Below are 57,671 nucleotides of genomic sequence, written 5' to 3' on the forward strand. Positions count from 1 at the left end.
AGTGCCGCCGGAGGTGATGGTCGGTGCGATCTCGTCGAGGTTGTTGATGGTGATGGTGAAGGCCTGCGCCTTGCTGGAGCCATCGGCACTGGTGGCGGTGACCTCGATATTCACGCTGGCACCGAGGGCTTCACGGTCGATGGCGGCGGCGACGGTGATCACGCCGGTGGCGGGATCGATGGCAAACAGGCCGCCGGGATTGCCGGACAGGCTGTAGGTGACGGCGTTGGTGGTGGCGTCTGCGTCGCTGGCAAAGGCGGTGATGCCGGCCAGGGAGCCGATGGCGATGTTCTCGTCGATGGCATTGGCGGCAGAGTTGGTGTCGGTCGGGGTAGTGACATCGAACTCGTCGACATCGTTGATGGCGATGGTGAAGGTCTGCTCGTCGAAGGCACTGCCATCGGAGACGCGCACCACCACTTCATAGGTGTTGTCGCCGTTGCTGTCGCTCGGATTTTCCCGGTTGGGCGCGTTGACAAACGACAGGGCGCCGGTGTTGGGATTTATGGTGAAGAGTCCTGCATCGGCGCCACCGACTATGGTGTAGGTCAGCAGCGCACCGACGTCCGGGTCACTGGCCGTCACTGTGGTGACCACAGTGGTGTTTTCGTCGATGGCCAGAGCCGCCGAGCTGCCACCCCCATCGGAGGTGATGGTGGGGCCGTTGTTCTGCACACCGAGGAAGTCGGTGTTGCTCAGGTCCTTGAGACCGTCGAGTTTGATCACCAGATCGGCCTGGCCATCGCCGTTGGTATCGGCCTTGATGTAGGTGGCATTCTGCCCGGCGTTCTGCTCGTACCAGACACCGTTGATCAGGGAAGTGGTGCCTCCCCACTTGAGGTCGGTGGAACCCAGCAACGGACGCAGGTCGATCTTGTCGTTGTCCGGGTTGGCGTCACGAACACCGGAAAAGTCACGGATAGTATCCATCCCGCCACTATTGGATTCCATCGCGCTCTGGTAGACGAAGAGGTCATTGCCGCTGCCGCCGCTCAGCAGATCGGCGCCATTGCCGCCCTGGAGGGTATCGTCACCGCCTTCACCGTAGACGGTGTCGTTGCCGTTGCCGGCATAGATAGAGTCGTTGCCGCCACTTGCATGGCCATCGCCGTTGTCGCCATAGATGGTCTCCGAACCATTGCCGCCGTAGATGGTGTCGCTGCCGGCGATGGCTCGGCTCTGCTGCCGGTAGTCATCCCAGCCGTCGCCGTAGATGACGTCGTTACCGTTCTCGCTGTTGACGAGCGATGTCCCGATGACGTCGTTGCCGGAACCACCATAGACGAGGTCCTGGCCGTTGCCGCCGGAGAGGGTATCGTCCCCGAGCCCGCCGTAAAGGGTATCCTCGCCGTTGCCGCCCAGCAGGGTGTCGCTCCCGCTGCCGCCGTCGAGCATGTCACTGCCATTGCCTCCATCTATGAGGTCGGCTCCTGTGCCGCCAATGAGCGAGTCGTTTTTATTGGTGCCGCTGATGTCAGCCATGGGTCTGCTCCTTCAGAAAGCGGGAAGATGTTTCGGTATGGAGACAAGATCGCCGTCCTGGCCATCTGCTCTTGCACCGCGTAACACTTCACCTGGTGCAACTGTCGGGGATCTCTTTCACCAGCAGTTGCAGGTCTTTGATTTTGATGGCCATACCGGTGAGAGGGCCGTCCCGGTCTCGCCGCACTATCTGCCCGCAACACCGGATCTTCATGGCACCGTGCGTCACCCCGGGATCGAGATCGAAGCAGACGTCACTCCCTTCGTTCTCAGGCGTGGCAGCCTCCTCGAGTTGCAGGTAGCAGCCCCCGATGCTGATGTCCCGGGTGAACCCTGTCTGACCCGAGAGCCGGACAGGTATCACCGTCCTGATGCGATCATGCTGACGAGCATGGATATGTGTGGGTGTTGTCATGCCGATTAGCCTAGACCAGAAGGGGAAGATGAATAATGGAAGAATCAGACCGATTTATGTGGGACAAAGTGACGGTCGACCCAGGACAAAACCAGGATATTTCGACTAATTTGAGAGGGGACCATTGTCAGGCAGGATGCCTGTCACGTTGTCGTAGGCGTTGGGGAGCGGGGTATGGATACCAGAATCAATGTCATCGTGATCTGCGACTTGCCGATAGTCGCATGGGGTTTGCGCGGGGCCATTAATGCACAGCCCAACGAGATGGACGTCATCGCCTGCGTGGCCGATCCCGTCGAGGCCGTGCAGTGGATGGTGCCAGGCAAGACATGTGTCGTCCTGTTTGATCTGGATGGTCGCAATGGCATCGACCAAATACCTTCCCTGCTGTGCGATACCCACGTGCGCGTGCTGGTGATCGCCACAGCGGAGGGCACTGAACTGCAGGAGAGAGCGGTATTGGCCGGGGCCTGTGGCGCCATCAGCAAGCGGGAACCGGTGGAGGTGCTGTACAAGGCCATCCGCAAGGTGCACGGGGGCGAGTACTGGGTCGATCGCGCCGCCACCGAGCGGATCCTGATGGCCATCGCGAGGGAGAAGGGGGCTCACCATGCCGAGCAGGCGAAGATAGCGCGGCTGACCCGCAAGGAGAGACTGACCATCGCGGCCATTACCCTGGGCGTTGATGCCAATACCCTCGAGATCGCGCGGCGCCTCAACATCAGTGAGCACACCCTGCGCAATCACCTGACATCCATTTATGCCAAGTTGGGCATTCGCAATCGAATGGGCCTCTATGCCTATGCACAGAAGCATGCGCTGACAGAGCAAGGCTCCCAGACCTGAAACGCCTGTCGGCCTCCCAAGGCAGCGATGCTCTTGCCGCAGGCCACCGGGGCCCGCGTGATGAAGGGGCCGGGCGCCCTTGTCGGGTGGAGAGTCAGCTATGGCCTTGGCAAGAGGAGGAGGACATGGATGGCTGTGGGCAGGGGAAGGCCCATCAGAGTTCGTGGGCGTGGAATCCCTTGCGATAGCGGGCTTCGCAGCGCGGGCAGCGTTGCAGGCTGGGATCCTGATCCAGCTGCTCGATGGCGAGCGGCTCCTCGCAATCGGAGCAGAGGCCATAGAGACCCAGTTCCATCTGGCAGAGCGCCGCGTCGAGGCGTTTCAGCCGTGCCAAGCTCGACTCCACCTTGGGCAAGTCGAGGCGACCGGTCAGGTCCACCAGCTGATCCCGCTCGCAGGATGCCACCTTCTGTGCCCAGTCGTCACGTCGACAGGCCTTGAGCTGACCTATCAGCGCTTCTCTTGTTTGTGCCCAATCGGTCAGCAGGCGCTCACGCCATTCGGCCAACCGGGCTTGCGTCACTTCACACACAACAGCCCCCAAAGACGAGTGATAAAACTCGGTCAGTATAGGGAGGCGTGTGGATTATCAAGATGACATGAGTCAAGTAAAGGTCGGTTAGCTCACAGTTTTCGCGGCTTGCAGCAAGGCGTCCCGGATAGGTCCCGTCTCCTTGTGCAGACGAATATCCTGAAAAAGTACGGCTGCCTGGGGATATTCACGCTTGAGGTAGCTGAACCACTGCTTGATGCGGCTGGGGTAGTAGTCGGCCTTGTCGCTCGCCAGATCCTGCTCGGTATAGGCCACCATCAGTTGCAGCACCTCGGCCCAGCTCATATGGGCACAGCCGGTTTTCATCACGTTGGCCAGGTTGGGCAGGGAGATGGCGCCGCGGCCCACCATGAGGGCGTCGCAGCCGGAGACGCCGGCGCAGGCGAGGGCATCCTTGTGATCCCAGATCTCGCCATTGGCGGTCACTGGAATGGGCAGGGCGCGGCGGATGAGATCCACGTATTCCCAGTGCGCCGGCGCCTTGTAGCCTTCCCGCTTGGTGCGGGCATGGACAGCGAGCTCGTTGGCGCCCCCCTGATAGACTGCCTGGGCGTTGTCCATGTAGAGCGCCTTGTCGTCGTACCCCAGGCGGATCTTGGCGCTCACCGGCAGGTGGGCAGGGACGGCTTCGCGCACCGCCTTGACGATGCGATAGACGGTCTCGGGCTCCTTGAGCAGCACGGCCCCCCCCTTGCTCTTGTTGACCGTGGGGGCGGGGCAGCCGAAGTTGAGATCGACCCCGGGGGAGCCCAGCTCGATGGCACGCACCGCATTCTCTGCCAGCCATTCGGGGTGCTGGCCCAGCAGTTGCACCCGCACCGGGGTGCCGGCGCGGGTCTTGCCATCCTGCTTGAGTTCGGGGCAGAGGCGATGGAACACCTTGGCGGGCAGCAGCTGATCGACGACCCGGATGAACTCGCTGACACAGAGGTCGTAATCGTTGACGGAGGTGAGTACCTCCCGCATCAGGTGATCCAGCACCCCCTGCATGGGGGCCAAAATAACGCGCATAGCTGCTTCCGAAGACAAGGGGAGAAAAAAGAGCGCAGATTGTAGTGGCAATGGCTGGCGTTGTCAGCCGTCTGCCCACTCGATGAGCCTAATCGACTGCCGCTGCATGGGCCGGGCTGTCAGCTTCCGGGCCAACTCTGTTAGGCTAAAGGCAGAGATGCATTCAGAGGAGTACCCATGAAACGCTGGTGTCTGATGGCCCTGGGCTGGCTCGCCTTCGCCACCGGGATAGTCGGGATAGTCCTGCCCCTGCTGCCGACCACCCCCTTCATGTTGCTGGCGGCGGCCCTCTTTGCTCGCTCGTCACCCCGTTTTCACCGCTGGCTGCTGGCGCACCCCTGGTTCGGGCCCCCCATCCATGACTGGCAGTTGTATCGCGGCATTCGGCGCCATGCCAGACGCCGTGCCATCGTCTTCATCCTGCTCTCCTTCTCGGTGTCGCTGCTGGTGGTGCCGCTGCCCTGGGTGAGGCTGCTGCTGGTTGTCATAATGGTGATCCTGCTCACCTGGTTAATGCGTCTGCCGGTGCTGGAGCCGGTTGCAATGGAGAAGTGAAATCCCTAAGCTATTGCGGCAATAATGCTATGGAGTCGGCCGGTCATTTTTTGCATGACGGGCCTTTTTATTGCCCGCTGGCGGGCAGCGCAAGAGACGCCACGCCTGGGCTCAAAAATAAGCGGTCAAATAATGAATCCGGATACCCTGAAGTTTATCGAAGCGAGCATCAAGACCATTCCCGACTATCCGAAGCCGGGCATCCTGTTTCGCGACATCACCAGCCTGATCGAGAATGCCGAGGCCTTCAAGGCCACCATAGATCTGCTGGCCGAGCATTATCGTGATCAAGGGATCACCAAGATCGTCGGCACCGAGGCCCGCGGTTTCATCTTCGGCGCCCCTGTGGCCTTCGCCATGGGACTGGGCTTCGTGCCGGTTCGCAAGCCGGGCAAGCTGCCCCGCGCCATCATCGAAGAGTCCTATGCCCTCGAGTACGGCACCGACACCCTGCAACTGCACACCGACGCCATAGTGCCCGGTGACAAGGTGCTGGTGGTGGACGATCTGCTGGCCACCGGCGGCACCGTCGATGCCACCGTCAAGCTCATTCGCCGCGCCGGCGGTGAAGTCGCCGATGCGGCCTTCATCATCTCCCTGCCGTCCCTCGGTGGTGATGCCCGCCTGACCGCCGCTGGCGTCAAGGTGGTCTCGCTGGTCGAGCTCGCGGGCGAGTAAGGCCCTCTGGCAGGCGGGCCTCGTCAACCCGCCAATGCCCCGAACCGGTGCCTGAACGGGCACCGGTTTGAAAATCAAGCGATCCCTCCCAAGGCGGCCGATAGCCCATACAGCCCGCCCTCCATTTGTGTTAGCATCCTGCCTCAATGCCTCGTTTTCCAGCATCGAGATCTATGAGCTATCAGGTTCTGGCGCGTAAATGGCGCCCCCATACGTTTGAACAAGTGGTTGGCCAGCAACATGTGCTGACCGCCTTGACCAATGCCCTGGATCAGGGACGGCTGCATCACGCCTATCTGCTGAGCGGCACCCGCGGGGTCGGCAAGACCACCATAGCCCGCATCCTGGCCAAGAGCCTCAACTGCGAGCAGGGGATCAGCAGCCACCCGTGCGGCGTATGCGACACCTGCCGCGAGATCGATCAGGGCAACTTCGTCGATCTGCTGGAGATCGATGCGGCGTCCCGCACCAAGGTGGAAGACACCCGGGAACTGCTCGACAACGTGCAGTACCGCCCGGCCCGCGGCCGCTTCAAGGTGTACCTCATCGATGAGGTGCACATGCTGTCGCGTCACAGCTTCAATGCGCTGCTCAAAACCCTGGAAGAGCCGCCTCCCTATGTGAAGTTCCTGCTGGCCACCACGGATCCGCAGAAGCTCCCCATCACCATCTTGTCCCGCTGCCTGCAGTTCCACTTGAAGAGCCTGGATCAGACCCAGATCGCCAGGCAGCTCGAATGGGTGCTGGATCAGGAAGGTCAGCCGTTCGAGCCCCGCGCTCTGCTGGCCCTGGCCAAGGCCGCCGACGGCAGCATGCGCGATGCCCTGAGCCTGACGGATCAGGCGCTGGCCCACGGCAACGGCAGCGTGCGGCTGGAGAGCGTGCTGACCATGCTGGGCACCCTCGACCATCACCACCTGCACCAGTTGCTGGAGGCTGTCCTGCGCCAGGATGCCCCGGCCACCATGGCCAAGATCACCGAAATCGCCACCCTGGGACCGGACTTCGATCAGCTCCACGCCGAGCTGGAAGCCTTGCTCCATCGCGTCGCCATGGCCCAGTTGCTGCCGGCCAGCGTGCAGGAGCAGGGGGCGGATGCCGATGCCTTGCTGCAGCTGGCGGGAGCCATGAGCCCGGAAGAGGTGCAGCTCTGCTACCAGATAGTGCTGGGGGGGCGCAAGGATTTGCCCTGGGCGCCCGATGGCCGCACCGCGCTGGAGATGACCTGCCTGCGGATGCTGGCGTTCTCGCCGCGCCGCGAGGCGGTGCATCCCGCCAATCTGAGTGCCTTGCCCGTGTCCATGGGCGCACAGCCCGGAGCGGGGAGGGAGGCCGTATCGGCCCTGCCGGGAAAGCCGTCAGGGGCTGAGCCAGCCCCGCATCAGGCCGCAACGGCGGCCAGCATGGCCGCGCCCGCAGCCCTGGCGCCGACAGCGCCGCTCGTGGTTGTGCAGGCAGATGAGCCGGCAGCCGACGACGATGAGGCCAGCGCCGCTCTCTTTGCCGAGCAGCAAGAGCTGCTGCAAGCCGCCCAGCGGATGGGGTACGAGGCACAGCCGATGCAGCCTGAGCCCGAGATCGGTGGCGCCCCCCGGACTCAGGAAGCGCAGCCCCCTGAACCCGAGCCGCCGGTTGCCTCCCATGAGGCGGCCCTGCCGACAGCCGCTCCTGCCATAGCCCCTGAACCCGAGGCGGCCCCCTCGGCGGCCTCCAGCATGCAGAGCCTGCTGGGCAAGCGCAATCTGCTGCGCAGCCGGCTGCGGGGGGACGCCGGGGCGGCAGCCGTCTCTGCCCCTCCCAGGGCGACGCCGAGCAAACCGGCTGCGCCCCTGGCCACGGCCGCCGTGCCACCTGTGGCGCCAGCACCCTCTGCGCCTGCCAGGCAGGCCGCCGCGGCGCCCGCCTATGCCGGACCCATGACGGGCTATGAGGATCTGCCGCCCCTCGAGGCCTATGACGACAGCAGCAGCGATTACGAGGAATATCTGAGTCAGGGCTTCGGCGACGGGCCGGCCAGTGCTCCCGCAGCGCAAGCGGCGCCAGCGCCCAGCGCAGCGCAGAAGGCCAATCCCGCCTCGGATGACCTGCCCCCCTGGGATCTGGACGGCGCACCCGCCAGGGCTGCCGCTGCTACCGTCGCCGCTGTTCCGGCAACGCCGGTTGCGACGCCTCTTTCTGTGCCCGAAAATGCTGTGCCCGAAAATGCGCAGCCCACGACCGCCCAGGTGATGGAGACCATCGACTGGGATGAACTGGAGAGTGACGCCCAGCCGGCGGAGGGGGAGGAGATCGCTCGCCTGATCCCCTCTTCCCTGCTGGTCAATTGCGGCGACGCTTGGGCCGAACTCATCGCCCGCACCGGGGTCGGTGGCCGGTTGCGTCAGCTCGCCATCAACTCTGTGATGACCCGGCAGGGGGAGCTGGTGTCCCTGGTGCTCAAGCCGGAGCAGCGCCATCTGGTCAGCGACAGAGCCCTGGCCGATCTGGCCGGGATCATAGGTCCGGAGTTCGGACAGGCGGTGCGTGTCGAGGTGACCCTGGGCACGGACCCGGCGCGGGAGACGCCGCTCGAGATCGAGCATCGCCTCTATCTGGGGGTGCGTGAACAGGTGAGCCGGGATCTGGCGGACGATCCCAACGTGCAGTTCCTGCAGCAGCGCTTCGGCGCCGTGCTCCATCCCGAGAGCATCGAGCCCCTGAGCCACTGATCGCTATGAGTCAAATCCCATGCCGGGACCGGGTCCCGGTTGAAAAATCTTTTGGCTGCCCCCATATCCGGGGTAGAACAAGCCCACAGCCCGGCGCTGGATGCCGGATTTCAAGACGAGAGACGACCTATGTTTGGTAAAGGTGGAATGGGTAACCTGATGAAACAGGCCCAACAGATGCAAGAGCGCATGCAGAAGATGCAAGAGCAGTTGGCTCAGATGGAAGTCGTCGGCGAAGCCGGCGCTGGCATGGTCAAGGTCACCATGGCCGGCAGCCACAGCGTGCGCCGTATCGAGATAGATCCCAGCCTGATGGAAGATGACAAGGAGATGCTGGAAGATCTGGTCGCCGCCGCCGTCAACGACGCCGTGCGCCGGGTGGAAGAGCAGAACAAGAGCAAGATGGGCGAGCTGACCGGTGGCATGCAGCTGCCCCCGGGCTTCAAGATGCCCTTCTAAGGGCTGAACGCCTTTAACATCGAGATGCCATGTCCATGGCGATGACGCAGCTGACAGGGTGCCTGCCCTGTCAGCTGCGTTTTGTTTTTTCCGTCTCCCGGTTTCCCGGGGCGTATTACTTGCTGCTCTGGACTGTGGTGTAGCTGTTGATCAGATTGCGATAGTCGGGGATGTGGTTGGCGAACAGGGTGCCCAGGCCCTCCACGTCATTGCGCCAGTCGCGGTGCAGTTCACAGGCGGCCCCAAACCAGGTCATCAGCTGCGCCCCGGCGGATGACATCCGATCCCAGGCCGAGTGGCGGGTTACCTCATTGAAGGTCCCCGAGGCATCTGTGATGACAAACACCTCGTACCCTTCCTCGAGGGCAGAGAGGGCCGGGAAGGCCACGCACACCTCGGTGACGATGCCGGCGATGATCAGCTGCTTCTTGCCGGTGGCCTTGACCGCCTTGACGAACTCCTCGTTATCCCAGGCGTTGATCTGCCCGGGGCGGGCAATATAGGGGGCATCCGGGAAGCTCTCCTTGAGCTCCGTCATCAGTGGGCCGTTGGGCCCGTTTTCGAAACTGGTGGTCAGTATGGTCGGCAGCTCGAAATACTTGGCCAGCGCGGCCAGCGCCAGGACGTTGTTGCGAAACTTGTCCGGTTCGATGTCCCGTACCAGGGAAGAGAGGCCGGCCTGGTGATCCACCAGCAGCACGGCAGCCTTGTTCTTGTCGAGTTTGACGTAGGGCTTGTTCATGACTTTTCTCCAGATTGATGGCTAAGCGTTAACGTTGGGAATCCAGCACTTCGTTGTGTTGCACCACGGCTTGTGCCTTGCCGTAGCTCTCGATCAGCAATCGATAGGCGGGGAAGATCTTCGTATAGATGGCGGCCCACTCCATCGCATCTGCCCGGTTCCAGCTGCCTTGCAGCTCGGAAGCCACCGCCGCAGTGTCCATGGGAACCACGCCCGCCTGAACCACGCGAGCCAGGGTGATCTCCTGGGCCATCTTGGAGTAGGTGCCCGAGGCATCGACGACCGCAAACACCTGATAGCCCGCATTGACGGCGCTGATGGCAGGGAAGGCCATGCAGACGCTGGTGATGGTGCCGGCGATGATCAGCTGCTGCTTGCCGGTGGCCTTCACCGCCGCGACGAAATCGGGGTTGTCCCAGGCGTTGATCTCGCCCTTGCGCGCCACATACTGTGCGTGCGGCGCATTTTCGTGGATCTCCGGTATCAGCGGGCCATTCGGCCCTTGCGGGACAGATGCCGTGGTGATCACCGGAATATTGGCCAGTGTCGCCATCCTGGCGAGGGCGGCCGCGCGCTGGCGCAGTTCCGGCATCGGCATGTCCCCCACTGTCTGGAACAAGCCGCTCTGATGGTCGATCAGCAGCATGGCCACGTCATCTGGGTTGAGGACGGGTCTGGCGCCGCCGAAATTGGCTGGATTGCTCATGATAGTCTCCATTTGTTGGGGCTGAGGTTCAGCGTCCGATCTGGCCAAAACGGCCACTGTTGTAGTCATTGATGGCCTGCACAATCTCTTCCTGGGTGTTCATCACGAAGGGACCGTGGCCGACGATGGGTTCATCGAGGGGGGCGCCATTGAGCAGCAGCAGCGTGGTCTCCTCCTCGATCTCGATCACCAGTTTGCTGCCACGGCGCTCCATGACGGCCAGCTCGGCGGTGCGGACCGCGTGGCGGTTGCCGAGGCGAATGGCGCCTTTGAGCACAAAGAGGGCCGTGGTGTGCCCTGGTGGCAGTTCCAGCGTCACCTGATGATGGGCCTTCAGGCGCATGTCCCAGACGTTCATCGGGGTGAAGGTGCGGGCGGGGCCGCGGGTATCGCCGAGCTGCCCGGCAATGATGCGAGCCTCTCCTGCGCCCTCTGGCAGTGCCACGCGAGGGATCTCGTTGGCGGTGATGCCCTGGTAGCCAGGAGCCGCCATCTTCTCTTTGGCGGGCAAGTTCACCCACAGCTGCACCATTTCGAAGGCGCCGCCCGTTTTGGCAAAGGCCGGGCTGTGGTACTCCTCGTGGATAAGGCCGGATGCGGCCGTCATCCATTGCACGTCCCCCGGGCCTATGGTGCCGCCGCCCCCCGAGGAGTCCCTGTGGGAGACGCCCCCTTCATAGACGATGGTCACCGTCTCGAACCCGCGATGAGGGTGCTGGCCGACGCCAAGCTGATGGGAGGTGGCCGGGAAATTGGTCGGGCCCGCGTAGTCCATCAGCAGGAAGGGGGACATTTCCTCCGCGATATCCTGGTAGGAGAAGATGCTCCTCACGGGGAAGCCATCGCCGACCCAGTGCCTCTCGTTGCTGCGCTTGATAAATGCCAGTTCTTTCATCTCAATGCCTCCGTTGAATCAATGGACACAGTGTAGAAAGTCGCCATTTACCGGACTAGATGGTTAAATAAGAAAACACTTTCTAATGAGTTGGAAAATGGACTTCAATCAGGTCGTCGTATTCGTCAAGGTGGTGCAAGCCGGCAGCTTCAGCGCGGCGGCGCGTCTGCTGGGGTTGCCGACCTCCACCGTCAGTCATCGGGTGGCCATGCTGGAGAAGCGTCTGGGCGTCACCCTATTGCAGCGAACCACCCGTCGGTTGCACCTCACCGATGCCGGGCAGATCTATTTCGACCACGCCTCGGCCGGCTTGGTGCATGTGCTTGATGCCGAGGCGGCGGTGACCGAAGCGCGGGAGGAGCCCTGCGGGCTGCTGCGGATCACGGCTCCCGTGGACATCGGCAACCAGATCCTGTCGTCCATCCTGGGGCAGATGCGCAGCCAGTGGCCAAAGGTCGACGTGGAGCTGGTGTTGATGAACAGCTACGTGGATCTGGTCGCGGAGGGCGTCGATGTGGCCATTCGTACCGGCCCTCTCAAGGACTCGACGCTGATCGCCAAGCTGGTGGGCATTGCGCGCTGGGCCCTGTTTGCGAGCCCCGATTACCTCGCCAGCGCCGGGATGCCAGATGCCCCTCAGGCGCTGCGGCATCATGCCTGCCTGCAGTTCACGCCACTGGGCAAGGAGGCCTGGGTACTCCACGACGGGGTCGCCAACAGTGTGACCGTCTCTCTGGCCCGGCAGACACTGATCAACGATGTCGGCCTGATCATGACCATGGTGCTGGCCGGCGGTGGGGTGGCACTGTTGCCCTCCTACCTGTGTCGCCAGGCCTGCGAGGAGGGGAGGCTGGTGCCTGTCCTGCCCGAATGGCATGGCAAGGCGGATCCCATCCATCTCGTCTATCCCAGGCAGCGCTTCATGCCCCCCAGGTTGCGCGCCTTCGTGGATCTTGCCACGCTGACCCTGCGACAATGGCTCGAATGACAGGTCGCCGATGTGGTGACGGCTGCCAGCCCGCACAAAGAAACAAAGCGCCTGATGGCGCTTTGTTTCTTGATATCACGTCAACCTAGCTGAGCCAGCCTGCCGCCATGGCCAGTCGGCCGCACAGGGCCGCCAGCAGGATGCCAAGCAGGGTGCGCAGCAGCCAGATCACCACCAGCTGCCCCAGGCTCACCGGGATCTTGGTGGCCAGGATGCAGGGGATGGAGGCGGAGAAGAAGAGCACTGAACTCACCGAGACCACGGCGGTCACATAGCGCACCAGCAGATCCGCATCCTTGAGCAGGATGGCGGGCAGGAACATCTCAGCGAGCCCCGCCGAGAGCGCTCTTGCTGTCTCCAGCGGCTCTCCCAGATCCAGCAGCCAGGTGAGGGGCCACAGCAGCCAGCCCAGCAGATCGAACAGCGGCGTGTGCTGGGCCAGCAGCAGCCCTAGCAGGCCGACGGACAAGATGGTGGGCACCACGGCGGCGGCCATGTAGAGGCCATCTTTGAGGTTGTCCTGCAACTGCCGCAGCACGGGATCCGCCTGGCTGGACTGGGTGAGCCCGGAGGCGAGCGCCGCTTGCCAGCGGCTCATGCCTGCCGGCAGCGGCTCGTCGGTTTCTCCTTGATGAGCCATGGTGCTGATGGGGGGGACCCGGGCCAGGATGGCGGTGATGACGAAGGTGATCACCAGGGTGGACCAGAAGTAGAAGTTCCAGTGCCCCATCAGGTTGAGGGTCTTGGCCACAATGATCATGAAGGCGGCGGAGACGGTGGAGAAGCCGGTGGCGATGATGACGGCTTCCCGTACCGTGTACTTGCCCGCGAGGAAGACCCGGTTGGTGATGAGCAGGCCCACCGAGTAGCTGCCGACGAAGGAGGCGACCGCATCGATGGCGGAGTGGCCCGGGGTGCGCCAGAGGGGGCGCATCACCGGCTGCATCAGCACACCGATGAGCTCCAGCAGGCCGAAGCCCAGCAGGAAGGTGAGGGCCATGGCGCCTATGGGCACGATGAGCCCCACCGACATGGCCAGCTTGTCAAAGAGGAAGGGCAGGCGATCCGGCGTCATCAGCCAGGCGGGGCCCCAGCCTGCCACATACATGATGGCCAGCCCCAGCCCGAGCAGCTTGAACAGGCTCAGCACCCTGTCGATGGGGCGGGCGCGCCAGCGACCATCCAGCAGCGGGCTGATGGCGCCATAGGCGATCAGCAGCAGGATGAGCCCCAGGGTGAGCGGGCGCTGCGCCATCAGGAAGCCCGCCAGGTGATCCACCAGTATGGTGCTGCGCCCCGCGAGCTCGAAGGGCACGAAAAAGATGGTGATGCCGAGCACACTGGTCAGCAGCAGTTTGATGCCAGCCCCTGAGCGGGCAGGGGCGGCAAGTGCGTGTTCAGGTTCCATTTCCTCTCCTTGTGATCCACATGGTTCAACTCCCTTGATGACTGCATTTGTATATACAATATCGACACCATCTCAAAATGGAAACAACAAATACACCAAAAGGCAACATTCGATGATAATGGAATCCGTATGAGGCTTTTCTATGGGAGAGGGCGATGGCGGCACTGTGGGCAGCTCTCTGGCCGTGACAGAGCGGCTGCGCAGGGACAGTCATGGCAAGAGAGGCGAGGTGGCAGGAAGGGCAGAGCGGGTAAATAAAGCTTTTCCATAACGACCAAAAAAGCGGAAAACCTGAGCCCGGATTTAAACATTTTCACGGCCCTCATCGAGGGAGGCTTTCTTATAACTATTTATGAAATGGTCATAAAGCCTTTGTTCATTTGACTACTTTTCGAGTATCTCATTGCGGAGTAAGATGCCACTTCAATAAAAATAAGAATTAGGAGTTCGGGTGTGAAGGCATTAGAGAAAGAAAGGATATCGCCCTATATCAGCCAGTTATACGAGTGCGGTATTAATGATTCTGACATTAAGTTGGTGGTGGACCAATTTCGCGCCGACCTGTCCGGCAGTTCATCCCTGTTTTTATTGCGGGATGATGACAAGAGCGACGGAATAAAGCTCTTCTCCAGCGGTCTGACCGAGGCCCAGCAGCAATTTTATGTGCAACACCATCGCCAGGATGTGTGGTTCAATCATTATCTGGACAAGGGCTGCCAGGGGATCGTCAGTGCCAATACCATCTCCAGCTCGGTGGGGCTGCTGGCCAGCTTCGGTGCCCAGTTTGCGGCGGGCGGCGTCTGCCGGGTGAAGGGGCGGGGTCTCAGCACCCTGTGCAGTTACCGCGGCGCCACCCAGGACGACTTCAGCAGCCGGGATCTCAGCTCGTTGACAGAGATCTATTCTGGTCTGGCCGCCTGGAGCCAGCATTATTGGAACCTGCTGGCCCTAGAAACCCAGAACTATCAGCTGCAGCAACTGGTGAAAAACCATAATAAACCCAGCGCCATCATAGATGACAAGGGGCATATTCATTATTCCAATGTGGCGTTCAACCGCATCGCCGATGAAAACGTCGAGCTGCGGGCGGTCAATGGTATTTTCTCTTTGCAAAATAAGGAGCAGCAACGCCAGCTCAAGGAGACCTTGAATGGCTTTGCCTATTTGCTGCCAGGCGCCAGCGCCTATATGTCCATTCCCCGCCAGTCCAACCTCAGGCCCCTGCTGATCCAGTGCACCCTGATGAGCGGGCTCAGCCGCTTCGAGCGTTATGTGGAAGTGGTATTGCGCGATCCCGAGCACTCCTTCAACCCGGACATAGAGGCGCTGGCCAGCCTCTATCCCTTGACCATAGGGGAGAAGGAGCTGCTGGTGCTGATGAGCAAGGGCTACAGCAGCAACGACATCGCCGAACTGCGCGGCGTCAAGGTGGAAACCGTGCGTTCCACTCTCAAGGGGGTGTTCAAGAAGACCGATTGCCACAGCCAGAACGAGCTGCTGCTGTTGCTGCAATCCATCTCCTGATAGGCACCAGCTATGCTTGGAGTGAGCCGGACATAGTGCCCGGCTCGCGCCTCCCGTCGGGAGGCCTGTCGGGGGAAGCGTCATGGAATCACTCAAGGCAAGGGATTATATGCAGACCAAGCCCATCACGTTCAGCGCGGACATGATGGTGCAAAATGCGGTCACCAAGTTTCTCAACAGTCATCAGCTCGGCGGCCCCGTGGTGGACAGCCTGGGGCACCTGATTGGCTGGGTGTCCGAGCAGGATTGCATTGCCGTCATGTTGAAAGAGGCCTATCACTGCGAACAGGTGGCCCAGGTCAAGGATGTGATGCGCAAGGAGGTGCTGGCCGTGGGGCCGGACACCAGCATCCTGGATCTGGCGGAGATGATGATGGGCCAAAAGCCGAAGATCTATCCCGTGGTGGAGGAGGGTCGCCTGCTCGGGGTGATCAGCCGCCACAACGTGATGCAGGCCATTCACGCCCAGCTTGGTACCTGCTTCGTGCATCAGGCCAGGGTCTGATCCGGTTTCGCCGGATCATCGGGAGCAGGCCGGGTGCCTGCTCTTTTTATTGCCCGCCGCGGCTTTGAACCTGGCAGGTGCCGCTTTAAGGCTTGCACCGCCCCCGCTCGCTCTTTAGGATCGCTCCCAGCTAATCGATATGGCCCCTCTGGGCACTTATTTAAGGAATTCCTACCTTGTCTCTCTCTATCGAGGCGCTGCGCCGCCGTCTCTCTGCCTGCATGAACCTCGACGCCCGCCGCCTCTCCAGCCGTCTGCACGGGGTCAAGAAGCTGCCGGAGGGCAAACAAGCCGCCGTGCTCGAGACCATAGCCGCGGATCTGGATGTGGCCGAAGGGCGTTACCAGTCCCGTCTGGCGGGCGTGCCCAGGGTCACCTATCCGGACAACCTGCCGGTCAGCCAGAAGCAGGCGGAGATCGCCAAGGCGATCAGCGAACATCAGGTGGTGATCATCGCGGGCGAAACCGGCTCGGGCAAGACCACCCAGATCCCCAAGATTTGCCTCTCGCTCGGGCGCGGGGTCAAGGGCTACATCGGCCACACCCAGCCGCGGCGCCTCGCGGCCCGCACGGTCGCCGCCCGTATTGCGGAAGAGATGGAGTCCGAGCTCGGCCACTACGTAGGCTACAAGGTGCGCTTTACCGATCAGGTGAGCGAGCAGACCCACATCAAGCTGATGACAGACGGTATCCTGCTGGCGGAGATCCAGCACGACCGCATGCTCACCCAGTACGACACCATCATCATCGACGAGGCCCACGAACGCAGCCTCAACATCGACTTCATCCTGGGCTACTTGAAACAACTGCTGCCAAAGCGCCCGGATCTCAAGGTGATCATCACCTCGGCCACCATCGATCCCCAGCGCTTCTCCCGCCATTTCAACCAGGCGCCCATCATAGAAGTCTCAGGGCGCACCTACCCGGTGGAGGTGCGCTATCGCCCGCTGTTTGCTGATAAAAAGAGCGGCGACAAGAGCGAGGGGTTGGAGGAGCGCGACGAGCTGCAGGGGATCTTCGATGCGGTGGAGGAGCTGGCCCGGGAGGGGCTGGGGGATATCCTTATCTTCATGAACGGCGAGCGGGAAATTCGCGATACCGCCGATGCCCTGCGCAAGCTCAATCTGCGGGACACCGAGGTGTTGCCGCTCTACGCCCGCCTCTCCAACGCCGAGCAGAACAAGGTGTTCCAGCAACACGCCGGGCGGCGTATCGTGCTCGCCACCAACGTGGCGGAGACCTCGCTGACGGTGCCGGGCATTCGCTACGTCATCGATCCGGGTACCGCCCGCATCAGCCGCTACTCCTGGCGCACCAAGGTGCAGCGCCTGCCTATCGAGCCGGTCTCCCAGGCCAGCGCCAACCAGCGTAAGGGTCGCTGCGGCCGGGTAGCGGACGGTATCTGTATCCGCCTCTACTCGGAGGAGGATTTCAACAATCGTCCGGCCTTCACCGACCCCGAGATCCTTCGCACCAACCTGGCCTCCGTCATCCTGCAGATGCTGGCGCTCGGCCTTGGCAACATGGAGGCCTTCCCCTTCGTCGAGCCGCCGGAGTCGCGTCATATCAAGGATGGCCTGACCCTCTTGAAAGAATTGGAGGCGGTCAAGGAGCTGCCTGGCACCCGGGATCAGGAGCCCAAACTGCAGTTGACCGAGACCGGTCGTCAGCTGTCGCGCATTCCGCTCGATCCGCGGCTCGCCAAGATGGTGATCACGGCGGCGCAAACCGGCTGTCTGAGCGAGGTGATGGTGATCACCGCGGGCCTCAGCATTCAGGATCCCCGCGAGCGGCCCATGGAGAAGAAGCAGGCCGCCGACGAGCAGCACAGGCGCTTCGAGGACAAGGATTCCGACTTCCTCGCCTTCGTCAATCTCTGGAACTACCTGAAAGAGCAGCAGGATGCCCTCGGCAGCAACCCGTTCCGCCGCATGTGCCAGAAGGAGTTTCTCTCCTACCTGCGGGTGCGCGAGTGGCAGGACATTCATTTCCAGCTGCGCCAGACGGTGAAAGAGCTTGGTTTTAAAGCCAACCATGAACCGGCGGATTTCAAGACGGTGCACTGCGCCCTGCTGACCGGCCTCTTGAGCCACATCGGCAACAAGGATCTGGAGAAGCCCGAGTTCCTCGGCGCCCGCAACGGCCGCTTCCACCTGTTCCCGGCCTCGGGTCTGTTCAAGAAGCCGCCCAAGTGGGTGATGGCCGCAGAGTTGGTGGAGACCTCCCGCCTCTACGCCCGCATCAACGCCAAGATTGAACCCGAGTGGGTGGAGCCGCTGGCGGCGCACCTCATCAAGCTGCACCACAGCGATCCCCACTGGTCGAAGAAAAACGGCGCCGTGATGGCCAAGGAGAAGGTGACCCTCTATGGCCTGACCCTGGTTGCCGAGCGCACCATCAACTTCAGCCGCATCGATCCGGCCCAGTGCCGCGAGCTCTTCATTCGCCGCGCCCTGGTGGAGGGGGATTTCGAGACCCGCCATCGCTTCTTTGGCGAGAACCGCAAGCTCCTGGCCGAGGTGGAGGCGCTGGAGCACAAATCCCGTCGGCGCGACATCCTGGTGGATGACGAGGATCTGTTCCGCTTCTACAACGCCCGCCTGCCGGAGGAGGTGATCTCCGCTCGCCACTTCGACAAGTGGTGGAAGGAGGCGCAAAAGCAGGATCCCGAGCGGCTCAACTTCGAGAAAGAGATGCTGATGAAGGGGGATGCCGCCCACATCAGCGATCTCGACTACCCCAACTTCTGGCAACAGGGGCGCCTCAAGCTCAAACTGACCTACCAGTTCGAGCCGGGGGAGGCGGCGGACGGTGTGACCCTGCATATCCCGCTGCCGCTCTTGAACCAGGTGGAAGTCAAAGGGTTCGAGTGGCTGATCCCGGGGCTGCGTCATGAACTCTTGGTCGCCCTCATCAAGTCGATGCCAAAGCCGATGCGCAAGAACTTCGTGCCAGCGCCGAACTACGCCGATGCGCTACTCGCCACCCTCAATCCCGAGCAGGGGCCGCTGCTGGACGAGATGGAGCGTCAACTTCGTCGCATGACAGGTGTCACCGTGCCCCGGGAAGCCTGGGACTGGGCATCGGTGCCCGATCACCTGAAACTCACCTTCCGGGTGGTGGACGACAAGCACAAGCCTATCGCCGAGGGCAAGGATCTGGAGTTGCTGAAAGAGTCGCTGCGCGGCAAGGTGCAGGAGACCCTCTCCCAGGTGGCGGATGATGATATCGAACAGTCGGGTCTGACCCTCTGGAGCTTTGGCGAGTTGCCGAAGGAGTACAGCCAGAAGCGCAGCGGCTTCGAGGTGAAGGCCTATCCGACCCTGGTGGATCAGAAGGACTCGGTCGCCATCCAGCTGGTGGAGAGCCCGGTGGCCCAGCAGCAGCTGATGTGGGCGGGCCAGCGCCGGCTGGTGCTGCTCAACGTGCCGTCCCCCATCAAGTATCTGCAGGAGAAGCTGCCGAACAAGGCCAAGCTCGGGCTCTACTTCAACCCCTTCGGCAAGGTGAGCGATCTCATCGACGACTGCATCGCCTGTGGCTGTGACAAGCTCATCGAGCAGCACGGTGGCCTGGCCTGGGACGAGGCCGGTTTCGAGGCGCTCAAGGAGTATGTCCGCGCCGAGCTAAACGATGCGGTGGTAGAGGTGGCCAAACAGGTGGAAGCCGTGCTGACCCTCTCCCACGAGATCAAGAAGCGGCTCAAGGGCAAGATGCAGCTCGACACCGCCTTTGCCATGTCCGACATCCAGCAGCAGCTCGGCAACCTCATCCACAAGGGCTTCGTGACCGAGACTGGCTGGCAGCGGCTGCCTGACTTGCTGCGCTACCTGCGCGCCATCGAGCGGCGCCTGGAGAAGCTGGCCATCGATCCCAACCGGGACAGGGTCCATATGCTCAAGGTGCAGAGTGTCGAGAGCGACTACAAGGCGCTGCTCGCCAAGATCCCGAAATCCCAGCCGATCCCCCCCGAGGTGGCCAATATCCGCTGGATGATAGAGGAGCTGCGAGTCTCCTTCTTCGCCCAGCAGCTGGGGACACCGTACCCCATCTCGGATAAACGGGTGCAGAGCGCCATAGCCCAGTGCTAAGCTGCTATCTATCTGTTTTATTGGATAGAGTGAAAACAGACCGGGTTTGAAGGGAAGGGAGGCCGTCATATGCTGGGGATCTGGTTGGGGGTTGCGCTGGTCAACATCAGCGGCTATCAGCCCATTGCGGAGCAAACCTGGGTGCAGCTCAACCCGGACTACTACCCGGTGCACAGGGCCGTGCCTCCCATCTTCGTGGCCTGGCGGGGCAACCAGTTCCCGCCGCTCGAACAAAAGAAGAAGAACGGCCACTGGCAGATCCTGTTTCCCGCCCGTCTGGTGCCCCCCTTCGATCTGTTCGAAGGGGAGGCCCAGCTATCCAAGGCCTATCTGGCCAGGCTCAAGCGCATCGATGAGATGGCCTATGGCATGGCCCCCCATTCGGCCGTGCAGCCCGTCGCCAGTGGCTCTCTCGCCCCTGAGGATCAGGGAGGGGCGGCCTTTATCGCCGAGTTCTCCTTGCCGGGTTCGAATGCGGGGAGGGGGCGGATGCCCCAGAGCGAGCCGCTGCTGGCCAACCTGATGGGGCGGGCTGCGCCCATCCCCCTGGGGGCTTCCGCTCAGTTCGGTGCCGTGCAGCTCGCCACCCTCGGCCAGGGCGCCGAGGGAACCACGTTGACCCTGTCCGCGACCGCGGCGGGAGGGGCATCGCGAGTCTGTCACCAGGTGGCGGCGGGGGAGACGCTCTGGCGCATCGCCAGCCAGCTTCAGGCACAGGTGGGTAGCGGGTCTGATACCTACAGCTATCTGCTGGCGCTGGTGGAGGAGAATCGCCCCGGTATGGGCAAGGGAATAAGGGTACAGACAGGCCAGCGCCTCTACTGCCCCAAGGCCGAGACCCTGGCCCAGTTTGACGCCATGAGCCCGGCCCAGCGCCAGCAGCAGTTTGCTCGTCTGGAGCAGGGGCGCTGAGGCGCATTCGGATAAGATCCGATGCCGCTGTGGGGAGGCGCGAATGACGCGTCGTGCGTCCCTTGTATCCACCCCAGGCCCATGCTAGTATTCGCGCTCGTTTTGCGAGGTGCTGACCGGTCGCAGTCAACACCATATATTCATCTTAAAAGAGATAACCACTATGTCTTTCGTATTCCAAGCTGAAGTCCGTTCTGACCTGGGGAAAGGTGCGAGCCGCCGCCTGCGTCATGCTGACCAAGTTCCTGCCATCGTTTACGGTGCAGGCAAAGAAGCTGTGTCCGTTACCCTGGACCACAAAAAGCTGATCCTGGCCCAAGAGAAGCCGGAGTTCTACTCCTCCGAGCTGACCCTGGTCATCAACGGTGAAGAAGTCAAAGTGAACGTGAAGGCTATCCAGCGTCACCCGGTTCGCTACAAGCTGGTTCACCTGGATTTCGTTCGCGTCTAATCGACAACGAACTTTCCTGTAAAGAGGCCACCCAATCGGGTGGCCTCTTTGTTTTTACAGCATTTTTACCCACAAAATAAAATACTCAAACAGCACTATTGGTCTTTACTTGAAGGCATGATTGACAGCAGGACACCCGTTGTGGTGCTCTGATGTCCACAAGGTACTCGGGCAAGTCCACTTTTTTGGGGTGATGTTGACCGTTATGAAGGGAATCGTACGGGCATATTTCCTGCTGTTTTCACCTATCCTGCTGTTGGTCCTGGCGGGGGGCTATCTGCTGGGCAATGCACTGATCGAGCGCGAGCTCTACCGTGTTCGCAGCGATGAGAGCACCTTCCTGGCGCTCGCCAGCGGCCGCCTCGACGACGAGCTGGCGGTGCCGCTGCGCCATGTGCGTAGCATGTCTGAAGAGCCTATCCTGCTCGAGGCGGCGGGTCGCGACGAGCGTGACAACATTGCCGCCCAGTTTACCGTTCTGATGAACCGCAATCCCGACTATGCCCAGGTGCGTTGGCTGGCGCCGGATGGCATGGAGCTGGTGCGGTTCAATCGTCAGGGCCAGCATCTGCAGCGTGTGGCTGACGACCAGCTGCAAAACAAGGGGGAGCGTTACTATTTTCGCGATGCCATGGCGCTGCCCTGGGAGCGAGTCTACGTCTCCCCGCTCGATCTCAACGTCGAGCAGGGGGTGATCGATCGCCCCTTCAACCCCATGATCCGTATTGCCAAGCGCCTGCGCCTGGGAGATCGCGATCTGGGCTTGCTGCTTATCAACGTGCAGGCCAGCCGTATGCTCAAGGTGTTCGCCAACAGCAGTGGCAAGGCCGCCGATCACACCATGTTGTTCAACCAGGACGGTTATTGGCTGCGTAGCCCGGACCCATCCCAGGAGTGGGGCTTCATGCTCGAACGCCCGGATCTCACCCTGAGGCACGCTTCCCCCCAGGCCTGGCAGGCACTCTGGGGCGCTTCCAGCGGCCAGATGGAGTCTGCCGACGGACTGTGGAGCTGGACCACCCTGTACCCGGCGCAGAATCACGATCAGCTGACCTGGAAAGCCGCTTCTCTGGTGCCGCGCAGCGAGCTGCTGGCCATTCGTACTCACATCTGGGGGATCATCTCGGCCACCTGCGCCATCTTGCTGTTGCTGTTCGGTGCCGGAGTAGCCTCGCTGGTGCGCAGCCGGCATCGGGAGCAGCTGGCGCAGCAGGAGGCGGCCAGGCTGGCGCAGGTCAAAGGGGATTTCATCGCCAACATGAGCCACGAGATCCGTACCCCCATGAACGCCATCATGGGACTGACCTACCTGCTCGAGCAGGGAAGGCTCGACGATGGTCAGCATGCTCTGGTGCGCAAGATCCACCAGGCCGGGCAGGCGCTGCTCGGGATCATCAACGACATCCTCGATTTTTCCAAGATTGAGTCGGGCCGGCTCGAGCTCGAGCGGGCGCCATTCAGCCTGGAAGAGGTGCTCGATCACGTGGCGGCCATCATGTCTACCTGTGTCGGCGACAAGAACCTCGAGCTGGTGGTAAGCAGCGCGCCCGAGCAGGCGGCCCATCTGATTGGGGATGCCCTGCGCCTCGAGCAGGTGCTGCTCAACCTGACCGGCAATGCCATCAAGTTCACCGAGCGCGGGGAGGTGGAGGTCAAGGTCGAGCTGGAGGCCGAGCAAGACGGCATGGCCACCTTGCTGTTTCGGGTGCGCGACACCGGGATAGGCATTCCCCCCGAGCAGCAGGCTCACATCTTCAATGCCTTCTCCCAGGCCGACTCCTCCACCAGCCGCCGTTTCGGGGGGACCGGGCTTGGCCTGACCATCAGCCGTCGTCTGGTGAACCTGATGGGGGGCGACATTGGCGTCACCAGCGAACTGGGCAAGGGGAGCGAGTTCTGGTTCCGCGTCCGGCTGGAGCAGGTGGAGCGCCCCGAGGCCTTCAATGAGCGACTGCAGCACGTTTCACTGCTGATTGCTGACGACAATCAGGTGACCCGCGACACCCTGGCGATGACGGTGGGCTCCCTCGGTTGGCAGTCACGGGTGGTGGAATCCGGTGAGCAGGCCCTGCACCATCTGCTGCGTCAGGGTGAGCGTTTCGACGTGATCCTGCTCGACTGGATCATGCCGGGCATGGATGGGCTCGAGACCTGCGTGGCGATTCGCCGTGCCTTCGAGCTACAGGAGCGCTCACCCATCATCATCATGGCGACCGCCTATTCCCAGGACGAGCTGATGCGTCGCCCCGGCTCGGAGCAGGTGGATCTGGTGCTGCACAAGCCGGTGACCGGCTCAAGCCTCTACAACGCGGTGGCACGCCTCATCCACGAGAAGCGCGAGCACGTGGAGCCGCTGGAGAGCGGTCAGCGCCGTCTGCGCCTGCCGGATGTACAGGTACTGCTGGTCGATGACAGCGACATCAACCTGGAGGTGGCGACCCGCCTGCTGCAACGGGAGGGGGCCGAGGTGATCACCGCCATCGACGGGGAGCGGGCCCTGGCTTGTCTCGCCGATCCGGTGCGGCGCATCGATCTGGTGCTCATGGACGTGCAGATGCCGGTGATGGATGGCTACGAGGCGACCCGTCGCCTGCGCCAGCTGCCGGGGCGGGAGGAGACTCCCGTGCTGGCTCTCACCGCCGGGGTGTTCAAGGATCAGCGCGAGGCGGCGCTGGCCAGTGGCATGAACGATTTCATCGCCAAGCCGCTCGATGTGGAGCAGCTCATCGCGACCCTGCTGCGCTATCTCCCGGACAGTGTCTTGCCGCTCGCCGTGAGCGACGAGCCACTCGCCCAGGAGCCGGTGGCCGGCATTGATATCGATACCGGACTTCGCAACTGGGGTGAAGCCTCGGTCTATCTCAAGTACCTGCGCCGTTTTCGCGATGACTACATGACGGTCGGCACCGTGTTGCCGGACTACATCGCCCAGCACGAGACCGATGCGGCCGCGAGCCTGACACACAAGATAAAGGGGGTGGCGGGCAGCCTGTCGCTCACCGATGTGGCGCGCATCAGTGCCGAGTTGAACGAGGCCATCGAGCAGGGGGGCGACACCAGTCAGCTCATCGCTCCCTTCCTCGAGGCGCTGGAGCGGGCACAACACTCCATCGACACCTATGCCGGGCGCGAGCCGGGCGCCGTCAGCTCCCCGCTGGCCCAGGGGGAAGTGCGGGAGGTGTGTTTGCACGCCCTGCATCAGGCCCTGGTGAGCGAGGATCTGGATCTGATTGAGCCGGCGCTGAGCCAGGCCAGGAGTTACCTGCCTGGCGAGCTGGTGAGCGAGATAAGTGCGGCCCTGGAGCTGTTCGATATCCCGTTCGCCACCCGCAAGCTGGAGGATTATCTGGAGGATCGGGAGGAGCCTGCCCCATGAATCGACCGCGAGTGCTGATCATCGACGACGAGCCGAGCAACCTCGGGCTGCTGCGGCAAATCCTCAAGGAGGAGTACAACCTCTTCTTTGCCAAGGGGGGTGAGGAGGGGCTGGCTGCCGTGGGGCGCCACGAGCCGGCCCTGATCCTGCTTGACGTGCGAATGCCCGATATGGATGGCTACGAGGTGTGCCGTCGGCTCAAGGCCGATCCGGCCCACGCCGGGATCCCGGTGCTGTTCATCACGGCGAGCGACAACGCAGACAGCGAGAGCCAGGGGTTCGAGGCAGGCGGGGTGGATTACATCTACAAGCCGGTCTGCCCGAGCACGGTGCGCGCCCGGGTGCGCAACCACCTCTCCCTGGTGCGTCTCGATCAGCTCGAGCGCAGCTATCGCACCGCCATCGTGATGTTGAGCGAGGCGGGCCACTACAACGACACCGACACCGGGGTACATATCTGGCGCATGGCCGCCTATGCCCGAGCCCTGGCCGACGCGCTTGGCTGGAGCCCGGAGCAGTCGGATCTGCTGGAGCTGGCGGCCCCTATGCACGACATGGGCAAGATTGGTATCCCCGATCATATCCTCAAGAAGCCCGGTCCCCTCACCGAGGAGGAGTGGGTCATCATGCGCAGTCACCCGCGCATCGGTTACGAGATCCTGAAGCGCTCCGACGCGCCCATCTTTCGCATGGCGGCGGACATTGCCCTGCATCACCACGAGAAATGGGACGGCTCGGGGTACCCCGCCGGCGAGAGCGGCGAGGAGATCCCCGAGGCATCGCGGATCGTGGCCATCGCCGATGTGTTTGACGCCCTGAGCGTGCGTCGCCCCTACAAGGAGCCCTGGCCTTTGGACAGGGTGCTGGCCACCATGCGCGATGGCGCCGGCCAGCACTTCGATCCCCGGCTGCTCGCCTGCTTTCTCGAGATCATGCCGGAGATCTTGCGCCTCAAGAGCCAGTGGGACACCCGTGAGGAGCGGGGGGATTACCAGATAGGCTGCGTCAGGTAGGGATTGCTCGCCTTCTCGCGGCCCAGGGTGGAGCTGGGGCCGTGACCGGGCACGAAGACGATGTCATCCCCAAGGGGCAGCAGGGTCTCGGTGATCGACTTGATCAGGGTTGCGTGATCGCCACGGGGAAAGTCGGTGCGCCCTATGCTGCCGGCAAAGAGCACGTCTCCCACCCAGGCGAGTCGCTCGGCCTGGCTGAGCAGCACTATGTGTCCCGGGGTGTGGCCCGGGCAGAAATAGACCTCCAGCTCGCACCGCCCTACCTGCACCTTGTCACCTTGCTCAAGCCAGCCATCCGGTGTAAAGGCCGGAGCATGGGCAAAGCCGAACATCTGGCTCTGCTGGGGCAGCATGTCGAGCCAGAAGGCATCCTCCCTGTGGGGCCCCGTGATTGCCACGCCGGTTTTCTCGCGAAGCTCGGCCGCCGCCCCCACGTGATCCAGATGCCCGTGGGTCAGCAGTATATGGGTCAGGGTCAGCCCCCGCCTGGCGATGGCCGCCAGCAGCTTCTGTGCCTCGCCACCGGGGTCAATCAGCGCCGCCTGATGGGTCTCGTCACACCAGATGAGGGAACAATTCTGGGCGAAAGGGGTGACCGGGATCACCTCGAACTTCAACATGTGGGACTCTCCTGATGGGTCTGACGGGCGTGCAGCTCGGCGAAGTAGGCGAGGCAGGCCTGCTTGTCACCGCGAAACTGGATCCGCTCGCGCTTGTTGTTCAGCTGATAGAGGTACATGGGGTCATAGTATCGGGTCAGCAGCAGGCGGATCCAGGCGAGGTGCAGCGCCGTATCTCCCGTGCTGGCCTGCTCCTTGAGGGCGGCCTGCATCAAGCCATCCAGCTCCCGGTGATCCTTGTCCCCGAGGCGGCGTTTGAGCCGGGCAAGGGCATCGGTCAGGTAGCCGGCAAACAGCGGCCAGCCCGCCTCGCCGCCGTGCATCTCCAGATAGCGTTGCCAGAGATCCTGCACGTAATCCACCCGGATCTGCTCGGCTCTCTCCTCCTGGGGTACCTCTACCACCACCAGGGGGGCCTGGCACATGGCCTCATAGAGGTTGAGAGGCAGGGCGCAGCGACCGATGAGGCGGCTCTCGTCTTCCACCACGAAGGCATGTTCACCCCTGTGCCGGCGCTTGAGCAGCTCTATGGCCAGCCGGTTCTCGAAGTTGATGTTGCTGGGCTGCCCCCCCGGCAACTGACCAAAGGAGGATCCCCTGTGGTGGGCGTGTCCTTCCAGATCCACCGACTGGGCAATGTCGGCCAGCATGTGGGTCTTGCCTGAGCCTGTCATGCCGGTCAATACGTGCCAGTGGCACTGGGCGCTGGCGCTCTCCTGGGTATCGATGAGAAAGCGGCGCAGCTCCTTGTAGCCGCCGGCCACCCGCGGGCGGGTGACCCCGGCCTCATGCAGCCACTGCTGCACCGTCTGGGAGCGCAGGCCGCCGCGAAAACAGTAGAGCAGGGCATCGGGCTGCTGACGCAACTGCGCCAGCCATCCTTCGATACGGGCGGCGCGCACGGCGCCCCCCACCAGCTTGTGGCCGAGTTCGATGGCCGCTGCCTGACCTTGCTGCTTGTAACAGGTGCCCACCTGGGCGCGTTCGTCATCCGTCATCAGCGGCAGACTGACGGCGTTGGGGAAGGCCCCTTCCTGGAATTCGACGGGGGCGCGCAGATCGATGAGGGGCACGTCTTCCAGGAAGATGCGCGCCAGGTTCGTTTCGAGCGGCAGTTCACTCATCGCGCAGCCCCCTGAGAGATCAGAACCGTCCGGGCAACAAATCGCAGGGCACTCATTGGATGACCTCGATAAAGCGCGCGCCATCGCGTGCCTGCAAGCGGCCAATGGGGGAGAGGCTCAGCCCGGCCTGCTCGGCAATGGCGAGGAATTCGGCCTCGGTTTCCTGACCGACGGCCACCAGCAGGCCGCCGCTGGTCTGGGGATCGCACAGTATGTTGCGGGTGCGATCGTCCATGGCATCGAGCTTGTGGCCATAGGAGTCGTGGTTGCGCAGGGTGCCACCCGGCACGCAACCCTCATTCAGGTAGTGATCCACCTCGTCCAGCAGAGGCAGCGCCTTGAAGTCGAGGCGGGCGCACACCCCTGAGCCTTCACACATCTCCAGCAGGTGGCCGGCCAGCCCGAAGCCGGTGACGTCCGTCATGGCGTGCACGCCGGGCAGGGCCGCAAACTGCTGGCCAATCTTGTTGAGGGTGCACATGGCCTCGGGGGCCAGCTGCTCGTGCTCGGGTTTGAGCTTGCCCTTCTTCTGGGCCGTGGTGAGGATGCCGATGCCAAGGGGCTTGGTGAGATAGAGCACGTCACCCACCTGGGCGGTGTCGTTCTGCTTGATGGCACCCAGCGGCACTATGCCGGTCACCGCGAGGCCGAAGATGGGTTCGGGCGCATCGATACTGTGACCACCGGCCAGGGAAATGCCCGCCTCGTGACACACCTGACGACCGCCGTCGATCACCTGCTGGGCCACTTCAGGTGCGAGCGTGTTGATGGGCCAGCCGAGGATGGCGATGGCGACGATGGGTTTGCCGCCCATGGCATAGATGTCGCTGATGGCGTTGGTGGCGGCGATGCGACCGAAGGTGAAGGGATCATCGACGATGGGCATGAAGAAGTCGGTGGTGGAGACGATGCCCTGACCGTTGCCTATGTCCACCACGGCGGCGTCATCCTTGCTGCTGTTGCCGACGATCAGGGTTGGATCGTCAAAGCCCGGGATCTGGCTCTTCAAAATGGTGTCGAGCACCTTGGGGGAGATTTTGCAGCCACAGCCAGCGCCGTGGCTGTACTGGGTCAGACGAATGGAAGACATGCTTACCCCTTGTTTGTGCAAACAGTGCAGAGGCTCTGTGGAGCCGTCAAATGCGCGCTCAAGCGCGTGAAATTCGGGTGGCCCTGGTTGCCTTGGGAGGCTGCGATGTCACGCAAGGCTGCCGGACAGGACGGGGAAGGAGGGGCGACATGGTGCGCCAGCGCAGCCCCGCCAAGGGCCACAGGACGGGGCATTATGCCACAAATGCCCTCTCTGGTTCGAACTGGAATTCACACAAAACGCAGGGGATTGGTGGGCAAAAAAGAGAGGGAGCGGCCTTATGCCATGAGCTGGCGGCAAGGCATCTCCCCCTGTGTTGCCCCGAGGGCGAGCCATGCTCACGTCGGGGCCATCTTTATACCGGGCTCTTACCCGGCTTGCCCCATCGCCGGCTGGCGAACCTTGCCGAGCCGGCGCAGGCGCCGTTGCAGTGGCCGCTCCAGCAGGGTGTAGCTGAGGGACGAGAGACCGATCAGCACGGCGAGCATCAGCAGGGTGGCCAGCACCCCCAGCAGCGGGTTGGTCTGGGCATACCACCACTCGGTGAGCTCCGGCGCCAGATAGTGGACAAGCTCGCAGCCGGTGAGCAGCACCAGCGCATGGAGCAGGTAGATGGAGTAGGAGAGATCCCCCAGCCAGTTGGTGATGCGGTTATCCAGCAGGCGCAGCAACGGACTCTGGCGCTCCCCCTGGGCGGCGGCAATCCAGATCAGCAGCACGTAAGCACCTATCAGCAACAGGGTCAGCAGCGGCGTCATGGTGAACTGCATCAAGACGAAGGGGAGGATAAAGGCGAGCAGCAGCGGCAGATCCCGCTGCATCATGGGCAAGGATTGCGCGGCCCTGACCCTTGGCAGTAACCAGAGTCCGAGCACGAATTCACTCACTCCTCGGCCCACCGCCAACACGCCGCTGGTGACATCCAGGGTGCCACGACTGTGCACGATAAAGGCCAGTACCGTCAGCGCCAGCAGGGGGGCGAGGTTGCTCCAGCGGCTGCGGGTGACGGCGAGCGGAATAAGCAGCGGGAACAGCAGATAGCTTATCCACTCCACGCTCAGGGACCAGGCGGCGAAGTTCCAGGTCAGCCCCTGATCCGTCACCACCTGCAGCAGCAGGAAGGCGCTTGGCAGCGCCTTTGCCGGGGTGAAGGGGGAGCCGAAGGGAGGCATGCCCTCCCACTCCCACATCTTGAACAGGGGGCCGGCATAGAAGCCCACCCCATGCCGGGCCTTGTAAAGCTCCCAGCCCACCAGCAGCAGCAGGGTCACCAGATAGAGGGGATAGACCCGGGTCAGCCGCAGCCAGAGGAAGCGGCCATAACCGATGGTGCGGGGCGTGCGGGCGAAAGCCTCCCCGTAGACGTGGGCCAGCACCAGCCCGCTCAAAATAAAGAAGAGATCGACCCAGAGGTAGCCGTTCTCGATGAGTTGGGTGTGGCCTGCGATGGACTCCATCCACTGGGGAAAGAGCAACAGGCGGGCATGGAACAGCACCACCATCAGGGCTGCTATGCCCCGCAGCGGCGTCAACAGCGGCAATGATTGATTCATGACGGGATCCTTGTGATGTTCAGCTTGGCCTGACATCGATTTTTTGTTGTGGTGCCGCCCTTCAACCCTGATGGGTCGGCTGCCTCGGCTTGGCTGCCGCAGGCGGGATCACCCTACCCAAAAGAGAGCCATACGGGTGTGATTGTCGTCATGAATGTGCATTTATCACGCAAAAATCGCCTGCTCTCTGGGGGAAGGTCAGGAGCAGACACGGGGATCTAGACTAGGAAGGTCGTCCACATGAATGCAAGGAGCACGCCCGATGAAACTCTATGCCCATCCCTTTTCGTCCTACAGCCAGAAGGTGCTGATTGCCCTCTACGAGAATGATGTCCCCTTCGATTACCTCAACCTGGAGGCGGCGGCGGTGAAGGCCGAACTCGCCAGCCTCTGGCCCCTCAAGCGCTTTCCCGTGCTGGTGGATCAGGGGCGCACCCTGATAGAAAGCAGCACCATCATCGAATATCTCCAATGCGCGCATCCCGGCCCCCGTTGTCTGGTGCCCGCAGGGGAGGACGGGATCGAGGTTCACATGCTCGATCGCCTGTTCGACAACTATGTGATGACGCCGATGCAGAAGGTGGTGCTGGACAGGATGCGCCCGGCGGGGGATCACGATGGCTACGGCGTTGCCCAGGCCAGGGAGCTGCTGGACAAGATCTATCCCTGGCTGGACCAGCGCCTCGCCGGACGCACCTGGGCGGCAGGGGAGGCGTTCACCCTGGCCGATTGTGCCGCCGCCCCTTCGCTCTTCTATGCCGACTGGGCCCATGAGATCCCGCACTCACTCACCAGGCTGCGTGCCTACCGCGCCCGTCTGCTGGGTCACCCCTCCATAGTCCGGGTGGTGGATGAGGCGAGGCCCTACCGCCACTACTTCCCCCTGGGGGCGCCGGCCCGTGACTGAGCCGGGCGCGAGATCCCGGCAGAAGGCAGCGAACCCAGCACTGAAACCGGACGGGGAATGGTCGGGAGGGGGAAGCGTGTTTTATGCACAGAAATGAGTTTTGATGCGTTTTTGTCTGATATTTTCCCGAGAATTTTCCAAGTGTCGTGATTTTATTTTCATGTTTATGCATAAAGTCAGTGGCCATCTTCACCGCTGGTGAGTGCCATCTGCCGGTGAGCATGAAGCTTGGCGAAAGGCGAGGGGGCGGGAGGAGTGGCGGCCAGTTGAGGAGAGCACAGATGGAGTGAGCCTCGTTATCTCTTGGGCGCACAAAACAGAGAAGGCCCGCTATCGCTAGCGGGCCTTCTCTAGGGTATGGCTTGCCATCAAGCCCTGGTCTGGCACTGTGCCAGCGCGGGTTGGCGCGGCTTAGCGGGCACGCACCACCAACCCCTTGAGGTAGAAGCCTTCCGGATAGGCGGTCCCTATGGGGTGATCGGAAGCCTGGGACAAGAGCTCCAGGATCTGGGCATCGCGACCGGCATCGAGCGCCGCATCGGCCACTATCTTCTGGAACAGGCTCTGCTCCATCAGGCCGGAGCAGGAGTAGGTCAGCAGTACGCCACCCGGCGCCAGCAGCTGGAACGCCAGCATGTTGATGTCCTTGTAGCCGCGGCAGGCACCCAGCAGCTGGGCCTTGCTCTCGGCAAACTTGGGCGGATCCAGCACGATCACATCGAACTTCTCGCCCTTCTCGCGGTATTCCCGCAGCAGCTTGAACACGTCGTGGCGCACGAACTGGGTGGTGCTGGTATCCAGGCCGTTCAGCTCGGCGTTCTGGCGGGCGATGTCCAGGGCGTTCTGGGAGAGATCCACGTTGACCACTTCCCTGGCGCCGCCCTTGAGGGCATAGACGCCAAAACCACCGGTGTAGCAGAAGCAGTTGAGTACCCGCTTGCCTTCGGTGTATTTGGCTGCCGCCTGGCGGTTGTCACGCTGATCCAGATAGAAACCGGTCTTGTGACCGTTGCGGATGTCCACCAGGATCTTGACGCCGCCGTTCTCCTCGATCACCACAGGCTCGGTCGGGGTCTCGCCATGGATGACGCCGGTGCGCTCTTTCAGCCCTTCCTTCTTGCGCACCGCCACGTCGGAGCGCTCATAGATGCTGCACTCCGGGTAGAGGGTACGCAGGGCCTGGGTGATAAGGTCCCGTTGGAACTCGGCACCGGCAGAGAGGATCTGGCACACCAGGAAGTTGGCGTAACGGTCTATGGTCAGGCCAGGCAGGCCGTCGGATTCGGCGGCGCACAGGCGATAGCCGGTGAGGCCCTGACGCTTGATCAGCGGATCCCGGGACTCTTGCGCATATTTGAGGCGACGGATAAAGAAGTCGAGATCGACGGTTTCGTCCTTGTCGAAGGTCCAGACCCGGGCACGGATCTGGGAGCTGCCTGACCAGGCGCCCCGGGCGAGCCACTTGCCATCGTTTGAGTAGATCTCGACGGTATCGCCATCGATGGGGTTGCCCTGCACCTTGTCGATCCCCTTGGAGAAGATCCAGGGGTGACGGCGCAGCAGGGATTTTTCGCGGCCTTTGACGAGATAGATGGAAGCGCTCATGGGTAGTTGCCGATGCTAAAAAGAGAAGGGGGCATATAGTAGGGGCTGTTGTGGTTGGTGCGCAAGCCGCGTCGCAGCGATAAATGCATAGGCGCAGCGGTTGTGGGGCCAGGCACCATTTACCGAAGCACCTTGTATTGCCCCGAGGGGGCCAGGAAAGGGAATAAAAAAAGGCCATCCGCGAGATGGCCTTTCTGTGACACTGGGCTGGCGTCAGATCCGCAGGCCCGTCATGGCCTGGCCGAGCTCGGTGGCGGTGGCCTTGAGGCCAGTGGTGCCGGCGACCGAAGCGCTGGCGGACTCTTCCACCCGGCTGGCCTCGTGGCGCACTTGATCCAGGTTGCGGGTGATCTCTTCTGCTACCGAGCTCTGCTCTTCGCTGGAGGTGGCGATCTGGGTGCTCATCTCCAGCACGGCGTCGCTGTGGCTGCTCAGCTTGTCGATGTCCTGCCCCACTTCTGTGATGAGCTGCTGGCTGCTGGCGGCGCGTCCGACCGTCTTCTCCATGATGTCGTTGAGCGCCCCTGTGCCAGCCTGCAGCTCTTCAATCATCTGCTGGATCTCCACCGTGGCCTGCTGGGTACGGCTGGCGAGGGTGCGTACCTCGTCTGCCACCACGGCAAAACCGCGGCCCTGTTCGCCGGCCCGGGCGGCCTCGATGGCGGCGTTGAGCGCCAGCAGGTTGGTCTGCTGGGAGATGGCGTTGATGACGTTGACCACTTCGTTGATGCGGTTGGCATTGTGGGTCAGCCGCTCGACGGCGCCTGAGGCGTTGCCTATCTCGTCAGCCAGGGTACGGATGGCGGCTATGGTGCGAGCCACCCGCTGGGCGCCGTTGGCCGCCTCTTCGCTGGATTGGCGGGTCTGCAGCAGGGTGTCGTTGGCATTGCGGGCCACTTCGCGGATTGCCGCCGACATCTGCTCCATTGCGGCGGCCAGGGAGTCCATGTGCTGGCGTTGGGCGCGGGCCAGGGTCTCTCCGTCGCTGGCATGCTCGCGGAACTCGTCGGCGGCCAGGGTGAGCGCCTCGGCAGACTCCTCCACCAGTTGCACTATCTTGTGCTGGCGATCGGTGAAGCGGTCTATGCTGCCCGCCAGGATGGAGAACTCGTCCCGCACCGGGAAGAAGTTGAGGCGGAAGGTGAGATCCCCGTTCGCCACCGTCTGCAGTGCCTTGTTGGTGGAGTAGAGGGCCCCGGAGACGAAGGTCATCAGATAGTGGGTGATGAGGGCGAGCAGGGCGGCCAGCACGGCTATGATGGTGAGGGTCGTCCCCTGTCCATCCCACATGGAAAAGTTGCCGGCATCCAGGGTGCCGCTGACAAAACCGGCTTGACCGGCCTGGGCACTATATTGAAAGCGATCACCCTGCTGGATCAGACCGGCACTGCCGGAGGGCGCCAGGGTGAGCTCGGCCGGCAGGGTGAGGGTGGGCTGCTGGGTGATCAGCTGGGCCGTGGTCTCTACCCGTTGCTTGAGTTGATCCAGCCGGATCTGCATCTGCTGATCATGGCCGTCGGCCAGCAGGTACCAGGTGAGAAAGGCGATGAACAACAAGGGGCACCAGAAGGTGATGAGAAATTTTTCGCTGATCGTGAGGTGAATGAGATAACGGTCAACCCACCGGAATTTAACTTCTTTCATAATGGTATTGCGTCCTGCAAGGGAGAGAGAGTGTCGTGCTCATTATCGCCTTGGGGGAAAATTTCTTAAGGGGAAGGTGTGATAAATGGGAGAGCAATCGTTTGTCGTGCGAGTGTGGGGCCAGGTACAGGGGGTGGGGTTTCGTTACTTCACCCGGGAGCGGGCACTGCAGCTGGGGCTCAGGGGGCATGCCTACAACCTGGAGGATGGCTCTGTGGAGATCCTCATCGCCGGCCCTGAGCAGAAGGTGCAGATGATGCTGGGCTGGCTGGAGCACGGGCCCCGAACGGCCACTGTGACCAAGATGGAGTGCACCCGGGCATTGCCCCCCACGGGCTCCGGTTTTCATACCAACTGAGCAGGCAGGAGGCCGGCAGATGATGGATCAGGGCAAGGGGCTAGAGCAGGCACGCCGTCTCATGGATCAATACTGGGCCGCCACCCTGGCCCTGCGCCAGCGGGCGGGGCAGGAGGAGGTCCATGCCTACCGGATTGCGACCCGTCGCCTGCTGGCCCTGCTCGCCCTCTGGCGTCCCCTGATCCATGAGCCCGGGCTGGAGCGGCGACTGATGCGCGCGGCGGGTAGACTCTCCGCCCTGCGGGATGCCCAGGTCTATGCGGCGCACTTTGGTGGCAAGCCCCTCCCTGAGGCCATGCCCCGGGTGCCCATGCTGACGGTGCGACTGGCGCGCTGGCTGGATCGGCTGCTGCAAGTCCCTGCCGACTTCAATCCCCTGCCGCTTTTTCAGATGCATCTCGCGCTCGGTCTGGCTGACTGCCTGGCCGAGCCCGGGCTGGAGATACCGTCGGCCGGCAACAGGCTGAGGCTGCGCCACTGGCACAGGTTGCGGCTGGTCCTGAAGCAGACCCGTTATGGGGTGGAGCTGCTGGTGGGACAGGGGGAGGGCGATCCGGCCTGGCTCTCCATGCTGATCGAGTGGCAGGACAGGCTGGGTCAGTTGCAGGACGCCCGGCAATGGCGCAGGCGGCTGCGTCGCCAGAAGGGGCGGAGCAAGCAAGTGCGCGCCCTGCAGGAGGCGATACGCTGCCAGTTGCGCCAGCTGGACTGTCGGCAGGCAGAGCTGATTGGTCTGCGAATGGCGTTGCTGCGCCAAGATTAGCGGGAAGAAAGGGGGATAAAAAAAGAGAGGCGCCGGGCCTCTCTTTTCAATGGGATGTCGGCTGCGCTTACTTGACGCGCATGCCTGGCTGGGCGCCTTCCTGGGGCTCCAGGATCCAGAGATCCTTGCCGCCCGGGCCTGCGGCCAGCACCATGCCCTCGGACATGCCAAAACGCATCTTGCGCGGGGCCAGGTTGGCCACCATCACGGTCAGCTTGCCTTCCAGATCTTCCGGGTTGTAGGCGGACTTGATGCCGGCAAACACCTGACGGGTCTCACCGCCGATGTCGAGCTGAAGTTTCAGCAGCTTCTCGGCTTCCGGAACCGCTTCTGCCTTCTTGATCAGCGCGACGCGCAGGTCAATCTTGGCAAAATCCTCGTAGCTGATGGTCTCGCTGATGGGGTCATCTGCCAGCGGACCAGTCGCTTTTGGTGCCTGCTCCTTGGCGAGATCTTCCTTGGAGGCTTCCACCATGGCTTCCACCTTGGCAGGCTCGATGCGGGAGAACAGCGCCTTGAAGGGGGCCAGCTGGTGGTTGGTCAGCGGCTTGGCCACGCCATCCCAGCTGAGGGTCTCGCCCAGGAAGGCTTCGGCGCGCTCGGCCAGGTGCGGCATGACGGGTTTGAGGTAGGCCATCAGCACCCGGAACAGGTTGATGCCGACGGAGCAGACGTCCTGCAGCTGGGCGTCAGCCCCTTCCTGCTTGGCGATGACCCAGGGGGCCTTGTCGTCCACGTAGCGGTTGGCCTTGTCGGCCAGCGCCATGATCTCGCGGATGGCGCGGCTGAACTCGCGGGCCTCGTAGGCATCGGCGATGGCGGCGCTGGCGCTTGCGAACTCGTTATAGAGCTCGGGTTCGCTGCACACATCGGCCAGCTTGCCGTCGAAACGCTTGGCGATAAAGCCGGCGTTGCGAGAAGCCAGGTTGACCAGCTTGTTGACCACGTCGGCATTGACCCGGGAGACGAAGTCTTCGAGGTTCAAGTCCAGATCGTCGATGCGGCTGTTGAGCTTGGCGGCGTAGTAGTAACGCAGGCACTCGGGATCCAGGTGCTTGAGGTAGGTGGAGGCCTTGATGAAGGTGCCCTTGGACTTGGACATCTTGGCGCCGTTGACGGTCACATAACCGTGTACGTTGACCTTGGTCGGCTTGCGGAAACCCGCCCCCTCCAGCATGGCCGGCCAGAACAGGCAGTGGAAGTAGGCGATGTCCTTGCCGATGAAGTGATAGAGCTCGGCGTCGGAGTCCGCCTTCCAGTAGCTGTCGAAGTCGATGTCGCCGCGCTTGTCGCACAGGTTCTTGAACGACGCCATATAGCCGATGGGGGCATCCAGCCAGACGTAGAAGTACTTGCCCGGGGCGCCCGGGATCTCGAAGCCGAAGTAGGGGGCGTCGCGGGTGATGTCCCACTGCTGCAGGCCGGATTCGAACCACTCCTGCATCTTGTTGGCCATCTCTTCCTGGATGGCGCCTGAGCCGCGCACCCAGTCGGCGAGCCAGGCTTCGAACTGGGGCAGATCGAAGAAGTAGTGCTCGGAGTCCTTCATCACCGGCGTCGCACCGGAGACGGCGGATTTCGGATCGATGAGCTCGGTCGGGCTGTAGGTGGCGCCGCACGCGTCGCAGTTGTCACCGTATTGCTCCGGGGACTTGCACTTGGGGCAGGTACCCTTGACGAAGCGGTCCGGCAGGAACATGGACTTTTCCGGATCGAACAGCTGGGAGATGGTGCGGATCTTGATCTTGCCGGACTCCTTGAGGCGGCCATAGATAAGCCCGGCCAGCTCGCGGTTCTCGTCGCTGTGGGTCGAGTGATAGTTGTCGAAGCTGATGTTGAAGCCGGCAAAATCCCCCTGATGCTCCTGGGATACGGCGGCGATCATCTCCTCGGGAGTGATCCCCATCTGCTGCGCCTTGAGCATGATGGGGGTGCCGTGCGCGTCATCGGCACAGACGAAATGCACCTGATGGCCACGCATTCGCTGATAACGAACCCAGATATCGGCCTGGATGTGTTCCAGCATGTGGCCAAGATGGATGGAGCCGTTGGCATAGGGGAGGGCGCAGGTTACCAGCATTCTACGAGGATCAGTTGCCATAATACGTTCTTGATGTGCCTGTTGGGATGATACAGTGCCGAGCATGTTACCCGAATTGGGGGCGGCCTGCCTAGGGTTGTGGCCCCCGGGGCCTTGGCTGACGGCATCAGCAAGGCGTCGGCAAGCCACTGATTTGTGTGCGGTAACCGTTCACCTCAGGATAACGACAACATAATGGGGAGTTAATGGTGATTGATTCAGTAAAACAGATCCTTGCCGAATTTAAGCCGGCTGGATGGGGCCAGGATCTGGTGGCGGCCGGTTTTGTGCGTGCCGTCGAGCAGCATGGGCAGAGCCTGACCATCAAGCTGGTGCTGCCCTTTGCCGGCCAGACCCTGTTTGAACAGATGAAAGAAGCGTTCGATGCGCAGATCAGGGCCGCCACGGGCGCCGCCATCGTCGACTGGCAGTGTGACATCGAGGTGGCGAGTATGCCCCGCGCCCAGCAACTGGCGGCAGTACAGGGCATTCGCAACATCCTGGTGGTGGCCTCCGGCAAGGGGGGGGTGGGCAAGTCCACTACCGCCGTCAACCTGGCGCTGGCGCTGCAAAACGAGGGGGCGCGGGTCGCCATTCTGGACGCGGACATCTATGGCCCCTCCATCCCGACCATGATGGGGACCCTCAAGGAGCGCCCCCACAGCCTGGATGGCAAGTTGATGGAGCCCGTCATGGCCTGCGGTCTCAAGACCAACAGCATCGGTTACCTGGTGGCGGAGCAGGATGCCACCATCTGGCGCGGCCCCATGGCGAGCAAGGCGCTGGCGCAGATCCTCCACGAGACCCGCTGGGGCGAGGTGGATTACCTGGTGGTGGACATGCCCCCGGGCACGGGGGACATCCAGCTCACCCTGGCCCAGCAGGTACCCACCACGGCGGCGGTGATCATCACCACACCGCAGGATGTGGCGCTGGCGGATGCCCGCAAGGGGATCGCCATGTTCAACAAGGTCAATGTGCCCGTGCTCGGCATCGTCGAGAACATGAGCTATCACGTCTGCAGTGCCTGCGGTCATCACGAGGCGCTGTTCGGTACCGGCGGCGGCCAGAAGATGGCAGAGCAGTATCAAGTGGCGCTGCTTGGCCAGTTGCCGCTGCACATCGACATCCGCCAGGACATGGACGATGGCTGTCCCACCGTGTTCGGAACACCGGAAGGCGGGTTGGCTGAGGCCTATCTGAAACTGGCTCGTCGGGTGGGGGCCGAGCTCTATTTCAGCGGTAAACCGATTGCGACCCCGCTCTACACGGTGGCGCTGGACGAATAATCGGCTGTCGGCCGGTTGCAACAGATTTAGGGTGGGCATAGCCCACCCTTTTTTATATAATGGATCGGTTTAAACAATCCCCAGTGCTCTTCTCTTTAGGTATTTTCAATGTCTGATACTCAACATTCGTGTGTGATCATCGGTATTGCTGGTGCATCCGCATCCGGCAAGAGTCTTATCGCTCAAACCATCTACGAAGAGCTGGTGGCCGAGCTGGGCGCAGGTCAGATTGGTGTGATCACCGAGGATTGCTACTACCGTGATCAGACCCACCTGACCATGGAAGAGCGGGTCAAGACCAACTATGACCACCCCAATGCCCTGGATCACGATCTGCTGGTGCAGCATCTGACCCAGCTGGTGCAAGGGGATGCCGTCAATATTCCCCAGTACTCCTATACCGAGCACACGCGCATGAGCGAAGTCACCACCTTCGCACCGCGCCGGGTCATCATCCTGGAAGGCATATTGCTGCTGACCGACAGTCGTCTGCGTGAGCTGATGGATGCCTCCATCTTCATGGATACCCCGCTCGACATCTGCCTGCTGCGCCGTCTGGTGCGTGATGTGCAAGAGCGCGGCCGTACCATGGACTCCGTCCTCAAGCAGTATCAGAAGACGGTCCGCCCCATGTTCATGCAGTTCATCGACCCGTCCAAGCAGTATGCGGACGTGATCGTGCCCCGTGGCGGCAAGAACCGCATTGCCATCGACATGCTCAAGGCGCGTATCCGCCACATGTTGATTGGTTGATATGAAACAAGCCGGGTGATGCCCGGCTTTTTTAAATGAAACTTTTGTCAGGAGAGTCGCCGAATGCGTCTTTGTGATACCGATATCGAACGCCATCTGGATGAAGGCAAGATCGTCATTGAGCCGAGGCCCGGTGTTGAGCGGATCAGTGGCGTCAGCGTCGATGTGCTGCTCGGCAACGAGTTTCGGGTGTTTCGCGATCATACCGCGCCTTATATCGACCTCGGCGGTACCAGTGCCGAGATGGCCGATGCCATCGAGCGGGTGATGAGCGAGGAGATCCACGTGCCGGACGGCGAAGCCTTCTATCTGCACCCGGGTCAGCTGGCGCTGGCGGTGACCTACGAGTCCGTGACCCTGCCTGCGGACATCGTCGGCTGGCTGGACGGACGCTCCTCCCTGGCACGACTCGGCCTCATGGTCCACGTGACCGCGCACCGCATCGATCCGGGCTGGTCCGGTCGCATCGTGCTGGAGTTCTACAACGGCGGCAAGCTGCCGCTGGCGCTGCGTCCCAAGATGAAGATAGGGGCGCTGAACTTCGAGATGCTCTCCGGCGCCGCGGCCCGTCCCTACAACAAGCGGGAAAACGCCAAGTACAAGAGCCAGCAAGGCGCGGTGGCCAGCCGCATCAACCAGGACTGATGTCCGCCTTCATGCTGCTTATATAGAGGGTGCTTCGGCACCCTTTTGCCTTTTCTGCAAAGGGGAGGGGCGTGCGGTTACGGCGGCCAACGACCTGGGAACCTGATGGCAAAACGCGTGTAAAATCGCCAGCTTGGCGGTGCGCTGAAGGATGATTGGTGTTGATTGACACCTATCCATGAGGTCTGAGCGGGCTTTAATTAATCCACGACAAGCCCGATCCCTGCTGGGCCTAAGTCATTTTCTGTCGGAATGCCCTTTTTTTTTCTTACTGAAATATTTCAACAACGGGTATGGCGCACCGAGCCTTCTGGCATAATCCGCCGCAACTCATAAACAGGTTCGTTTTTATGTTTGAAATGTTTAGTGGTTTGGGTTTGTGGTGGTCAATCGGTTTGGTATTGGCCGTTTTTTTTGTGCTGGCCTATGAGTTCATCAATGGCTTTCACGATACCGCCAACGCGGTAGCAACGGTTATCTATACCAAGGCCATGCCCGCGCACACCGCGGTAGTGGCTTCCGGCCTGTTCAACTTTGCCGGGGTCATGATGGGAGGATTGGGGGTGGCCTATGCCATTGTCCATCTGCTGCCCATCGATCTGCTGCTCGGGATGGATTCGACCCAGGGTCTGATCATGGTGTTCTCCCTGCTGTTCTCGGCCATCGTCTGGAACCTGGGAACCTGGTACTTCGGCATCCCGGCGTCCAGCTCTCACACACTGATCGGCTCCATTCTGGGGGTAGGCGGTGCCTATGCCCTGATCAGTGATCAGCCTCTGAAAGAGGGCATCAACGTCGGCAAAGCGATCGACATCATGCTCTCCCTCATCATCTCTCCCACTGTGGGCTTCATCATTGCCGCCTTGCTGCTGTTCGCCATGAAGCGAGTCTGGCTTGGCAGCAAGATCCACAAAACCCCGGAAGAGCGACTGCTGGTGGATGGCAAGAAGCATCCGCCGTTCTGGGCCCGCCTGACTCTGGTGGCGTCCGCCATGGGGGTGAGCTTCGTGCATGGCTCCAACGATGGCCAGAAGGGCATAGGTCTGGTGATGCTGGTGCTGATCTGCATGGCGCCCGCCTACTTTGCACTGGACATGAGCAGCCGCTCCTACGATCTGGACCGCACCCAGGATGCTAACCAGCGCATCATGGAGATCTACCAGCGCAACCAGGAGCAGGTCTCCACTGTCGTGAACTTCAGCGTGCCTGCCCATGCCCAGGAAGAGTTGATGACTCACTGCGAGGCCGGTGAGGCCCTCGAGGCCATGGCCACCCTGGACAACCGTCTGGGCCAGGTGCGTACCTACGAGGAGATGAGTCTGACCGATCGCCGCGAGGTGCGCCGTCTGCTGCTCTGTATCGACGACACTGCCCGCAAGGTCTCCAAGCTGCCGCTGCCGGCCAAGGAGCTGACCGATCTCGCCAAATGGCGCAAGGACCTGACCGCCACGGCCGAATATGCGCCGACCTGGGTCATCGTCTCCATCGCCCTGGCGCTGGGGTGCGGCACCATGGTGGGCTGGCGTCGTATCGTCTACACAGTGGGCGAGAAGATAGGCTCTTCCGGCATGACCTACAGCCAGGGCATTGCCGCCCAGATCACGGCTGCTGCCTCCATCGGGGTGGCCAGCTTGACCGGCATGCCGGTATCGACCACCCATATCCTCTCTTCTGCGGTGGCGGGGACCATGGTGGCGAACAAGTCGGGCCTGCAGAGCCAGACCATCAAGACCATCTTGCTGGCCTGGGTGCTGACCCTGCCGCTTACCATGCTGCTCTCCGGCGGGCTGTTCCTGATCAGCAACAACCTGTTTGGTGGCTGATAGCCAACACACTGCATCAATGACAAAGGGCCTGCGGGCCCTTTTTTCATGGCTGGGATCCGGCCGCTGTTAGCCGTCATGCTCGGCAACCGGCAAACCAAGCATTATATGCCATCAAACAAGAGTGCTGTTCTACTGATAGTTCCCTGCCAACTTTCCTCTTCCTCATTTACCCCCCCTTGTCAGCAGGGAGGGTAGGCCGCAGCCCATCTCGCCTGTCAGGGGCTAAGCCATCGTCTCACCTCTCATCAGGGCTTCGGCTCTCGTCTTTCATTCCTTGAATCCAGCGGTTCATGACGCTCGCCGTCGGTATGACCGACCATGGTTCCTGGCTTTGGTGCGGATGCCTTGCTTGTTCCGTGACAGGCTGGGCTTTGACGGCCCTTGACACTAAGTTGTCATAAGTATGGGGACCCGCATGGGGGGGCAAGGGCGACGCTTCCTGGCATGGCCCCTGGGGGCTTGGTTGCCCCAAGACCAAGAGGCGAGGGCGAGGCTGGCAGAGAGTACCGGCTCTCGCTTCTGCCTCGGTCTGCCGCTTGCGGTGCCTGCAAGGAGAAAGTAGAGGAGGGGGAGAGGATAGAGGGGCCGAGCCTAGTGGCAAAAAAAAGAGCCACACAAGGTGTGGCTCTTTTATCAGACCAGACTGGCTAGGGGATCAGGGACGACCCGCCGGGCTGGTTGCTACATTGACGGCGGCTGTGCTGCCACCGTGGCGGCCTGAGCTCGCGACTTCGCTACGCTCCAGCGGAGTCTGCTCAACCGGCTCACGGGGGGCCGGGGCAGGCACGGCTGCCGGCGTTGCCATGGGGGCTGAAGCCTTGCGGGCACGAGCCAGTACGCCAGCGCCTTTGGCAACCGGTTTGGTGGCCGGGGCGACGACAGGCTCGGGCTGTGCAACCACAGGGGCGACAGGCTCGGCGGCAGGAACCACGTCCTCGGCTTGCGGGGCAGGAGCAGGCTCCACCACAACGGGGGCGGCTTCTACCACAGCCTGGTCAGCGATGCTGGCCTCGACCACAACCGGAGTCTCCTCGGCAACCACTTCGGCCGCCGGCTCGGCAGCGACAGGCGCTGCTTCGATTGCAACAGGGGCCGGTTCGATGGCGGCAGGAGCCGCTTCGACTGCAACGGGAGCCTCAACCACGTCGGCAACCACAGGGGCGGCGACCTCGGCGGCCACAGCCGCTTGAGCCTGCTCATGGGCCTCTTCGGCCACGGCTTCGGCGACCACGTGCTCGGTCAGGGCGGCAGAGGCTTGCAGCGCGGCGGCAACGGCCTCGGCACTCGGGATGGTGATGACAGGCACGGCGGGCTCTTCCACCTTCACCTGAGCAGCATCCGCCTGGGCGGCTGTCGTCAGTTGCACTTCGGCCTGAGGTTCATCATCACGCTGGCCACGGGCATCTTCGTTGATGCGCTTGCGACGCTGGCCTTCGATCCGCTGGCTGCGCGGAGTGCGGCGAGAGCGGCGCTGACCTTCGGTCTGCTCCTCTTGCTCACCGACCACGGTCGCAGTCTCGACCAGATCAGGAGACTGCTCGTCTACCGGCAGGGCAGGAGTGTCGGTGGCGGCGACATCGACCCGAACCTGCTTGCGCAGTTGGCGACGTTCGCGGCGCTCGGCCACTTTCTGCTCTTTTTCCTGACGCGGCTCGGCGCTGACGGCGGCGGTCTCGACGGCTTCTACCGCTTCAACCACGACCTCGGCACGGGGCTCGCGCGGAGCACGGGGTTCGCGAGCCGGGCGCGGGGCGCGGGGTTCACGTTCCTGACGGGGCTCACGGGGTTCGCGATCCGTACGCGGCTCGTTGCGTGCTTCGCGGGGCTCACGTTCCATGCGCTGTTCGCTGCGCACTTCACCACGGGTTTCACGCTCCTGACGAGGCTCGCGCTCTTTACGCGGACGACGGTTGCGGCTCTCGCCACCCTCGCGGTTGGCGGCGCCTTCACGCTTCTCGCCAGCGTCGGCCGGGTTGCGGTTGCCACGGTTGTCATCGCGACGACCACGCTGGCCACGGCTGCGGGTTTCGTCACGTTGATGACGGTGACCCTCATCCTTGCGCGCTTCCCGTTGTGCGGCCGGTTTCTCGGCAGCAGCCTTCACGTCCGCAGGGGCTGCGTCTGAGCCGAACAGACCGGAGATGGCCTTGAACAGCTTGCCAAACAGACCCGCTTCGGCGGCGACCGGTGCCGGTGCTGCGACCGGGGCCTGAGTGGCAACAGGGGCGGCCGGTTGAGGCGCCTGGACGAAGCCTTGCAGCAGCGGTTGCTCGCGCTCGATGACCTGAGCCTGCTTGGGCTGGTAGACCGGCTTGGCAATCTCGGTTTTCAGCTCGTAGCTGGCCGCTTCCGGGATCTCGTTCTGACGGATGCGGGTCACTTCGTAGTGCGGGGTTTCCAGATGCTGGTTCGGAATGATGTAGACACGGACATCATTGCGCTGCTCCAGACTGGCGATGGAGGCACGCTTCTCGTTGAGCAGATAGGCGGCAACATCGACCGGAACCTGACCGTGAACCTGTTCTGTGTTGTCCTTCATGGCCTCTTCTTCGATGAGACGCAGGATGGACAGGGCGAGGGATTCGTTGTCACGGATGACCCCTTGACCCTGGCAACGGGGGCAGATGTGACTGCTGGACTCGTTGAGGGAGGGGCGCAGACGCTGGCGAGACATTTCCAGCAGACCGAAACGGGAGATCCGGCCCAGCTGGATGCGTGCCCTGTCCTGGTGGACAGCTTCACGCAGACGGTTTTCCACTTCGCGCTGATGGCGAACCGGCGTCATGTCGATGAAGTCGATGACAATCAGGCCCCCCAGGTCGCGCAGACGCAATTGACGGGCAATTTCGTCGGCCGCTTCCAGGTTGGTCTGCAGCGCCGTCTCTTCGATATCGCCGCCCTTGGTGGCGCGGGAGGAGTTGATATCGATGGAGGTCAGCGCTTCGGTCGGATCGATGACGATGCTGCCGCCGGAGGGCAGACGCACTTCACGCTGGAAGGCAGACTCGATTTGGCTCTCGATCTGGAAGTGGTTGAACAGGGCGACATCACCCTTGTACAGCTTCACGCGATTGAGAAAATCGGGGCGAACCAGCTCGATATGCGACTTGGCACGCTCGAAGATGACCGGATTGTCGATCAGGATCTCGCCCACATCGCGACGCAGATAGTCACGAATGGCGCGCACGATGACGTTGCTCTCCTGGTGGATGAGCACGGGCGCGGTACGGTCCTGTGAGGCCTTGTGGATGGAGTCCCAGTGGTTGAGCAGAACGTTCAAGTCCCATTCCAGCTCTTCCGGGGATTTGCCGACACCGGCGGTACGCACGATGAGGCCCATACCGTCCGGCACGGTCAGTCCGCTCAGGGCTTCTTTCAACTCGGTCCGCTCGTCACCCTCGATACGACGGGAAATGCCGCCAGCACGGGGGTTGTTCGGCATCAGCACCAGGTAGCTGCCGGCCAGACTGATGAAGGTGGTGAGGGCTGCACCCTTGGTGCCACGCTCTTCCTTGTCAATCTGGACGATCACTTCCTGGCCTTCGCGGACCACTTCTTTGATGTTGGGACGACCCTGATAGGAGTAACCGGAGGGGAAGTAATTGCGGGCGATTTCCTTTAACGGCAGGAAACCGTGGCGCTCGGCGCCATAGTCAACAAAAGCAGCTTCAAGACTGGGTTCTACGCGGGTGATCTTACCCTTGTAAATGTTCGCTTTCTTCTGCTCGTGTCCCGGACTTTCAATATCCAAATCGTAGAGCTGTTGTCCGTCAACCAGCGCTACGCGCAACTCCTCTTCCTGAGTCGCGTTGATTAGCATTCTTTTCATTGAGTTCTCATTATTTTGTCATTTTGATTCCTCCACAGGATCCTGCCGGTGCCGGCCTCGGGTCTTCAGCATGCTTGGGCAACCTCCCGGTTGGGACATGCATGAGGCGCAAACTAAGGGCACTCTGGTTCAGCCTTCTCGAGAAGGCATGAATTAAGGATACCGGTGTGGAGACAATTAAATCGGTTCTGTTTGCGTTCTCCATGCGTTGTACCTCGCACCCGGGAACCGTCATGTTCTTGTATACACGGTGTTTCGGGATTGGGTGGCATACTTTTTGGCCACTTAGTACAAGGCTTGAACACAATGACAAAACCTTGTTTATTATCCCATTTAAACCACTTTTATAGCAAGACGCCATTTTTTAACAAAGCATGCAGCCAAGGGCTGCCGGCGGTGTTAAAATCCGCGCCATGACACAGATACATCAACAAGTGCAGCTGCTCACCATCGAAGCTGAGCATGAAGGGCAGCGCATCGACAATTTTCTCAAGACTCAGTTAAAGGGCGTCCCCAAGAGCCTGATCTATCGCATCCTTCGCAAAGGAGAGGTGCGCGTCAACAAGAAACGCATCAAACCGGAATACAAGCTCTGCGCCGGCGACGAGGTGCGGGTCCCCCCCGTGCGCGTGGCCGAGAAGAACGAATTGCCCTCTGCCAACCTCGGCAGCATCCAGCGTCTGGAGAGCCAGATCCTGTTTGAAGACGAGGCCATGATAGTGCTGAACAAGCCGTCCGGCATGGCGGTGCACGGTGGCAGCGGCTTGAGCTTTGGCGTCATCGAGGGGCTGCGTGCCCTGCGCCCGGAAGCCCGCTTCCTGGAGCTGGTGCACCGGCTCGACCGCGACACCTCCGGCGTGCTGCTGGTCGCCAAGAAGCGCAGTGCCCTGCGCAGCCTGCACGAGCAGCTGCGGGTCAAGACAATGCGCAAGCAATACCTGGCGCTGGTGCGCGGTCAGTGGCAGTCCCACGTCAAGGTGGTCAATGCGCCGTTGCGCAAGAACGATCTGCAATCCGGCGAGCGGGTGGTGCGGGTCAGCAGTGACGGCAAGCCTTCCGAGACCCGTTTCCGGATTGCCCGTCAATTTGCCGAGGCCACCTTGGTGGAATGCAGCCCGATCACCGGTCGGACCCACCAGATCCGGGTTCATACCCAGCACGCCGGTCACCCCATCGCCTGTGATGACAAATACGGTGAGGCAGCCTTCGATGAGAAGATGCGGACCCTGGGGCTCAAGCGCCTCTTCCTGCACGCCTGGAAGCTGAGCTTCACCCATCCGGCGGATGATCGCGAGATGCAGGTGGAAGCGCCGCTCGCCCCCGAGCTCGATGCCTTCCTGAACAAGCTGGCACGCTGATGCAGCACATCCGACTCGCCATTTTCGATTGGGACGGTACCCTGATGGATTCGGTGGGGCGGATCGTCGCCTGCGTGCAAGCGGCCGCCCGCGACTGCGGCGAGGGCGTGCCTGCGCCGCCGTCAATCCATCAGATCATCGGGCTCAGCCTGGAGGTCGGCATTCCCCGCCTGTTCAACCTGGCAGAGAGGAGTGAGCAGGCCCAGGCCCTGATCGCCCGGTATCGTCACCACTATATGCATGACAAGACACCCAGTCCGCTGTTTGCCGGCGCTCGCGATCTGCTTCATGGCTGGCAGGCGCAGGGCATTGGCCTCGCGGTCGCCACGGGCAAGTCCCGCAGGGGGCTCGACAGGGTGCTGGACGAAACTGGTTTGCGTCCTCTCTTTGCCGCCAGTCGCGGTGCGGATGAAGCCAACTCCAAACCCGATCCCCTGATGCTGGTTCAGATCCTGGCGGAACTGGGCTGTGAGCCGGCGCAGGCGGTGATGATAGGGGACTCCATTCATGACATGGCGATGGCCGAGGCCCTGCAGATGCCCCGCATCGGCGTGACCTGGGGCGTACATGACAGAGAACGCTTGCTCCGGCATGCTCCTCTTGCCGTGGTCGATACCATGGACGAGCTGAGGCAACTGCTGGGCTAGCACGCACCGGGTTGATGAACACTAAGACAACAATGGGAGCCTTGGCTCCCATTGTTGTTTCTGCTTCCTGCCCAGGCTCAGGGCAGATTGAGGCCGTGGCGCGCCAGCAGCTCGATCAGACCGATCAGGGGCAGGCCGATCAGGGCGTTGGGATCCCTTCCTTCCAGCCCCTTGAACAACATGATCCCCATGCCCTCACACTTGAAGCTGCCGGCGCAATCGAGGGGCAGTTCCGCCGCCACATAACGGCGCAGGGCCGCCTCGTCCAGGGAGCGAAAATGCACGGTGAAGGGCTCCACTAGCTGCTCGGCCTGGCCATTTGCGGCATCGAGTACGCACAGGCCGGTATAAAAGGTGATGCTCTTGCCCTGGGCCATCATCAGCTGTGCGACTGCATTATCCACAGTGCCGGGTTTGCCGAGGATGCGGCCGTCACAGACGCACACCTGATCCGAGCCTATGATCAACCCCTGATCATGTTGGCGGGCGATGGCGCTCGCCTTGGCATGGGCCAGGCGGCTGACCAGTGCGTCGGCCGACTCCCCGGGCTGCGGGGTTTCATCGACCTCGGGGGAGGCACATTGGAACGGCAGGCCGAGTTTTTCCAGCAGCGCCTTGCGATAACGGGAAGTGGAGGCGAGGATCAGAGTCGTCTGCATGTGTTGATGATATCCATTTATAAATCAATTGGTTGATTCTAACTGTGGCAGAAGGTCCACGCAAACTACCCCAAGCGCCCGTGTGCCGGCCTGGGTTTACCACGAAAAACCCCGGCAACATGCTGGCGGCCCGAGAACGGCGTAACAGAGGTTGATGGGACAGGAGTGCGACATGACAAGATACGGTGTGCTGGCCCTGATGCTGCTCTCCCTCGCGAGCTGGGGACAGGAGTGGCAGCCAGAGAAGGGGGAGGGCGGCGTACAGCTCTGGACCCAGGCACGCCCTCCGTCCCCCTTTCTGGCCTTGCGCCTGGAGATGCGGGTCAAGGCGGATCCCATGGCGTTGCTGGTCGTGCTGCGAGACACGGCGCGCCATCGGGAGTGGTTGCCGTCCAGTCGCGAGGTGCGGCTGCTGGCAAGATCCGGCCCCGATGATGACCTGGTTTACACCCGCCTGGCGTCCCCTTGGCCGGTGCAGGACAGGGAGCTCATCACGCGCTCCCACCTTAGCCGGCGGGCCGGTTGCGCGCTGGTGCTCGAGGTGTGGGCCGAGCCGGACGCCCTGGCGCCTCGCCCGGGCCTGTACCGGATCCGGGAGAGTGCCGGTCGCTGGGAGGCGCTGCCACAACGCGATGGCAGCACCCTGATCAGGCTCGAAAGCCATACCAACCCGGGCCGCCATTTGCCGGGCTGGCTGGTCAATCCGATGGCCATCAAGGCGGCGCTGGGCAGCTTTCAGGCCATACGTCGCCTGATGGAGGCCCAACCCAGAGCCGCGCCTCGGCAACAGTTGTTCGGTGGCGGAGGCTGTCCTGCCACGCCCTGAATCCGGTAAGAAGGTCAAGCCGGGTGCCGGGCGAGCGGGGTACGGGATGGGGGAGGGACGTGCAACGGCATAAAGGGCACACTGACCCCGAATTCCTGACCAAGGGGGATGACGGCACAGGATCCTGTGCGGGATCCCGCGGTTTATGGCATAATCGGCCACCGATGAACACAAGTTCCTGCATGCAGGGCCTTGTGCAGGTAAAATCATCGGCGGTAAGGACTTTTTCCTTTGACTATCCCTTGTTGGACCTATAATATTCGCGCCCTATGCAAAAGGTGAAGTTGCCCGTTAAGGTTGATCCAGTCCGTAATGCCTTGAAGCTACTCGATTATGTCGGGATAGTGGAAAAGTCGCAGATGCCCAGACTGGAAGCATCAACCGAAGGCTTGCGAAGTGATGTGGACGTCACTCTGCAGTTTGGCAAAGATGTCCAGAAATTGACCGTTATGAAAGGCACTGCCCATGCCAAGGTCGACCTGGTTTGCCAGCGTTGTGGAGAGGCTTTCGAGCACCTTTGTGAAGCTAGTTTTATTTACACTCCGCTGTTCGAGAGAACAAACGAGGAAGAGCTGCCGGAAGCTTATGAGCCCATTGAGTTGGACGAAAACGGCGAGATAGATCTTCATCAAATCCTGGAGGATGAACTCATCCTCTCGTTGCCTCAGGTGGCCATGCATCCCATGGATGTCTGCCCCAGAGGAAACATGGAGATGACCTGGGGTGATATCGAACCTGCTGATGAGCGGCCGAATCCCTTTGCAGTTCTTGAAGAGCTCAAACGTAAGTGAATTTTAGGAGTTAGCCTACCATGGCCGTACAACAGAACCGTAAAACCCGCGCCAAGCGTGGCATGCGTCGTTCCCACGATGCGCTGACCACTGCAGCCCTGACTGTTGATCAGACCAGTGGCGAAATTCATCGTCGTCACCACGTGACTGCCGATGGTTTCTACCGCGGTAAAAAGGTAATCGCTTAAGGATTGCCTTTGTCTACGCAAACTGTCGCGCTAGACATAATGGGGGGAGATATTGGCCCCTCTGAAACAGTGCCTGCCGCCGTGCAGGCACTGTCTCTTCTGCCTCAACTAAATCTTGTTCTGGTCGGTGACCAACACCTGATCGCCCCTCTGTTGCAGCAACACGGCTTGCTGACTCATCCCCGCGTTCGTCTCGTACATGCATCCCAGGTCGTCGGCATGGGCGAAAAGCCGATCGTGGCGCTGCGTACCCTGAAAGACTCCTCCATGCGGGTTGTGCTCAATCTGGTGAAAGCCGGTGAGGCCGATGCCTGCGTCAGTGCCGGCAATACCGGTGCCCTGATGGCCATGGCCAAATGCGTGCTCAAATCCCTGCCAGGGGTCGACAGGCCCGCCCTCATCAAGGCGCTGCCGACATTGAGCGGAAAACGCACAGTGATGCTGGATCTGGGGGCAAACGTGAGCTGCGATGCCGATACCTTGCTGCAATTTGCGGTGATGGGTTCCGTCGTGGCCGAGCAGGTCGAGGGGATAGCGTCCCCCCGGGTGGCGCTGCTCAACGTGGGGGAGGAGGAGATCAAGGGCAATGACCTGGTACGCCACAGTGCCGAGTTGTTGCGCCAGTGCGCCGCGCTCAATTTTGTCGGTTTCATCGAGGGGGACAGGATCTTCAGCGGTGACAGCGACGTCATCGTCTGTGACGGTTTCGTCGGCAACGTGGCGCTCAAGACCGCCGAGGGCGTGGTGCGAATGATGGCCGAACTGGCCGGATATCCTCGCAAAAAACGCAGTTTTCTTGGTCGACTCGCCGGATTTATGTTCAAACGGCGTTTTTCTTACCTGAACCCCGACCAGTATAATGGCGCGAGTCTGTTAGGATTGCGCGGCATTGTGGTAAAAAGCCATGGGCGGGCCGAGCGCCGCGCTCTGTGTCATGCGATTCTGCTGGCCGCACAAGAAGCCAAACACCAACTTCCATTGCAAATTGCAGATCGCCTTGAATCTGTCTTTTCCGACAGGGATTTATAAAACTCTATGCATAGCAAAATTCTGGGTACTGGCAGTTATCTGCCGAGTTCGGTTCGTACCAACGCCGATCTTGAGCAGATGGTTGAAACCAGTGACGAGTGGATCGTGGAACGTACCGGGATCCGTGAACGCCGCATCGCCGGGAGCGACGAGAGCGTCGCCACCCTGTCTCATCAGGCGGCCTTGCGGGCGCTGGATGCCGCGGGCCTGACCGCCGCCGATCTGGACATGATAGTGCTGGCGACCACCAGCGCCGAGAACGCCTTCCCGGCCGCGGCCTGCGAACTGCAGGGGCTGCTCGAGGTTCCGGGGATCCCGGCCTTTGACGTGGCGGCGGCCTGCGCCGGTTTCACCTATGCGCTCTCCATTGCCGATCAGTTCGTCAAGTCCGGCGCCGCTCGCCACGTCCTGGTGGTCGGTGCCGACGTGCTCTCCCGCATGTGTGATCCGGAAGACAGGGGCACCATCATACTGTTCGGTGATGGGGCCGGTGCCGTGGTGATAGGGGCGAGCGAGACGCCCGGTATCCTCTCCACCCACCTGCATGCCGACGGCCGTTATGGCGAACTGCTCAAGTTGCCGCAGCCTCGTCGTGGCATGCCGGGGGCCGAGCTCGAAGCCTACATGTACATGAAGGGCAACGACGTCTTCAAGGTCGCGGTGACGCGCCTGAGCGAGATCGTGACCGAGACCCTGGCTGCCGCCAACATAGCGCCGAGCGAGCTGGACTGGCTGGTCCCGCATCAAGCCAATTTCCGCATCATCAACGCCACCGCCAAGAAACTCGGCATGGGGCTCGACAAGGTGATCCTGACCCTGGATCGCCACGGCAACACCTCTGCCGCCTCCGTGCCCATCGCCTTCGATGAAGGGGTACGTGACGGCCGTATCAAACCGGGCCAGCTAGTATTGCTGGAAGCCTTCGGCGGCGGTTTTGCCTGGGGTTCGGCGCTGGTTCGCCTCTGATACCAAGCGGCGCCGCGAGTCTCGGGCGCCCGCTTATCGATTTCGTCTTACCTTAAAGGAATCAATGATGACCCGATTTGCCATTGCCTTCCCGGGACAAGGCTCCCAGAGCGTCGGCATGCTGGCGGAGCTCGCCGAGCAACACGCCGTGATTAAAGAGACCTTCGCCGAGGCGAGCCAGGTGCTGGGTTATGACCTGTTTGCCCTGGTATTGAACGGTCCCGCCGAGGATCTGAACAAGACCTGGCGCACCCAGCCGGCACTGCTGACCGCCTCCGTCGCCCTGTGGCGCCTGTGGCAACAGCAGGGTGGGGCAACCCCCGCCGTCATGGCCGGTCACAGCCTGGGCGAGTATTCCGCCCTGGTGTGCAGCGGCGCCCTGGCCTTTGCCGATGCGGTCAAGCTGGTTGAACTGCGTGGCCTCGCCATGCAGGAAGCCGTGCCGGAAGGCACCGGCGCCATGGCCGCCATCATAGGGCTGGACAACGACTCCATCGCCGCCAACTGCGAGAAAGCGGCGCAAGGCCAGGTGGTCTCTCCGGTCAACTTCAACTCCCCGGGCCAGGTGGTCATCGCCGGTCACAAGGAAGCGGTCGAGCGCGCCAACGTGCTGATGAAAGAGTCTGGCGCCAAGCGTGCACTGCCGCTGCCGGTCTCGGTGCCGTCCCACTGCGCCCTGATGAAACCCGCAGCCGAAAAACTGGCCGCCGCGCTGGATGGGATCGAGATCAAGGTTCCAACCATCGCAGTCATCAATAATGTCGACGTCTCCTGTGAACAGGATCCGGCCGCCATCAAGCAGGCCTTGGTGCGCCAGCTGTTCAGCCCGGTCCGTTGGACCGAGACGGTAGAGCGGATGGCAAACGACGGCGTCACCCTCGAGATCGAGATGGGACCGGGCAAGGTGTTGACCGGGCTGGCCAAGCGCATCGACTCGCGCGTGGAAGGCATTCACGCCAACGATGCCGCCTCTTTCGAGCAGGCCCTGGCCCAAGTCAAATAAACAGGAGCAAGTCATGAGTTTTACCGATAAAGTTGTGCTGGTCACCGGCGCCAGCCGTGGCATTGGTCGTGCGATTGCCGAAACTTTTGCGGCCCGTGGCGCGAAAGTGGTGGGAACCGCAACCAGCGAGAGCGGTGCCGAGGCCATCAGCGCCTATCTGGGTGAGCAGGGCTGCGGGATGGCACTGAACGTGACCAGCCAGGAATCCATCGAAACCGTCTTTGCCGCCATCAAGGAACGCTTTGGCGACATCGACATCCTGATCAACAACGCCGGTATCACCCGCGATAACCTGTTGATGCGGATGAAGGATGACGAGTGGAACGAGATCATCGACACCAATCTCACCTCCCTGTACCGTCTGAGCAAGCCGGTGTTGCGTGCCATGATGAAGAAGCGCCATGGTCGCATCATCAGCATAGGTTCCGTGGTCGGTACCATGGGCAACGCCGGTCAGGTCAACTATGCTGCCGCCAAGGCGGGCCTGGTGGGCTTTACCAAGTCATTGGCCCGTGAAGTGGCTTCCCGTGGCATCACGGTGAATGCGGTGGCCCCCGGTTTCATCGAAACCGACATGACCAAGGCGCTCAATGAAGAACAGCGTGCCGGCATCATGAATCAGGTGCCTGCCGCCCGTTTGGGTGATCCGAAAGAAATTGCTGCCGCTGTGGTATTCTTGGCGTCTGACGACGCTGCCTATATCACCGGCGAAACCCTGCATGTTAATGGCGGGATGTACATGGTGTAATCAATTTGTCGTGAGATCTGTTCAAATTTGCGATAGTACGCCGAAGTTTGGCGAATTTCGTGGTTTGACCAGCGGCAAGTCACTTGCAAACTCACGTCAATTGAATACACTACCCCAACCAGACGCAATAGCGTATTTTTAAAGGAAAATTCAGGTCATGAGCAACATCGAAGAACGCGTAAAGAAAATCATCATCGAACAACTGGGTGTTAAAGAGGAAGACGTCAAGAACGCTGCCTCCTTCGTCGACGACCTGGGCGCTGACTCTTTGGATACCGTTGAACTGGTAATGGCGCTGGAAGAAGAATTCGATACCGAAATTCCTGATGAAGAAGCCGAGAAGATCACCACTGTTCAAGCGGCTATCGACTACATCACCGCTAATCAGGAATAAGTTCCTGTTCTGAAAGAAGCGGCCCAAGGGCCGCTTCTTTTATGTTTACTCCCTTTCAAAATACCTCTCGGAGACTAGCTCAGTGTCAAAACGCAGAGTCGTGGTAACCGGCCTGGGGATGCTTTCCCCTGTGGGCAATACTGCCGAATCCAGCTGGCAAGCCCTGCTCAACGGGCAGAGCGGCATTTCTCTCATCGATCACTTTGATGCCAGCGAGTTTGCGACCCGTTTCGCAGGCCTGGTCAAAGAGTTCGATCCCGAACAATACGGCATCAACCGCAAAGAAGCCCGCAAGATGGATCTCTTCATCCAGTACGGCGTGGCGGCGGGGGTGCAGGCACTGGATGATTCCGGCCTCGTCATCAACGAAGAGAATGCGGAGCGGGTCGGTGTGGCCATCGGTTCCGGCATCGGCGGCCTGGGTCTCATCGAGCAGAACCACAGCAGCCTCGTCAACGGCGGCCCGCGCAAGCTGAGCCCCTTCTTCGTGCCATCCACCATCATCAATATGGTGTCCGGTCATCTCTCCATCATGAAGGGGCTGCAGGGCCCGAACATCGCCGTGACCACGGCGTGCACCACGGGCACCCACGCCATCGGCATGGCCGGCCGGATGATCGCCTACGGTGATGCGGACGTGATGGTCGCCGGTGGTACCGAGAAAGCCTCCACCCCCATGGGGATGGGCGGCTTTGCGGCGGCCAAGGCGCTCTCTACCCGCAACGACGAGCCGCAGAAGGCGAGCCGTCCCTGGGACAAGGATCGCGACGGTTTCGTGCTAGGTGATGGTGCCGGGGTTCTGGTGCTGGAAGAGTACGAACACGCCAAGGCCCGTGGCGCCAAGATCTATGCCGAGCTGGTTGGCTTTGGCATGAGCGGCGACGCCTACCACATGACGGCCCCTCCCTCCGATGGCAACGGTGGCGCTCGCGCCATGAAGAATGCCATCAAGGATGCCGGCATAGCGCCGGAGGCGATCGGTTACATCAATGCCCACGGCACCTCCACCCCGCTGGGGGATGTGGCCGAGCTGCGTGGCATGAAAGAGGTGTTTGGCGAGCACGCCAAATCCCTGATGATCAGCTCCACCAAGTCCATGACCGGCCACCTGCTGGGGGCGGCGGGGGCCATCGAGGCGATCATCACTGTGTTGGCCCTGCGCGATCAGGTGGCACCGCCCACCATCAACCTGGACAACCCGGATGAGGAGTGCGATCTGGATCTGGTGCCCCATGTGGCCAAACCCGGCCAGTTTGAATATGCCCTCTCCAATTCGTTTGGTTTCGGCGGCACCAATGGCTCCCTGATCTTCAAACGCGTATAATTCGCTTTGGGCGAAATGATAAGGCCCGATACGACTGTATCGGGCCTTTTTTATCGGAGGGATCCCCTTGCTGATTAATGGAATACCGACAGAAGCAGTGTCCGCCAGGGACAGAGGGCTGGCATACGGGGACGGCCATTTCACCACCATGCTGGTGAAGCAGGGTGAAGTGGTCTGGTGGCCGGCACACCTGGCCAGGTTGCAGCATGCCTGCGCCAGGCTCGGGTTTGCGGAGCTTCCCTGGGAGACCCTGGCCGCCGAGGTGGCGCAATTGGCAGCAGGGCAGACGCAGGCTGTCGCCAAGATAGTGCTGACCCGTGGCTGCGGGGGACGGGGCTATGATGGCGCGGGATGCAATACGCCCACCCGCATCGTCTCCCTGTCACCATACCCGGACCACTACCTTGGCTGGCAGCAAAACGGCATCGCCGCCCTGGTCTGTCAGCAACAACTCGGCGATGCTCCCATGCTGGCAGGGCTCAAGACCCTGGGCCGTCTGGAACAAGTTCTGCTCAAAAGCGAACTTGCCGTGCGGGGCGGGGTCGAAGGTATAGTATTGAACAGCCGTGGATTTCTGGTAGAAGGAGTCAGCGCGAATCTGTTTTGGCGTCGTGGCAAGACGGTGTTCACACCGGATCTCACCCGCGCAGGGATAGATGGCATCATGCGCAAGCGCGTGATCATGATGCTTAAACAGATGGGCATTGAACTGCGTGTCGTGGAGGCTCCGCTGGAGTCACTGTGGCAGGCCGAAGAAGTCTGGTTGACCAATACCCTGATGGGCATAGTGCCGGTCACCAGCATTGGGGATGTGCATTATCCCAGCCCGGTATTGATCCGCCGTTTACAGGAGCGTTTGGTCATTGAAGTTTAATCGGCTTTACACCCTGCTCGCGGGGGCAGCCCTGACCGTTGCCGTCGCCGGGGGTTATGTGTATTACAAATGGCAAGAGGTGGAGACGCTCACCAACAAGGGGCCGACGCGCCTCTTTACCGTCGAAAAAGGCGCCCATGCGGCGCGCCTGATTGCCGAACTGGGGGAGGGGGAAACCAGCCCCTGGGCGGTGCGGCTCTGGCTGCGTGGCCACCCCGAACTGGTCGCCATCAAGTCTGGTACCTATGAGATCAAGGAGGGGGCCCCGCTCAAGGAGACCCTCTCCCTGTTTGCTTCCGGCAAGGAGTTTCATTTCAGCCTGACCTTTGTCGAGGGTTCCCGTTTCGAGGACTGGTTGAAGCAGCTCTCGAGCGCCCCTTACCTGGAGCGGCTGACCGTGGAGCAGAGTGAGACCGAGCTGGCGCAGGAGCTTGGCATCGACAACGGCAAGCTGGAGGGTTGGTTCCTGCCGGAAACCTACGCCTACACCACCCATGCCAGCGACATCTCCATCCTGCGCCGTGCCTATCAGGACATGAAAGCCTTCCTGCAGGAGTGCTGGGAGAAGCGGCAGGCCAATCTGCCCTACAAGACGCCCTATGAGGCGCTCATCATGGCCTCCATCATCGAGAAGGAGACGGGCCAACCGGACGAGCGGGCGCAGATCGCTTCCGTGTTCGTCAATCGGCTGCGCCTTGGCATGAAGCTGCAGACAGATCCCACCGTCATCTACGGGGTAAAGGATCGCTACGATGGCAATATTCGCCGCAGCGATCTCACCGATGTGAACCCCTACAACACCTATGTTATCGATGGCTTGCCGCCGACCCCTATCGCCATGCCGGGCAAGGCCTCCATCGAGGCAGCGCTCAACCCCAAGTCGACCGACTATCTCTATTTCGTCGCCAAGGGGGGCGGGGCCCACTATTTCTCCAAGACCCTCGATGAACACAATCGGGCGGTTCGCGAATACATATTGAAGAAACCCTAATGTCTAAATTTATCGTGATTGAAGGACTGGAAGGGGCAGGGAAGAGCTCCGCGGTGCGCTATGTGACCGACTACCTGCATGCCCATGGCATCGACAGGATTGAGTGCACCCGTGAACCGGGTGGCACCCCCCTGGCGGAGCGGATGCGCGCCATCGTCAAGGAGGTGCACGACGAGCGCCTCACCATCGAAGCGGAATTGCTGCTGATGTATGCCTCCCGGGTGCAACTGGTGGAGACCCGGATCAAGCCGGCACTGGCCGAGGGCATCTGGGTGGTGGGTGATCGCCACGATCTCTCCTCCCAGGCCTATCAGGGGGGCGGTCGCGGCATCGATGCCCAGCTCATCGGCGCCATCAAGCAGGCGGTGCTCGGCGATTTCAAGCCGGATCTGACCCTCTACCTCGATATCGATCCCGCCCTCGGTCTGCAACGTGCCCGCCATCGCGGCGAGCTCGACAGGATAGAGCT

51 protein-coding genes (1 of these 51 running past the window's edge) are annotated in these 57,671 nt (G+C 61.8%); 34 read left to right on the forward strand and 17 right to left on the reverse strand.

Going from position 1 to position 57,671, the window contains the following annotated elements:
* Together ACWPWQ_RS17370 and ACWPWQ_RS17375 are read right to left on the reverse strand one after the other, a co-directional pair.
* Positions 1-1,482: cadherin domain-containing protein (locus tag ACWPWQ_RS17370; RefSeq protein WP_454010356.1), on the reverse strand; the 1,482-nt coding region annotated here is incomplete at its 3' end.
* 88 nt (positions 1,483-1,570) lie between these two features.
* Positions 1,571-1,897 (reverse strand): PilZ domain-containing protein, encoded by a 327-nt coding sequence (locus ACWPWQ_RS17375; RefSeq protein ID WP_202045592.1) that lies wholly within the window; start codon positions 1,895-1,897, stop codon positions 1,571-1,573.
* A gap of 174 nt (positions 1,898-2,071) precedes the next feature.
* On the opposite strand from ACWPWQ_RS17375, the gene ACWPWQ_RS17380 reads away from it, so the two are divergent.
* The gene (locus ACWPWQ_RS17380) at positions 2,072-2,743 is read left to right on the forward strand and encodes a response regulator transcription factor (protein ID WP_202045593.1); all 672 of its coding nucleotides are present in this window, start codon (positions 2,072-2,074) and stop codon (positions 2,741-2,743) included.
* A 154-nt stretch (positions 2,744-2,897) separates the two neighbouring features.
* On the opposite strand, the gene ACWPWQ_RS17385 is transcribed toward ACWPWQ_RS17380, so the two are convergent.
* The gene (locus ACWPWQ_RS17385; RefSeq protein ID WP_454010397.1) at positions 2,898-3,266 is read right to left on the reverse strand and encodes a TraR/DksA family transcriptional regulator; all 369 of its coding nucleotides are present in this window, start codon (positions 3,264-3,266) and stop codon (positions 2,898-2,900) included.
* Between the two features lie 96 nt (positions 3,267-3,362).
* Positions 3,363-4,307 carry a tRNA dihydrouridine(16) synthase DusC gene (gene dusC, locus ACWPWQ_RS17390; RefSeq protein WP_429107824.1) on the reverse strand — a complete coding sequence of 315 codons (945 nt, stop codon included), beginning with the start codon at positions 4,305-4,307 and terminating at the stop codon, positions 3,363-3,365.
* A 177-nt stretch (positions 4,308-4,484) separates the two neighbouring features.
* Here dusC and ACWPWQ_RS17395 point away from each other — a divergent pair, with 177 nt between their 5' ends.
* The 4 genes from ACWPWQ_RS17395 (at position 4,485) to ACWPWQ_RS17410 (ending at position 8,707) form a co-directional block, all read left to right on the forward strand.
* Positions 4,485-4,862 (forward strand): YbaN family protein, encoded by a 378-nt coding sequence (locus ACWPWQ_RS17395; RefSeq protein ID WP_042650169.1) that lies wholly within the window; start codon positions 4,485-4,487, stop codon positions 4,860-4,862.
* Positions 4,863-4,994: 132 nt separating this feature from the next.
* On the forward strand, positions 4,995-5,540 hold the full coding sequence (gene apt, locus ACWPWQ_RS17400; protein ID WP_042650168.1) for an adenine phosphoribosyltransferase: 546 nt from the start codon (positions 4,995-4,997) through the stop codon (positions 5,538-5,540).
* 173 nt (positions 5,541-5,713) lie between these two features.
* Positions 5,714-8,248 (forward strand): DNA polymerase III subunit gamma/tau, encoded by a 2,535-nt coding sequence (dnaX, locus tag ACWPWQ_RS17405; RefSeq protein ID WP_454010357.1) that lies wholly within the window; start codon positions 5,714-5,716, stop codon positions 8,246-8,248.
* Between the two features lie 129 nt (positions 8,249-8,377).
* Positions 8,378-8,707 (forward strand): YbaB/EbfC family nucleoid-associated protein, encoded by a 330-nt coding sequence (locus tag ACWPWQ_RS17410; protein WP_011706069.1) that lies wholly within the window; start codon positions 8,378-8,380, stop codon positions 8,705-8,707.
* Between the two features lie 115 nt (positions 8,708-8,822).
* On the opposite strand, the gene ycaC is transcribed toward ACWPWQ_RS17410, so the two are convergent.
* From ycaC to ACWPWQ_RS17425, 3 genes are read right to left on the reverse strand one after another with little or no spacing between them, the layout of a single operon-like run.
* Positions 8,823-9,449, reverse strand: coding sequence for an isochorismate family cysteine hydrolase YcaC (gene ycaC, locus ACWPWQ_RS17415; RefSeq protein ID WP_454010358.1), 627 nt, complete (start codon positions 9,447-9,449; stop codon positions 8,823-8,825).
* 28 nt (positions 9,450-9,477) lie between these two features.
* Positions 9,478-10,155: a hydrolase gene (locus ACWPWQ_RS17420; RefSeq protein WP_454010359.1), complete on the reverse strand. Its 678-nt coding sequence runs from the start codon at positions 10,153-10,155 to the stop codon at positions 9,478-9,480.
* 28 nt (positions 10,156-10,183) lie between these two features.
* Positions 10,184-11,050 (reverse strand): pirin family protein, encoded by an 867-nt coding sequence (locus ACWPWQ_RS17425; protein ID WP_454010360.1) that lies wholly within the window; start codon positions 11,048-11,050, stop codon positions 10,184-10,186.
* A gap of 97 nt (positions 11,051-11,147) precedes the next feature.
* Between ACWPWQ_RS17425 and ACWPWQ_RS17430 the strand changes: the two genes are divergently transcribed.
* Complete coding sequence (locus tag ACWPWQ_RS17430; RefSeq protein ID WP_454010361.1) at positions 11,148-12,038, forward strand: LysR family transcriptional regulator; 891 nt, start codon at positions 11,148-11,150, stop codon at positions 12,036-12,038.
* An 85-nt stretch (positions 12,039-12,123) separates the two neighbouring features.
* Here ACWPWQ_RS17430 and ACWPWQ_RS17435 read toward each other — a convergent pair whose 3' ends face one another.
* Positions 12,124-13,446, reverse strand: a complete 1,323-nt coding sequence (locus ACWPWQ_RS17435) for a YjiH family protein (RefSeq protein ID WP_454010362.1) — start codon at positions 13,444-13,446, stop codon at positions 12,124-12,126.
* A 453-nt stretch (positions 13,447-13,899) separates the two neighbouring features.
* Here ACWPWQ_RS17435 and ACWPWQ_RS17440 point away from each other — a divergent pair, with 453 nt between their 5' ends.
* The 7 genes from ACWPWQ_RS17440 to ACWPWQ_RS17470 all read left to right on the forward strand — a co-directional run bounded on the left by ACWPWQ_RS17440 (position 13,900) and on the right by ACWPWQ_RS17470 (position 25,318).
* A complete protein-coding gene (locus ACWPWQ_RS17440; protein ID WP_454010363.1) occupies positions 13,900-14,970 on the forward strand; it encodes a helix-turn-helix transcriptional regulator in 1,071 nt (356 codons plus the stop codon).
* Positions 14,971-15,052: 82 nt separating this feature from the next.
* Positions 15,053-15,475 (forward strand): CBS domain-containing protein, encoded by a 423-nt coding sequence (locus tag ACWPWQ_RS17445; RefSeq protein ID WP_106886806.1) that lies wholly within the window; start codon positions 15,053-15,055, stop codon positions 15,473-15,475.
* A 176-nt stretch (positions 15,476-15,651) separates the two neighbouring features.
* A complete protein-coding gene (gene hrpA, locus ACWPWQ_RS17450) occupies positions 15,652-19,566 on the forward strand; it encodes an ATP-dependent RNA helicase HrpA (RefSeq protein ID WP_454010364.1) in 3,915 nt (1,304 codons plus the stop codon).
* Positions 19,567-19,635: 69 nt separating this feature from the next.
* Positions 19,636-20,478 carry a hypothetical protein gene (locus tag ACWPWQ_RS17455; protein WP_454010365.1) on the forward strand — a complete coding sequence of 281 codons (843 nt, stop codon included), beginning with the start codon at positions 19,636-19,638 and terminating at the stop codon, positions 20,476-20,478.
* Positions 20,479-20,641: 163 nt separating this feature from the next.
* Positions 20,642-20,929, forward strand: a complete 288-nt coding sequence (gene rplY / locus ACWPWQ_RS17460) for a 50S ribosomal protein L25 (RefSeq protein ID WP_041205748.1) — start codon at positions 20,642-20,644, stop codon at positions 20,927-20,929.
* A 205-nt stretch (positions 20,930-21,134) separates the two neighbouring features.
* Positions 21,135-24,305 carry a response regulator gene (locus ACWPWQ_RS17465; RefSeq protein WP_454010366.1) on the forward strand — a complete coding sequence of 1,057 codons (3,171 nt, stop codon included), beginning with the start codon at positions 21,135-21,137 and terminating at the stop codon, positions 24,303-24,305.
* Positions 24,302-25,318, forward strand: coding sequence for a response regulator (locus tag ACWPWQ_RS17470; protein ID WP_202045702.1), 1,017 nt, complete (start codon positions 24,302-24,304; stop codon positions 25,316-25,318). The genes ACWPWQ_RS17465 and ACWPWQ_RS17470 overlap by 4 nt, the downstream gene beginning before the upstream one ends.
* Here the strand turns inward: ACWPWQ_RS17470 and ACWPWQ_RS17475 are convergent.
* The 4 genes from ACWPWQ_RS17475 to ACWPWQ_RS17490 form a co-directional block, all read right to left on the reverse strand.
* Complete coding sequence (locus tag ACWPWQ_RS17475) at positions 25,294-25,938, reverse strand: MBL fold metallo-hydrolase (RefSeq protein WP_319913477.1); 645 nt, start codon at positions 25,936-25,938, stop codon at positions 25,294-25,296. The two genes, ACWPWQ_RS17470 and ACWPWQ_RS17475, sit on opposite strands and share 25 nt — an antisense overlap.
* Positions 25,932-27,062 (reverse strand): tRNA 2-selenouridine(34) synthase MnmH, encoded by a 1,131-nt coding sequence (gene mnmH, locus ACWPWQ_RS17480; protein WP_454010367.1) that lies wholly within the window; start codon positions 27,060-27,062, stop codon positions 25,932-25,934. The genes ACWPWQ_RS17475 and mnmH overlap by 7 nt, the downstream gene beginning before the upstream one ends.
* 52 nt (positions 27,063-27,114) lie before the next feature.
* The gene (gene selD / locus ACWPWQ_RS17485) at positions 27,115-28,152 is read right to left on the reverse strand and encodes a selenide, water dikinase SelD (protein ID WP_342058731.1); all 1,038 of its coding nucleotides are present in this window, start codon (positions 28,150-28,152) and stop codon (positions 27,115-27,117) included.
* Between the two features lie 368 nt (positions 28,153-28,520).
* Entirely contained in the window at positions 28,521-29,705 is a 1,185-nt protein-coding gene (locus ACWPWQ_RS17490) for an acyltransferase family protein (RefSeq protein WP_454010368.1), read from the reverse strand.
* 262 nt (positions 29,706-29,967) lie between these two features.
* On the opposite strand from ACWPWQ_RS17490, the gene ACWPWQ_RS17495 reads away from it, so the two are divergent.
* Entirely contained in the window at positions 29,968-30,612 is a 645-nt protein-coding gene (locus ACWPWQ_RS17495; RefSeq protein ID WP_454010369.1) for a glutathione S-transferase family protein, read from the forward strand.
* Positions 30,613-31,023: 411 nt separating this feature from the next.
* On the opposite strand, the gene ACWPWQ_RS17500 is transcribed toward ACWPWQ_RS17495, so the two are convergent.
* Entirely contained in the window at positions 31,024-32,217 is a 1,194-nt protein-coding gene (locus ACWPWQ_RS17500; protein ID WP_043131905.1) for a class I SAM-dependent methyltransferase, read from the reverse strand.
* A gap of 213 nt (positions 32,218-32,430) precedes the next feature.
* Positions 32,431-33,861: a methyl-accepting chemotaxis protein gene (locus ACWPWQ_RS17505; RefSeq protein WP_454010370.1), complete on the reverse strand. Its 1,431-nt coding sequence runs from the start codon at positions 33,859-33,861 to the stop codon at positions 32,431-32,433.
* Between the two features lie 85 nt (positions 33,862-33,946).
* Here ACWPWQ_RS17505 and ACWPWQ_RS17510 point away from each other — a divergent pair, with 85 nt between their 5' ends.
* Positions 33,947-34,219: an acylphosphatase gene (locus ACWPWQ_RS17510; RefSeq protein WP_025326966.1), complete on the forward strand. Its 273-nt coding sequence runs from the start codon at positions 33,947-33,949 to the stop codon at positions 34,217-34,219.
* A 19-nt stretch (positions 34,220-34,238) separates the two neighbouring features.
* Complete coding sequence (locus tag ACWPWQ_RS17515) at positions 34,239-34,982, forward strand: CHAD domain-containing protein (protein WP_454010371.1); 744 nt, start codon at positions 34,239-34,241, stop codon at positions 34,980-34,982.
* A 67-nt stretch (positions 34,983-35,049) separates the two neighbouring features.
* On the opposite strand, the gene metG is transcribed toward ACWPWQ_RS17515, so the two are convergent.
* Positions 35,050-37,083: a methionine--tRNA ligase gene (gene metG, locus ACWPWQ_RS17520; RefSeq protein ID WP_454010372.1), complete on the reverse strand. Its 2,034-nt coding sequence runs from the start codon at positions 37,081-37,083 to the stop codon at positions 35,050-35,052.
* Between the two features lie 185 nt (positions 37,084-37,268).
* Here metG and apbC point away from each other — a divergent pair, with 185 nt between their 5' ends.
* The 4 genes from apbC (at position 37,269) to ACWPWQ_RS17540 (ending at position 41,572) form a co-directional block, all read left to right on the forward strand.
* The gene (gene apbC, locus ACWPWQ_RS17525) at positions 37,269-38,351 is read left to right on the forward strand and encodes an iron-sulfur cluster carrier protein ApbC (protein WP_454010373.1); all 1,083 of its coding nucleotides are present in this window, start codon (positions 37,269-37,271) and stop codon (positions 38,349-38,351) included.
* A gap of 108 nt (positions 38,352-38,459) precedes the next feature.
* Positions 38,460-39,104, forward strand: a complete 645-nt coding sequence (gene udk, locus ACWPWQ_RS17530; protein WP_139434523.1) for a uridine kinase — start codon at positions 38,460-38,462, stop codon at positions 39,102-39,104.
* Between the two features lie 63 nt (positions 39,105-39,167).
* Entirely contained in the window at positions 39,168-39,749 is a 582-nt protein-coding gene (dcd, locus tag ACWPWQ_RS17535) for a dCTP deaminase (protein ID WP_429107806.1), read from the forward strand.
* 350 nt (positions 39,750-40,099) lie between these two features.
* A complete protein-coding gene (locus ACWPWQ_RS17540) occupies positions 40,100-41,572 on the forward strand; it encodes an inorganic phosphate transporter (RefSeq protein ID WP_139434519.1) in 1,473 nt (490 codons plus the stop codon).
* A gap of 658 nt (positions 41,573-42,230) precedes the next feature.
* On the opposite strand, the gene rne is transcribed toward ACWPWQ_RS17540, so the two are convergent.
* Entirely contained in the window at positions 42,231-45,404 is a 3,174-nt protein-coding gene (gene rne, locus ACWPWQ_RS17545; RefSeq protein ID WP_454010374.1) for a ribonuclease E, read from the reverse strand.
* A 413-nt stretch (positions 45,405-45,817) separates the two neighbouring features.
* Here rne and rluC point away from each other — a divergent pair, with 413 nt between their 5' ends.
* Both rluC and ACWPWQ_RS17555 read left to right on the forward strand, forming a co-directional pair.
* A complete protein-coding gene (gene rluC, locus ACWPWQ_RS17550; protein WP_202619452.1) occupies positions 45,818-46,762 on the forward strand; it encodes a 23S rRNA pseudouridine(955/2504/2580) synthase RluC in 945 nt (314 codons plus the stop codon).
* Positions 46,762-47,409, forward strand: coding sequence for an HAD-IA family hydrolase (locus ACWPWQ_RS17555; protein WP_454010375.1), 648 nt, complete (start codon positions 46,762-46,764; stop codon positions 47,407-47,409). Before rluC ends, ACWPWQ_RS17555 begins: the two co-directional genes overlap by 1 nt.
* A 77-nt stretch (positions 47,410-47,486) precedes the next feature.
* Here the strand turns inward: ACWPWQ_RS17555 and ACWPWQ_RS17560 are convergent, their stop codons facing one another.
* Positions 47,487-48,068 (reverse strand): Maf family protein, encoded by a 582-nt coding sequence (locus ACWPWQ_RS17560; protein WP_454010376.1) that lies wholly within the window; start codon positions 48,066-48,068, stop codon positions 47,487-47,489.
* 172 nt (positions 48,069-48,240) lie between these two features.
* Here ACWPWQ_RS17560 and ACWPWQ_RS17565 point away from each other — a divergent pair, with 172 nt between their 5' ends.
* From ACWPWQ_RS17565 to tmk, 12 genes are all read left to right on the forward strand, one after another.
* Complete coding sequence (locus tag ACWPWQ_RS17565; RefSeq protein WP_265435257.1) at positions 48,241-48,894, forward strand: START domain-containing protein; 654 nt, start codon at positions 48,241-48,243, stop codon at positions 48,892-48,894.
* Between the two features lie 269 nt (positions 48,895-49,163).
* Positions 49,164-49,685: a 23S rRNA accumulation protein YceD gene (yceD, locus tag ACWPWQ_RS17570; RefSeq protein WP_025326977.1), complete on the forward strand. Its 522-nt coding sequence runs from the start codon at positions 49,164-49,166 to the stop codon at positions 49,683-49,685.
* A gap of 20 nt (positions 49,686-49,705) precedes the next feature.
* On the forward strand, positions 49,706-49,873 hold the full coding sequence (gene rpmF / locus ACWPWQ_RS17575) for a 50S ribosomal protein L32 (RefSeq protein ID WP_005300935.1): 168 nt from the start codon (positions 49,706-49,708) through the stop codon (positions 49,871-49,873).
* A 9-nt stretch (positions 49,874-49,882) separates the two neighbouring features.
* The gene (gene plsX / locus ACWPWQ_RS17580) at positions 49,883-50,902 is read left to right on the forward strand and encodes a phosphate acyltransferase PlsX (RefSeq protein WP_041205769.1); all 1,020 of its coding nucleotides are present in this window, start codon (positions 49,883-49,885) and stop codon (positions 50,900-50,902) included.
* A gap of 6 nt (positions 50,903-50,908) precedes the next feature.
* Positions 50,909-51,868, forward strand: coding sequence for a beta-ketoacyl-ACP synthase III (locus tag ACWPWQ_RS17585; protein ID WP_139434511.1), 960 nt, complete (start codon positions 50,909-50,911; stop codon positions 51,866-51,868).
* Between the two features lie 67 nt (positions 51,869-51,935).
* A complete protein-coding gene (fabD, locus tag ACWPWQ_RS17590; protein ID WP_265435253.1) occupies positions 51,936-52,871 on the forward strand; it encodes an ACP S-malonyltransferase in 936 nt (311 codons plus the stop codon).
* Between the two features lie 13 nt (positions 52,872-52,884).
* The gene (gene fabG / locus ACWPWQ_RS17595; protein WP_025326981.1) at positions 52,885-53,619 is read left to right on the forward strand and encodes a 3-oxoacyl-ACP reductase FabG; all 735 of its coding nucleotides are present in this window, start codon (positions 52,885-52,887) and stop codon (positions 53,617-53,619) included.
* Between the two features lie 157 nt (positions 53,620-53,776).
* Positions 53,777-54,013 (forward strand): acyl carrier protein, encoded by a 237-nt coding sequence (gene acpP, locus ACWPWQ_RS17600; RefSeq protein ID WP_005300909.1) that lies wholly within the window; start codon positions 53,777-53,779, stop codon positions 54,011-54,013.
* A gap of 82 nt (positions 54,014-54,095) precedes the next feature.
* On the forward strand, positions 54,096-55,337 hold the full coding sequence (fabF, locus tag ACWPWQ_RS17605) for a beta-ketoacyl-ACP synthase II (RefSeq protein WP_319913490.1): 1,242 nt from the start codon (positions 54,096-54,098) through the stop codon (positions 55,335-55,337).
* A gap of 67 nt (positions 55,338-55,404) precedes the next feature.
* The gene (gene pabC / locus ACWPWQ_RS17610; RefSeq protein WP_454010377.1) at positions 55,405-56,211 is read left to right on the forward strand and encodes an aminodeoxychorismate lyase; all 807 of its coding nucleotides are present in this window, start codon (positions 55,405-55,407) and stop codon (positions 56,209-56,211) included.
* Positions 56,201-57,202, forward strand: a complete 1,002-nt coding sequence (mltG, locus tag ACWPWQ_RS17615; RefSeq protein ID WP_162519126.1) for an endolytic transglycosylase MltG — start codon at positions 56,201-56,203, stop codon at positions 57,200-57,202. Before pabC ends, mltG begins: the two co-directional genes overlap by 11 nt.
* Positions 57,202-57,671 carry the 5' portion of a dTMP kinase gene (tmk, locus tag ACWPWQ_RS17620; RefSeq protein WP_454010378.1) on the forward strand. It continues 157 nt past the right edge of the window, so the window shows 470 of its 627 coding nt (coding positions 1-470); the start codon lies at positions 57,202-57,204; its stop codon lies beyond the right edge, outside the window. The genes mltG and tmk overlap by 1 nt, the downstream gene beginning before the upstream one ends.

It is taken from the genome of Aeromonas sp. Marseille-Q7275 (genome assembly GCF_965119515.1).

Coding starts and splice junctions, on each gene's coding strand:
- ACWPWQ_RS17565 (WP_265435257.1), top strand. CDS start 48,241: ATGACAAGATACGGTGTGCTGGCCCTGATGCTGCTCTCCCTCGCGAGC.
- ACWPWQ_RS17445 (WP_106886806.1), top strand. CDS start 15,053: ATGGAATCACTCAAGGCAAGGGATTATATGCAGACCAAGCCCATCACG.
- ACWPWQ_RS17555 (WP_454010375.1), top strand. CDS start 46,762: ATGCAGCACATCCGACTCGCCATTTTCGATTGGGACGGTACCCTGATG.
- ACWPWQ_RS17510 (WP_025326966.1), top strand. CDS start 33,947: ATGGGAGAGCAATCGTTTGTCGTGCGAGTGTGGGGCCAGGTACAGGGG.
- udk (WP_139434523.1), top strand. CDS start 38,460: ATGTCTGATACTCAACATTCGTGTGTGATCATCGGTATTGCTGGTGCA.
- rne (WP_454010374.1), bottom strand. CDS start 45,404: ATGAAAAGAATGCTAATCAACGCGACTCAGGAAGAGGAGTTGCGCGTA.
- rplY (WP_041205748.1), top strand. CDS start 20,642: ATGTCTTTCGTATTCCAAGCTGAAGTCCGTTCTGACCTGGGGAAAGGT.
- ACWPWQ_RS17420 (WP_454010359.1), bottom strand. CDS start 10,155: ATGAGCAATCCAGCCAATTTCGGCGGCGCCAGACCCGTCCTCAACCCA.
- rpmF (WP_005300935.1), top strand. CDS start 49,706: ATGGCCGTACAACAGAACCGTAAAACCCGCGCCAAGCGTGGCATGCGT.
- ACWPWQ_RS17425 (WP_454010360.1), bottom strand. CDS start 11,050: ATGAAAGAACTGGCATTTATCAAGCGCAGCAACGAGAGGCACTGGGTC.
- ACWPWQ_RS17380 (WP_202045593.1), top strand. CDS start 2,072: ATGGATACCAGAATCAATGTCATCGTGATCTGCGACTTGCCGATAGTC.
- ACWPWQ_RS17395 (WP_042650169.1), top strand. CDS start 4,485: ATGAAACGCTGGTGTCTGATGGCCCTGGGCTGGCTCGCCTTCGCCACC.
- ACWPWQ_RS17560 (WP_454010376.1), bottom strand. CDS start 48,068: ATGCAGACGACTCTGATCCTCGCCTCCACTTCCCGTTATCGCAAGGCG.
- apbC (WP_454010373.1), top strand. CDS start 37,269: ATGGTGATTGATTCAGTAAAACAGATCCTTGCCGAATTTAAGCCGGCT.
- mnmH (WP_454010367.1), bottom strand. CDS start 27,062: ATGAGTGAACTGCCGCTCGAAACGAACCTGGCGCGCATCTTCCTGGAA.
- metG (WP_454010372.1), bottom strand. CDS start 37,083: ATGGCAACTGATCCTCGTAGAATGCTGGTAACCTGCGCCCTCCCCTAT.
- ACWPWQ_RS17455 (WP_454010365.1), top strand. CDS start 19,636: ATGCTGGGGATCTGGTTGGGGGTTGCGCTGGTCAACATCAGCGGCTAT.
- ACWPWQ_RS17470 (WP_202045702.1), top strand. CDS start 24,302: ATGAATCGACCGCGAGTGCTGATCATCGACGACGAGCCGAGCAACCTC.
- selD (WP_342058731.1), bottom strand. CDS start 28,152: ATGTCTTCCATTCGTCTGACCCAGTACAGCCACGGCGCTGGCTGTGGC.
- ACWPWQ_RS17435 (WP_454010362.1), bottom strand. CDS start 13,446: ATGGAACCTGAACACGCACTTGCCGCCCCTGCCCGCTCAGGGGCTGGC.
- dcd (WP_429107806.1), top strand. CDS start 39,168: ATGCGTCTTTGTGATACCGATATCGAACGCCATCTGGATGAAGGCAAG.
- ACWPWQ_RS17540 (WP_139434519.1), top strand. CDS start 40,100: ATGTTTGAAATGTTTAGTGGTTTGGGTTTGTGGTGGTCAATCGGTTTG.
- ACWPWQ_RS17585 (WP_139434511.1), top strand. CDS start 50,909: ATGCATAGCAAAATTCTGGGTACTGGCAGTTATCTGCCGAGTTCGGTT.
- ACWPWQ_RS17410 (WP_011706069.1), top strand. CDS start 8,378: ATGTTTGGTAAAGGTGGAATGGGTAACCTGATGAAACAGGCCCAACAG.
- ACWPWQ_RS17475 (WP_319913477.1), bottom strand. CDS start 25,938: ATGTTGAAGTTCGAGGTGATCCCGGTCACCCCTTTCGCCCAGAATTGT.
- ACWPWQ_RS17490 (WP_454010368.1), bottom strand. CDS start 29,705: ATGAATCAATCATTGCCGCTGTTGACGCCGCTGCGGGGCATAGCAGCC.
- ACWPWQ_RS17495 (WP_454010369.1), top strand. CDS start 29,968: ATGAAACTCTATGCCCATCCCTTTTCGTCCTACAGCCAGAAGGTGCTG.
- dnaX (WP_454010357.1), top strand. CDS start 5,714: ATGAGCTATCAGGTTCTGGCGCGTAAATGGCGCCCCCATACGTTTGAA.
- acpP (WP_005300909.1), top strand. CDS start 53,777: ATGAGCAACATCGAAGAACGCGTAAAGAAAATCATCATCGAACAACTG.
- ACWPWQ_RS17465 (WP_454010366.1), top strand. CDS start 21,135: ATGAAGGGAATCGTACGGGCATATTTCCTGCTGTTTTCACCTATCCTG.
- ACWPWQ_RS17505 (WP_454010370.1), bottom strand. CDS start 33,861: ATGAAAGAAGTTAAATTCCGGTGGGTTGACCGTTATCTCATTCACCTC.
- ACWPWQ_RS17430 (WP_454010361.1), top strand. CDS start 11,148: ATGGACTTCAATCAGGTCGTCGTATTCGTCAAGGTGGTGCAAGCCGGC.
- ACWPWQ_RS17515 (WP_454010371.1), top strand. CDS start 34,239: ATGATGGATCAGGGCAAGGGGCTAGAGCAGGCACGCCGTCTCATGGAT.
- ycaC (WP_454010358.1), bottom strand. CDS start 9,449: ATGAACAAGCCCTACGTCAAACTCGACAAGAACAAGGCTGCCGTGCTG.
- ACWPWQ_RS17375 (WP_202045592.1), bottom strand. CDS start 1,897: ATGACAACACCCACACATATCCATGCTCGTCAGCATGATCGCATCAGG.
- apt (WP_042650168.1), top strand. CDS start 4,995: ATGAATCCGGATACCCTGAAGTTTATCGAAGCGAGCATCAAGACCATT.
- fabD (WP_265435253.1), top strand. CDS start 51,936: ATGACCCGATTTGCCATTGCCTTCCCGGGACAAGGCTCCCAGAGCGTC.
- fabG (WP_025326981.1), top strand. CDS start 52,885: ATGAGTTTTACCGATAAAGTTGTGCTGGTCACCGGCGCCAGCCGTGGC.
- rluC (WP_202619452.1), top strand. CDS start 45,818: ATGACACAGATACATCAACAAGTGCAGCTGCTCACCATCGAAGCTGAG.
- dusC (WP_429107824.1), bottom strand. CDS start 4,307: ATGCGCGTTATTTTGGCCCCCATGCAGGGGGTGCTGGATCACCTGATG.
- ACWPWQ_RS17500 (WP_043131905.1), bottom strand. CDS start 32,217: ATGAGCGCTTCCATCTATCTCGTCAAAGGCCGCGAAAAATCCCTGCTG.
- yceD (WP_025326977.1), top strand. CDS start 49,164: ATGCAAAAGGTGAAGTTGCCCGTTAAGGTTGATCCAGTCCGTAATGCC.